Raw genomic sequence first — 48,134 nt, forward strand, 5'->3', positions numbered from 1 at the left:
GAAAGTGTTTAACCGAGCCGCGCAGGCCCTGAAGCAGGCTGCTTCCAGTGCCCGTAACGACAAGAGCTTTATTGGCGCCAGTCACCGCGCCAGACTGGCCCGCATGGATACCTCATGCGCGATCAAAGCTACCGCCCATCAACTGGCCCGGTTGATCTACGCCATGCTGACCAAAGGACAGCCTTATGTGGAAAAAGGCATAGAGGAGTTTGAGGCCCAAAGTCGTAATCGCCAAATTAGAGCCTTGCAACGCAAGGCTACTAAGTTGGGTATGAGGGTGGTCGATGCAGCTTAAAAGCTTTTTAAAAACAGAGGGTTGTATTTTGTTTGATGAGAGCTTGCTCCCGCTGGGTTGCGCAGCAGCCCCCAGGAATCGGCACCCGAGGTGTGTCAGGTTTATTGCGTTGTCTTTTTGGGGCTGCTTCACGCCCAGCGGGAGCAAGCTCCCTCGCCACAGGGGTGGCCTTTTAGCTGTGGTGGTGTATTCACAGGCCCTCGCGAACCGCTCCCCGAATCCCTTCCAGCAACATGGTGAACGCCGGGTTGTCGTTGTCCTCGCGCCACACCAGGTGCAATTCGCTTTGAACCCCTTCGCCCAGGTCGATCTCGCGAAACACCACCTGCTTGAACACCACGCTGCTGGCGCAACGCGGCACCAGCGCCAGGCCCATGCCGGCATTGACCAGTGCCAGGATCGTCAGCGACGACCCCAGCCATTGCACGAATTGCGGCGCGACCCGGGCCGAGCGCAGCATGCCGGTGAGCAGTTCATTGAAGGGCGGGTAGGCGGCGTGGGAGTACATGAGGAACGGTTGGGCGTCCAGATCCTGAACGCTCACGGTCTCGGCGCTGGCCAGCGGATGTCCGGCAGGCACCGCCAGTACGAAGGGTTCGCGCACCAGGCATTCGGTGGCGTAGCCGGTCTCCAGCAGTGGCGAGCGGACGATGCCCAGGTCGATGCGCCGAGCGCGCAGGGCTTCATGCTGCTGGTAGGTGTTCATCTCCGCCAGGACGATTTTGACCTGGGGCTGTTTCAGCCGGGCCTCGGCAATCACCTTGGGCAGAAACTCGTACACCGCGCTGCCGACGAAGCTGATGGTCACCGAACCGATGTCACCCTGGGCAAAGCGCCGGGCGGCGATGGCGGCTTGTTGGGCCTGTTCCAGCAGGTTCTGCGCTTCGATGAAAAACGCCCGGCCGGCGGCAGTGAGTGCCACGCTGCGGGTGCTGCGGGTGAACAGTTCGACGCCCAGGTGATGTTCCAGCAATTGGATCTGCCGGCTCAGCGGTGGCTGGGTCATGTTCAGGCGTTCGGCGGCCCGACGGAAGTTGAGTTCGGTCGCCACGGTGGTGAAGCAGCGCAACTGGGCCAGTTCAAACATTGATTCAATCCAGGTATCAATCAAGTGCCAAGTTAGATTAGACGGGAACAATCCCCCGCGTCCATCATCGGCCCGTTCCCCACAAAAACAATGATCGGGAGGCACCCCTTGAATAACGTAACGGACTCCACCCATGACAGCACCCTGGCGCTCGCGGCGGCCAAGGTCAAACGTCATGTATTGCCGTTGGTGGTGGTGATGTTCATCGTCAACTACATCGACCGGGTCAACATCGGTTTCGTGCGCAGTCACCTGGAAACCGACCTGGGTATCGGCGCTGCCGCCTATGGGCTTGGCGCCGGGTTGTTCTTCGTCGGCTACGCGCTGTTTGAAGTGCCGTCCAACATGTTGTTGCAACGCTACGGCGCGCGGGCCTGGCTGACGCGCATCATGTTCACCTGGGGCGCGGCGGCCATGGCCATGGCCTTTGTGCGCGGCGAAACCAGCTTCTATGTGCTGCGCTTCATCCTCGGCGCGGCGGAGGCGGGGTTCTTTCCCGGCATCATCTACTACTTCACCCAATGGCTACCTGCCAACGAGCGCGGCAAGGCAATGGCGATCTTCCTGAGCGGGTCGGCCATCGCCTCGGTGATTTCCGGCCCGGTGTCCGGCGCCTTGTTGAACGTCAGTGGGATGGGGCTGCATGGCTGGCAGTGGATGTTCCTGATCGAAGGTTTCGCCTCCATCGTGCTGTGCGGGTTTGTCTGGTTCTGGCTGCAATCGCATCCAAGCCAGGCGAAATGGCTGAGCAGTGAAGAGAAAACCGTATTGATCGCCGCCATCGCCGAAGAGCAACGGGCCCGGGAGGCGGCCCAGGTGATCAAGCCGTCGATGTTCAAATTGTTGGCCGACCGGCAGATCGCGCTGTTCTGTTTCATCTACTTTTCCATCGCCCTGACCATCTACGGTGCCACGTTCTGGCTACCGAGCATGATCAAGAAAATGGGCAACCTGGGCGACTTCCAGGTCGGCTTGCTCAACTCCATTCCGTGGATCATTTCCATCATCGCGATGTACGGCTTTGCCGCCCTGGCCGGCAAATGGAAATTCCAGCAGGCCTGGGTCGCGGTGACGCTGGTGGTCGCTGCGTTTGGCATGTTCATGTCCACCACGGGAGGGCCGATCTTTGCCTTCGTGGCGATCTGTTTTGCGGCGATCGGTTTCAAGGCGGCGTCGGCGTTGTTCTGGCCGATTCCCCAAGGCTACCTGGATGCACGCATCGCGGCGGCGGTGATCGCCCTGATCAACTCCATCGGTAACCTCGGCGGTTTTGTGGCGCCGACGGCCTTCGGTTTCCTGGAACAGACCACCGGCTCCATCGAGGGCGGCCTGTATGGGCTGGCCGCCACCTCGCTCGTCGCCGCCGTGGTGATCTTTTTCGCTCGCACCACGCCGAAGCGCGATACCCCGAACTCACTGTCCGGCCGGCCCGAAGCCGTTGTCGAAGTCGATCAGTCGCAAACCTCTCAAGCTTTGAAACCTGGCCCATCGGGAGCCGCTGTATGAAGATCAAACGCGTCACCGTCACACCCATCGCTTTTCGCGATCCACCTTTGCTCAACGCCAGCGGCATCCATGAGCCGTTCGCGTTGCGCTCGATCATCGAGATCGAAAGCGACAACGGTTACATCGGTCTGGGGGAGAGCTACGGCGATGCGCCGGCCTTGGCGATCCAGCAGCAGTTGCAGAGCCAGTTGATCGGCCTGGATCCGTTCAACCTCAACCAGTTGCGGTCTATCGTCCAGGCGACCGTCGCCGCGCACAAACCGGCCAGCGTTGCCGGTGCCGAACTGGCACCGGGCTCCCATGCGAGCAAGGCGGTGAGCAATGCCTATTCGGCGTTCGAAGTGGCTTGCCTGGATTTGCAGGCCCATTACCTGAACGTGCCGTTGGTGGACCTGTTGGGCGGCGCGATCCGCGACGAGATTCCGTTCAGCGCCTATCTGTTTTTCAAGTACGCCGAGCACATCGATTCGCCGTACCCGCCCGACAGTTGGGGCGAGGCGCTCAACGAACAACAGATCGTTGCCCAGGCCCGGCGGATGATCCAGGACTATGGCTTCAAGAGCATCAAGCTCAAGGCCGGCGCTCTCGATCCGGAGCATGAAGTCGCCTGCATCAAGGCGCTGAAACGGGCATTTCCCGGCTATCCGTTGCGCATCGATCCCAACGGTAACTGGTCCCTGGAAACCTCGATTCGCATGGCCGAGCTGCTGGGGGACGACCTGCAGTATTACGAAGACCCGACGCCGGGGCTGGAAGGCATGGCCGAACTGCACAAACGCACGGGGCTGCCCCTGGCGACCAACATGGTGGTCACCGATTTCGATGAGTTCCGCCGTAGCGTGGCGCTGGACAGCGTGCAGATCGTGTTGGCCGACCACCATTACTGGGGCGGCCTGCGCGACACCCAGGCCCTGGCGAAAATGTGCAGCACCTTCGGCCTGGGCGTGTCGATGCATTCGAACTCGCACCTGGGCATCAGCCTCATGGCCATGGCCCACGTGGCGGCAGCGGTGCCGAACCTGGACTATGCCTGCGACACCCATTACCCGTGGCAGGAACCGGATGAGGAAGTGATCAAGGGTGGCAAGCTGCCGATTGTCGACGGCTGCGTGAAGATCACCCGGGCGCCGGGCCTGGGCTTGGAACTGGATCGGGATCAACTGGGCAAGCTGCATGACCAGTTCCTCAGTTGCGGCATCCGCCAGCGCGACGATGTGCGGCAGATGCAGCGTTACCGGCCGGACTGGAAGACCGTCAAGCCGAGGTTCTGAGCTGATAGCGGGGGGGCCTGCTGCGCAGGCCAGCGGGAGCAAGCTCCTGTGGCGAGGGGATTTATCCCCGTTGGGCTGCGCAGCTGCCCCCTGGATCTGTCAGGCAGGTTTTAGGGCCGCTTCGCGCCCCAACGGGGATAAATCCCCTCGCCACAAGGCCAGTGGTATTTAGCACCAGCCAAACATCCTCCCAGCCCACCCAGCGGCCCACACCGAAAGTACCGCGCCCGTCGGCAAGGCAGTCTTACACCCAAGCTGTCGCACCCGCCAGCCTCGCCGTCTTACACCCAAACTGCCGCGCCGGGCCGGCGCTTCCAAAGCATCCGCCAATTGCCTCCAAGGCAGCGTATAACGCGCCCTGGCGCCTTTCGATAATCGCCTCCGACATCCCGTCCCCTGTTGCGGAGCGCGCCATGCACAACAATAAAAATACCCGCCAACGTTTTTTGCCTGCGGTCATCGTCGGTGTTTCGAGCCTGGGCCTGATGCCTTGGGCCAACGCCGAAATCATGCTGTACGACAAGGACCAGACCACCTTTTCCACCGACGGCTACATCAACGCCTTTTACGTCAACAGTGACGTCGACCGCGCGGGTGAGCAGTACGACCGTCGACAGGCGCGGGTCAAGATGGGTTTCTTGCCCAACTACCTGGGCTTCAACATGGGCAAGCAGGTCGATGACCTCAAGCTCGGTGCCAGGGCCTCGTTCTGGGTGACCATCAACGACAGTGAAACCAATGGCACCGACACCGCCATCGACGTGCGCCAGTTCTACGGCACCGTGGCGAACCCGGAGTGGGGTGAGGTGCTGATCGGCAAGGACTTCGGCCTGTTTGCCCGCTCCAACATCCTGCTGGACGAGTTGCTCGCCGGTTACGGTCAGGTCAGTGACAGCCTCGGTTTGGTGGACGGCGGTGGCGTCTCGTTCGGCAACATCGGCAGCGGTTATCCGTATCCGTTCCCGACCTCGCAGATCACCTATCGCACGCCGGTGATGGAGGGCTTGCGCGTGGCGGTGGGGATCATGGACCCGGTGGACACCAACGACAACAGCGCCACGGGCAAGGCCTATCAGGAAAACCCGCGCACCGAGAGCGAGATCACCTATCAGTTCGATCTGGGCGGGGCGAAGATCTACAGCTGGCTCAACGGCAGCTACCAGACCTCGGACAACACTGACTCCACCGTCGAATCGGTCACATCCAAGGGCCTGGGGTATGGTGTGCAGGCCAAGATGGGCGGGTTGTCGCTGACCGGCTCGGGGTTCCAGGCCAAGGGCATCAACCCGTTCTTCACCAACAACGCCGGTGAAGCCACCCTGCGCAATGTCGACAGCAAGGGCTACCTGTTGCAGGGCTCCTACAAGCTGGGCAAGAACCGCCTGGCGTTGTCCTACGGCAAGACCGATGACGACGGCAACGGTGTGGTGGGCAGCGGCGCCGATTACGAAACCCGGGGCGTCGCGCTGTTCCACGACATCAACGACAACCTCAAGCTCGTGGCCGAGTACAACCAGTTCGAAATCAACGGCCACGACACCAGTGCCCAGAACGAAGACACCGATACCTTCGCGGTGGGGGCGGTGCTCACCTGGTAAGGGTGCCCCCCTTCAGCTGAGGAGTGCCACGTCGGCTTTTGGGGCTGCTGCGCAGCCCAGCGGGAGCAAGCTCCTGTGGCGAGGGGATTTATCCCCGTTGGGCTGCGCAGCAGCCCCTATAAGCTTCTCATTTGATCAGGCTGATACACCGGGTTGCCCTGTCTGAGGGCTGCTGCGCAGCCAACGGGGATAAATCCCCTCGCCACAATAGTCATTCCAACTGGACACCGTCGCAGTCTTTTGTGGCAGGAAAGTTTGCTCCTGGGGGCTGCGCATCAGCCCCCTTTTTTCAGTGTGACGTCCCCTCGGCGAACTCGATCTTGTTGCCGACGTTGTACTTGCCCGACGGCTTGTTCATGGGCAGGCGCTTGATTTCCTCAAGGGTGTTGCTGTCGTAGACGATCAGCGCGCCATCGGTATCCCAAATGCTCAGCAGCAGGTAGCGACCGTCGCGAGTGAACTCGACGTGGGCGGCGGTTTTGCCGGGCATGGGCCGCAGGGTGTGGGCGATTTCCAGGGTCTTTTTGTCGATCAGGTGGATGGCATCGTTGTCCGGGCCGAAGAACACGTCGGTCCAGGCGTAGCGGGAATTGGCATGGCTGCGCAGGAAGAAACCCGGCCCCAGGGTAGGGATCTGCTTGATGACTTTCCAGGTGTCGAAGTCGATCACCGAAATCAGCCCCTTGCTGATGTTGGGTGTGGCGAACACCCAGTGTCCATCGCGTTTCCAATAGGTCCCCGAGCCCAGGTGCGGCATGCCCGGCAGCGCGATATCGGTGACAATCCGCCCCGTGTCGAGGTCGATCACCTGGCCGCCCTGGGCCTTGCGCGAGGTGGCGAGCAATTGCCGGTAATCGGGCGAGAAGGAAAAATCATCGAGGTAATCCTCGGCCTCGATACGCCTGGGCACAAAGTCCGGATTCGGGCCGGTGGACAGTTCCCAGACCTCTTTCACATCTTTCAAGGCGACGATGAAGCTGTTGCGCGGCGGCGCGGTATAGACCGCACTGACCCGCGACGCCTGGCCGTCCAGCCCCACCGTTGCAACGGTCTTGACCAGTGACAGGTCGCGGGCATCCAGCACCACCAGGTTGCCGGGCAGGGTGTTGCCCACCAGCACCCAGCGCCCGTCCTTGCTCACCGCCAGGTTGCGGGTATTGAGCCCGGCTCGCACCTCGGCGATGAGCGTGAGGTTGTGCAGGTCATACAGGCTGATCCAGCCGTCCCGGGAGGCGAAATAGACGAAGCGTCCGTCCGGCGAAAACTTCGGTCCGCCGTGCACCGCGAAATGTGAGGCGAAGCGCGCCAGGACCTCGAAACGATCGCCGTCGACGATATCGACGTGATGATCGCCAGCTTCCACCACCACGAACAGGTTCAGCGGATCGGCGTGGTGCTGGGGTTTGTCGGGCAGGGTCGCGACATCCGCCAGCAGGCGATGGCTGCGGCGAGTATCGTCCTCGCTCCAGGTCGGTTCGACGGCCGGCGGGCGTTGGAGATAGTGGGTCAGGCCATCGATCTGTGCAGGCTCCAGCACCGCGCCGAATGCCGCCATCTGGCTGGCCGGACGGCCATTTTCGATCACCTGGCGGATTTCGTCGGGCTTGATCCGGCTGAGGCTCTGGGGCAACAGCGCCGGCCCGGCGCCGCCGATGCGATTGACCCCGTGGCACTGCTGGCAGTGTTGCTGGTAGTTCTGTTCTGCCAATGCCAGGTCCGGGTCAGGCGCCGTGGCACCGTGGACGGCACCGATCCACAGTAATGGGGCAAGCCAGCCGATCCTCATGAGGCCACCCTCGCGACAGTTGGCTGGAGCGGTAGGGCCGGGTGCAGGCGGGCCGGATGCTCCAATACCTGATGGGCAAACAAGCCAACCACCTTGCCGATCACCGTCAAGGTCGGCAGGCCTTCGGCGCATGCCAGCGCCATCGCCGGCAATTGCTGGAGGGTGCCGCGCAAGACCTGCTGGTCGGGGCGTGTGCCGTTGCTGATCAAGGCCGCCGGCGTATCAGCCGCCAGGCCCGCCGCGATCAGTTGTGCGGCGATGGTGCCGAGGTTTGACAGACCCATGTAGAACACCAGGGTCTGGCTGTCATCCGCCAGGCTTTGCCAGGGCAGGGTCAAGTCACCTTCGCGTTGCAAATGACCGGTGATGAAACGACAGGAGTTGACCAGGTCGCGATGGGTCAGGGGAATGCCGGCATAGGTGCTGCAACCGGCCGCGGCGGTGATGCCGGGCACGACCTGGCAATCGATACCGCGTGCCAGCAGATACTCCAGTTCCTCGGCGCCGCGACCGAAGATGAACGGATCACCGCCCTTGAGGCGCACCACCCGCTGTCCCTGGTCGGCCAGGTCGGCCAGCAGTTCGTTGATCTGTGGCTGGGGCAGGCTGTGGCAACCGGCGGCCTTGCCGACGTAGTGGCGGGCGCAAGTCAGTGGGATCAGGCCGAGCAATTGCGAGCTGATCAAGCGGTCGTAGACCACCGCGTCGGCCTGCATCAACAGGCTCCAGGCGCGCAATGTCAGCAGGCCCGGGTCACCGGGGCCGGCGCCGACCAGGGCGACTTCACCCGGTCTGAAGGGCGATTGCAGGGCAGCGGGCAAAACGATGGAGGCAGGCATGGGACTTCCTTGGTTCGGTATCAGGTTCGCCGTCGGTTGATCAGGCGCAGGGCATCGCAACGCTGGGGATCGCGTGCAAGCCGATTTCTTCGTCGCTGAGGTGGCAGCCGGGGTCTTGGCCCCACAAATCGCCGTCGGCCCAGGCCCGGGTGCGGGTATTGCCGTTGCAGATCGCCAGCCAGCGGCATTGCCCGCAGCGACCGCCGACGGCCCGCGGGTGTTCGCGTAGCTTGAGCAGCAGGGCATCGGGGCGATCGAGCCAGAGTGTCTTGAATGGTGTCTGGCGGACATTGCCCACCGAGTGTTGCCACCAGTACGTGTCGGGGTGAACCTCGCCGGTATTGTCGATGTTGGCGATGCCGCTACCCGACGCGTTGCCGCCCCAGGCTCGCAGCATCTGCTCCAGTGCGGCGTAGTGTTGGGGCAGACGCCGGGCGACCCATTGCAGCAGCAGGATTGCATCGGCGTCGTTGTTGCCGCTGACGAAGTCACTGTCGCGGCCTTGTTCGATGTCGCCCCAGGCCCGCTCGAAGATCAAGGCCATGGCCTCGCGGCTCATCTGTTGTTGGGCATCGAGCTTGCGACTGCGCTTGCCCCGGCCGCTGTAGTTGAGGTGCGACAGGTAGAATTTCTGTACGTCGTACTCATCCATCAAATCCAGCAAGTGCGGCAACTGGGCATGGTTTTGCTGGGTGAGGGTGGTGCGCAGCCCAACCCGGATGCCTTGCTCGCGGCAAAGCCGGATGGCCGCCATGGAGCTGGCGAAGCTGCCCTTGAGCTGACGGAATTCATCGTGGGTCGCTTCCAGTCCGTCGATGCTGATGCCCACGTAATCGAAGTTCGCCGCGGCAATCTGTTCGATATTGGAAGCGTCGATCAGCGTGCCGTTGGTGGACAAGGCGAGGAAAAAACCTTTGTCGCGGGCATAAGTGCTGAGCTGGAACAGGTCCTCGCGCAACAGCGGCTCGCCGCCGGACAGGATCAACACGCGCACGCCGGCATCGTGCAGGTCGTCGATGACCTGGAGTGCCGCCGGGGTGTCCAGTTCATCGCGAAACACGCTATCGGCCGACGTTGCATAACAGTGCTTGCAGGTCAGGTTGCAGCGCCTGAGCAGGTTCCAGATCACCACCGGCGGGCGACTGCTGCCCGGTGGCGCGACGCGTGGAGCGGGGCAATGCCCGGCCAGGGCTCGCAGGTAATGGCTGATCCTCAACATAAGGCGCTCCTTCAGTCGACGTGCGGGTTCAGCGCGAGGCGGGTGACAGGCGCAGGCCGGTTTTTTTCAGGATGCGGCTGCTCACCAGCATGTCGTCGGCGGCGCAGGCGTCCCCCAGCAGGTAGCGCAGGTGTTCGCGGTAGCTGTCGATTTCTTCGCGGCTGCGGCCATGGACCATGGCGAACAGGTTGTAGCGCCAGCCGGGCTGGCGCGGGCGTCGGTAGCAATGGCTGACGAAGGGCTGCGCCCCCAGCAGGGCGCCGAGACGCGAGATGTCGGCATCGGCCACGTCCCAGACTGTCATGCCGTTGTGGCGATAGCCCAGGCGATAGTGATTGGGAACGGCGGCAATGCGGCGGATCGCGCCTTCGGCCTGCAGGCGCTTGAGCAGGTCGAGGGTGGATTCCACGCTCAGTTCCAGTTGTTCGGCCAGCCAGGCCCAGGGGTCTTCGAGCAAGGGCAGGCCGGCCTGGGTCAGTTCCACCAGGCGCAGCGCCAAGGGTGTTTCATCCAGCCGTGGCGGCGCTTGCCACAAAGACTCAGACGGGGAAATACAGGCCGACATGGTAGGTCTCCTCTTTGGGCAGGTTCAGCGGCACCAGGCCGGTCAGGTGTTCGATGCGCAGCAGGGTGTCGTCGATCGCCTGTTCGCTGGGGCAGGCGAGCACGAACCACATGTTCCAGGTGTGCTCGCGGCGGTAGTTGTGGGCGACCTCGGGCATGTCCGCGAGCAGCTCGGCGATGGCCTCGAAGCGCGGTTCGGGCACCGCCAGCGCCGCCAGGGTGAACGCACCGCCCAGGCGATCGATATCGAACATCGGGCCGAAGCGGGTGAGTACACCGTCGTTGAGCAACTCATGCAGGCGATCGAGCAATTCGCTACTGCTGCTGTCCAGCTCTTGGGCCAGGACCTGCCAAGGGTGACGCACCAGCGGCAGGCCCAGTTGCAGGCGATTGATCAGGCGGCGGTCCAGGTCATCCATCGATATCGGCTCCGACCGGGGCGGCGTAACGTGCGCCGCATTGCTTGAACAGGTGCGTGCTGAACAGCAACTGGTGGGGCAAGTCGTCCAGCCGATGTTCTTCAAGCAGCGCCTGGATCTGGGCCTCGACACGGTCGCGCTGGCGACCATGGATCATGCAGAACAGGTTGTACTGCCACTGGGGCAAGCGCCTGGGGCGTTGGTAGCAAAGGCTGATGCCGGGCGCTTGCCCGAGGCGACGCCCGACTTCATCGATCAAGGCGTCTGGCACGTCCAGCACGAGCATGGCGTTGGCGGCAAACCCCAAGGCGCGATGGTTGACCACCAGGCCGACACGGCGGAACAGCCCCTGTTCATGCCAATGCTGTACCTGTTCGAGCACCTGTTGCTCGCTGGCCTCGATCTGCTCGGCCAGGGCCTGGAAGGGGCGCGATGTCAGGGGCAGGCCGGTTTCCAGCAAACGGCGCAGTGCCAGTGACTGTTGTTCGTTCAGGGCGTTTTTCATGGGGTGGCCTCCAGGGCAAAGCCCAGGTCGATGCGATAGGCGGTCAGCATGGGCAGGTCCAGTGGCGTGAGACCGGTGTCGTTCTCCAGTTCCTGGAGGATGTTTTCCAGGTGGGCGCGATTGGGGCCGGTCAGCACGAACCAGAGGTTGTAGCGATGTTCGCGGGCATAGTTGTGATTGACTTCCGGGTATTGGCTGATGCGTGCCGCCACCTGGTGCAAGCGCTCTTCGGGTACGGCCAGAGCGGCCAGGGTGCTGGCCCCGGCCCGGGTGTGTTCGAACACCGGGCCGACCCGCGACAAGGTCCCGGCCACTTGCAGGTGTTGCAGGCAGTCGATGACCTGGGCTTCGCTGCAGCCCAAGGTCTGGGCCATGGCCCGATAGGGCTCGGCGCACAACGGCAGGCCATGCTGGAATTGATCGATCAGGCGCCGGGCCAGTGAGCTGGAGGTCATGGTCAGTACCCCGGCTTGTGCGCGCGGCTGCTGAAGAAAATGCCGCTGGGGCTGAGGGCCGGCAGGCTGCTCAGGCGCTCGAGCCGATACGGGTTCCAGACCTGGACCTCGCCACCGTCCCGGGCAGACAACCACAACTGGTCACCCCGCGCGGTGAACTCCATGTGCAGCACCGCCGGGCCTGGCCGCAGATCCGCGACGATGGCGTGGGTCTGGGTGTCGATGACCTGGACGCGGTCGTTGTCCGGGTAGGCGAAGTTGACCCACAGCTGCCGACCGTCCGGACGCGCCGTGACGAACACCGGCTGACCGGCCACGGCGATGGCGTCGGTCTGTCGCCAATCCTGGGCGTTCATCACCAACACCTGGTGATGCCCGACCGCAGGCACGAAGGCTTGCTGGTCGGCCATGGCCCAGCCTTCCAGATGCGGCATCTTGTACACCGGGAGCCGCTCCTGGCCGCGACCGTAATGCCCCAGTACCCGTTTCACCCCAAGCTCCGGGTGCCAGAGATCGAGTTGGGCCATGCCGTCTTCACCGAACAGCCCGGCCATGTAATAACGCCCGTCCGGGGTGATCAGGGCATCGTAGGGTTGCTGGCCGATAGCGGTGAAACGTTCGATGCGCGGGGTGAGGCCTTGGCTGAAGTCGGCGGTCCAGATCTCACCCGTGTCGAACAGGCTGAACACGAAGCGTTGCCCCGGCGCGTCCACCAAGCCCACCACCCGTGAACGCTTTTGTCCGCCGGGCAATGGCGTGGCCGGGATGTCGGCGACCTGTTCCAGGGTCTGGGCATCGAATACCTTGACGCCGCCGGGCTCGTAGTTGGAGACGGCGATCAGCTTGCCGTCCTGGCTGATTGCACCGCCGATGCTGTTGCCACCCTGGATGATGCGCCGCTCGATGCGCGCACTCAGCAGGTCGACTTTACTCAGGCCTCCATCGCGACCGAACACGTAGGCGTAGCGTTGGTCGCGGGAGAACACCACCGAGGCGTGGGACAAGTCGCCCAGGCCCTCGACGCGGCCCAGGGCGGTGCGGGTGTCGCTTTCAATGATTTGCAGGCTGCCGGTGGCGCGCTCCACCACCACGCCCAAATCGCCGGTGCCGCGAAGCGGTGTCTGGGCGCAACCGCAGAGCAGCAGGGCGATGGCGGTGCAGGAGAGGACAGAACGGATCATGAGGCGGGTTTTCCTTGAAGGAGCCGGTCCACCAGCCAGCGAATGTCGTCGGGCGCAAGCAACGGTGCCCAACCGGGCATGGCGCTGCCGGGCCGTCCGAGGGTGACGGTGGCGATGAGGCTGTCGCGGGATTTTCCGGCCAGGGCTTCGTGGGTCAGGGGTGGGCCGAGGCCGCCGGTCATGTACAGGCCGTGGCAGGCGCCACAATCCTGGTCCAGCAGGTGTTGCAGTTGGGCCTGGCGCTGGTGGTCGGGAGCGGCCAGCACGCAGGACGAAAAGACTAAGAGGAGAGCCGTCATCGAGATTGCAGCGCTGTGTCGTTCCATGACGCCTCCTGAATTAAAGTGGTGCGTGGTCCTGTGGCGAGGGGATTTATCCCCGTCGGGCTGCGAAGCAGCCCTAAAGCCTGACATCGCGGTGTGTCAGGCAGATGGGGGCTGCTCTCCTGGGGGCTGCTTCGCAGCCCGACGGGGATAAATCCCCTCGCCACAGAGGTGTGCTCCTTGAGCGTTATTTAAGGGTCAAGACCCACGCCGCCAGGATATTGGCTTCCTCTTCCGTCACCGGGTTGGCCGGCATCGGCATCGGTCCCCAGTTGCCTTGCGTACCTTCCTTGATGTGCTTGGCGAGCAGATCCTGTGCTCCGGGGACGCCGGCGTTTTTCGCCGCGACGTCCTTGAGCGCCGGGCCCACCACCTTGGTGTCAATGGAGTGGCAGGCCGCGCAGGGCTTGCTCTTGAACAGCGTCGGGCCGTCTTGTGCCAACGCCGGCAGGCTGTAGGCGGCAGTCAAGGCCAGGGCAATCAGAATAGGCTTCATGGTTTTTCCTCTTATTGATGGGGCTCAATAGATGTCGTGTTGGGTGTTGTAGACGTTGAATTTCCCCGTCGGGGTGATCAGGCGTTTGTCCTTGATCACGTTCTTGACCTTGAGGGTCTTGTCGTCGATCACCACCAGGGCCGACTCGTCTTCCTGACCACTCCAGACCGAGAACCAGACCTCGTCGCCGGCCTTGTTGTATTCCGGTTGCACCACACGCAGCGCGCCTTTCTTGATACCGGCGTACTCGGCAATCGGCAGCACGGTGTAGCCGGCGTCGAGCTTGTCGATGTTGAACACCGCTACCGACTGGCTGAGCTTGGCGTCGGGGCTGAGGGTGGTGTCGACATACAGATGACGAGACGCGGGGTGAGTCTTGATGAACAGCGAACCACCACCCTGGCCCTGGAGCGAACCGACCTGTTTCCAGGCGTATTGCGGGTGATTGACCGGGTCGGTGCCGATCAGCGAAACGCCGGCATCGCCCAAGTGGCTGGTGGCCCAGACCGGTCCGTAGAGGGGGTGGTTGAAGTTGGCGCCGCGGCCCGGGTGCGGGGTCTTGCCTACGTCCACCAGGGCGGTGAGCTTGCGTTCCTTGGAGTCGATCACCGCGACCTTGTTGGAGTTGTTGGCGGCCGTCATGAAGTAGCGATGGCTGCTGTCCCAACCGCCGTCATGCAGGAACGGCGCGGCGTCGATGCTGGTGATGGTGAGGTTCTTGATGTCCTGGTAATTGACCAGCATCACCTTGCCGGTTTCCTTGACGTTGACGATGAACTCCGGCCACTCGTGGGAGGCGATGATGGCCGCGACCCGAGGCTCGGGATGGTACTGCTGGGTGTCGACGGTCATGCCGCGGGTCGAGACAATCTGCTTGGGCTCCAGGGTCTCGCCGTCCATGATGGTGAACTGCGGCGGCCAGTACGAGCCGGCGATGGTGTACTTGTCTTCGTAGCCCTTGAACTTGGAGGTTTCCACCGAGCGGGCCTCGATGCCCACCTTGATTTCCGCGACCTTGGTCGGTTCTTTCGGCCACAGGTCGATCATGTCGATCTTGGCATCCCGGCCGATCACCAACAGGTAGCGACCCGACGCCGAGATGCGCGAGATGTGCACCGCATAACCGGTGTCGATCAGCTTGACGATCTTTTTGCTGTCGCCGTCGATCAGGGCGATCTTGCCGTCGTCGCGCAGGGTCACCGAGAACAGGTTCTGCAGGTTGAGCGTACTGATCTGTTTGGTCGGCCGGTCTTCGGGCTTGACCAGCACTTTCCAGGTCTTGCGGGTTTCGGCCATGCCCCATTCCGGTGGCGTCGGCGGGGTGTGTTGGATGAACTTGGCCATCACCGTGATCTGGTCTTTGGTCAGGGCATTGGAGGTGCCCCAGTTCGGCATGCCGGCGGCCGAACCGTAGGTGATCAGCGCCTCCAGGTAGGCTTGGCCGCGCGATTGGGTGATGTCAGGTGTCAGCGGCTTGCCGGTGGCGCCTTTGCGAAGCACACCGTGGCAACCGGCGCAGCGCTGGAAGTAGATTTCCTTGGCCGTGTCGAAGTCGGCCTGGCTCAGGTCGGGCGCGCCTTCGGTCTTGACCACGCGGGGTTGCTCCGGCGCGGCGGTTTGGTCGGCGAAGGCGTGGGTGGCGGCCAGCGCTGTACACAGCGCCGTGACCCGCAGGGCCCACGATTTTTTGTGGCTGATCAGCATTCCATTTCTCCTCAGGCGTGACCCGCGCTGCGCTGTAATTGACGTTCGGCGCGCAGGTTCTTGGTGCGGTGCAAGGCTATGCCCAGGCCGGTGCTTAGCCGCTTGACGGCGATCAAGTTTGCCGGCCGCGGCCCTTGCCAGGTTGTCGCAGGGCACCGTAGCGTGGCCTGCAATCGTGTTGTCCGAGCAGGCCTTGCCATGAACGCTATCCATACTTTGCAGCACCCCGACGAACCCTTTTATCAACCCCAGGACAACGAGCAGGCGATGTTCGAACAGGCCTGGCATCACGGCATGCCGGTGCTGATCAAAGGCCCGACCGGCTGTGGCAAGACCCGTTTCGTCCAGCACATGGCCCACCGCCTGAAACTGCCGCTGTACACCGTGGCCTGCCACGATGACTTGAGCGCGGCCGACCTGGTGGGGCGTCATCTGATCGGCGCCCAGGGCACCTGGTGGCAGGACGGGCCCTTGACCCGGGCGGTGCGCGAGGGCGGTATCTGTTATCTGGATGAGGTGGTCGAAGCGCGCCAGGACACGGCCGTGGTGTTGCACCCGCTGGCCGATGATCGTCGGCAGCTGTACCTGGAACGCACCGGCGAAGTGCTGCAGGCGCCGCCGTCCTTCATGCTGGTGGTGTCGTACAACCCCGGTTACCAGAACCTGCTCAAGGGCATGAAACCCAGCACTCGCCAGCGTTTCGTGGCGATGCGCTTTGGCTATCCGGCGGTGGCCGATGAAGAGCGCATCGTTGCCCGCGAGGCGGGCGTCGATCTGGCCCTGGCGGCTCAGGTGGTGCGATTGGGGCAGGCGCTGCGCCGGCTCGATCAGCATGACCTGGAGGAAGTTGCCTCGACGCGCCTGCTGATTTTCGCCGCGCGCATGATCGGCTCCGGCATGGACCCGCGCCAGGCCTGCCTGGCGTGCCTGGCCGAGCCATTGAGTGACGACCCGCAGACCGTTGCCGCGTTGATGGATGTGGTCGATGTCCACTTTGGCTGAAACCGTTGCCGTGCCCCGACGTTTGCCCGGGGACCTGGCGATGTGGTTTTTCATCCTCGCCGAGTTGTCGGTGTTCGCGTTGTTGATCCTGACGTTCACCGGCGCCCAGGCGTTGTACCCACAGACTTTCAGCGAAGGCCGGCAATTGCTGGACCGCTCCACGGGCCTGGCGATGACCCTCAGCCTGCTGACGGCCGGGTTGTTCGCCGCCCTGGCCCAGGAGCAGGTCAGGCAGGACCGGCCACGTCGGGGGGCGTTGTTGCTGTGGGTGGCGTTGCTGCTTGCTTCGGGCTATGTGGGGATCAAGCTCACGGAGTATGCCCATCTGTTGGCGAACGGCCTGGGGATGGAGCACGACACCTTCTTCACTTTGTACTGGATCCTCACGGGGTTTCATTTCCTCCATGTGCTGCTGGGCATGGTGATCCTTGGCTGGCTGGCCGAGGGCTGCCGGCGCCGTCGCCATGGGGCGCAGCGCAACAGTGGGCTGGAATCCGGCGTGCTGTATTGGCACATGGTCGACCTGGTCTGGGTGCTGTTGTTCCCGGTGGTCTACATCCTTGATTGAGCGGAGGTGCTCATGTCGACTTCCCGTGTCTTGATTGCTTGCTGGATGACACTGGCCGTGCTGAGCACCGGCACCGTTGCCCTGGGCCAGATCGCGGCTACCGGGCTGGTGTCCATCGCCATCCTGGTGGTCGCGGTGACCAAGGCCTGGCTGATCGCCGACGGCTTCATGGAACTGCGCCATGCACCGCGATTGTGGCGTGGGTTGATATTGAGCTGGGCGGTGCTGTTGGCGAGTGTAATAGGGATCGTCATCACACCCGCCTGAACCTGTGAACACAGAACCCCTGTGGCGAGGGGATTTATCCCCGCTGGGGCGCGAAGCGGCCCCGACATCCTGTCTGATACACCGCAGTAGCCGATACATTTGGGGCTACTTCGCAGCCCAGCGGGGATAAATCCCCTCGCCACAAAATAATCCCCTGCCACAAAAGCTCATCTGACTTTCGGGCTGTGTTGGAACAACCCACCAAAACCATCGGAGATTCTTGATCGCCATCAAGCGGTTTCCGATCCCTCGCTTCCTAGAATGGACACGCCAAGCAATGAGGAAGTGACCATGTCAGATACTTTCACCAAAGGCATGGCCAGGAATATTTATTTCGGGGGAAGCATCTTCTTTTTCCTGATATTCCTGGCCCTGACCTACCACACGGAACAGACCTTTCCAGAACGCAGCAACCAGGCGCAATTGACGGAATCGGTGATACGCGGCAAGGGCGTCTGGGAGCGCAATAACTGCATCGGCTGCCATACCCTGCTGGGCGAGGGCGCGTACTTTGCGCCGGAGCTGGGCAACGTGGTCAACCGTCGCGGTGGCGATGAAGCCTTCAAGCCGTTCCTGCAGGCCTGGATGAAAATGCAGCCGCTGAACGTTCCGGGGCGTCGGGCCATGCCGCAGTTCAACCTGAGCGAGCAGGAGGTCGACGATATCGCCGAGTTCCTCAAATGGAGCTCGAAAATCAATACCAATGGCTGGCCGCCAAACAAGGAGGGCTGAGAGATGAGCATGGCTAATCCGCATCTGAAATTCGCCTCGCAGGCCGTCGCCAAACCCTACTTCGTATTTGCCCTGATGCTGTTCCTGGGGCAGGTGTTGTTCGGTTTGATCATGGGGCTGCAATACGTGGTCGGCGACTTCCTGTTCCCGCTGATCCCTTTCAACGTGGCCCGCATGGTCCACACCAACCTGCTGATCGTCTGGCTGCTGTTCGGCTTCATGGGCGCGGCGTATTACCTGATACCGGAGGAGGCCGACCGCGAACTGCATAGCCCGAAACTGGCGCTGTTGCTGTTCTGGGTGTTCGCCGCCGCTGGCGTGGCGACGATCCTGGGCTATCTCTCGGTGCCTTATGCAACGCTGGCGAAGTTCACCGGCAACGACTTGCTGCCGACGATGGGGCGCGAGTTCCTGGAGCAGCCGACCATCACCAAGATGGGCATCGTGGTGGTGTGCCTGGGGTTCCTCTACAACATCGGCATGACCCTGCTCAAAGGTCGCAAGACCACGGTCAGCATGGTAATGATGACCGGGCTGATCGGCCTGGCGGTGTTCTTCCTGTTCTCCTTCTACAACCCGGAAAACCTCGCTCGCGACAAGTTCTACTGGTGGTGGGTGGTGCATCTTTGGGTCGAAGGCGTCTGGGAACTGATCATGGGTTCGATGCTTGCCTTCGTCCTGATCAAGATCACCGGCGTGGACCGCGAAGTGGTCGAGAAGTGGCTCTACGTGATTATCGCCATGGCGCTGATCACCGGCATCATCGGCACCGGCCACCACTTCTTCTGGATCGGCGCACCCGAGGTCTGGCTGTGGGTGGGCTCGATCTTCTCGGCGATGGAACCGCTGCCGTTCCTGGCGATGGTGGTCTTCGCCTTCAGCATGGTGAAAAACCGTCGTCGGCAACACCCGAACCGCGCCGCCACGTTGTGGGCCAAGGGCACCACGGTCACCGCGTTCTTCGGTGCGGGCGTCTGGGGTTTCCTGCACACCCTGGCACCGGTCAACTACTACACCCATGGTTCGCAACTGACTGCGGCCCACGGTCACCTGGCCTTCTACGGCGCCTACGCAATGATCGTGATGACGCTGATCAGCTACGCCATGCCACGCTTGCGTGGGTTGGGTGAAGCAGCGGACGAACGTTCCCAGCGGTTGGAGATCTGGGGCTTCTGGTTGATGACCTTGTCGATGGTGATGATCACCTTGTTCCTCACAGCTGCCGGTGTGGTCCAGGTGTGGTTGCAGCGGTGGATGACGGATGGCAGTGCCTTGCCATTCATGGCCACGATGGATCATTTGAAGCCGCTGTTCTGGGCACGACTGGTCAGCGGTATCGGGTTCCTGGCCGGGTTGCTCTGCTACCTGTTCAGCTTCCGTCAACGTGGCCGTGCGGCCCTGCGGGCACCGGCGGCGGTGGTGCCGTCATGAGTCACCACAGTGGTTAGTCCGGACCCATTTGTGGCGAGGGGATTTATCCCCGCTGGGCTGCGAAGCAGCCCCAAAATGTCTGCTACTGCGGTGTATCAGACAGGATGTAGGGGGCCGCTTCGCGCCCCAGCGGGGATGAATCCCCTCGCCACAATGGGTTCGGCTTAAGAGGATAATAACCATGGCATTCACCCTGGAGCTGGAAGAATGGGTCGGCAGTGTCTGGCACCGTTTCATCACCCGCCGGGCCAGTGCTGATTTTCCTGAGGCCCGGGTCGAGCTGGTGCCCCGGCAACGCTCGTTGCAGGTGCTGTTTCGCGCCACTGGCGGTGCGCCTCATCTGGGGGTGGAAGCGGTCAGCGACCGCGACCTGTTGTTGCGTCGCAACCTGTTGCAGCAAATTGCCGGCACCTGCAAGCAAGTACCCCTGGCCTGTTGCGATGGCGATAACCTGCGGCTGCCGGCGAGCCTGGCGACGTTCCCCGATGTCGGGCTCAACGAAGAGCTGTATCGCTGGCTCGCGTTGCTGGCCGCGCAGTCGGGGCCGATGAAGCACTGGGGACGGGACAATCAGCGCTGGACCCTGGCGGTGTTGAAGCGCTACCCGGCGCTGCGCCCTCGCTACCGGCGACTGGTGGAGGCGCACCTGTCCCTGCGCCCCGATCCGGCCACGCTCAACCCGGCCGAAGCCGCCTTGGAGCGGGCGTTGTGCCAAGCCTTGCGCGAACCGGGCAGTGTGGAACATTTTCCACGCAGCGAGCGGGCGGCCTGGCCGTTGCCGCTGTGGCTCTACCCATCCCAACACCTGGCCAATCCCCAGGCCGCCAACTTTGAGGAGTCCGAGCAATACCTGGCGACGCCGCCCGGTGAACAGCAGGGCGGGCGCAAGCGCGCCGAGCGAATCGATGACACCACCCGTGACGGTGGGCTGCTGATCGTGCGCCTGGAAAACCTGTTCAGTTGGACCGAACACGTGGACCTGGATCGCTGGGCGGATGACAGCGAAGACCCGGACGCCGCTCGCGTCGCCGAGGACCTGGACCAATTGACCTTGTCACGTACCCGCATACGCAAGGGCGGTGGTTTGAAACTGCACCTGGACCTGCCGCCGGCCGATGTGGATGACCTGCCGTTGGGCGCAGGCGTCCTGTTGCCGGAATGGGATTACCGCAAGCAACGACTGCAGGACGACTTCGTCAGCCTGCAAACCTTTACCCCACGCGATTGCCAGCCCCAGCCGTTGCCCGCACGCCTGCGAAGCTCGGCCCAGCGCTTGCGTCGCCAGTTCGAACACTTGCGCAACGATCGCCAATGGCTGCGCCAGCAAACCCAAGGCACGGAACTGGACCTGCAAGCCTGGCTGGATTTCCACGTCGAACGCCAGCACGGGCAGTGCAGTGAACGCGGGCTGTTCATGGACCAGCGCCAGACCCGCCGCGACCTGGCCTGCCTGCTGTTGGCCGACCTGTCGATGTCTACCGATGCCCACCTCAACGACGAACACCGGGTGATCGACGTGATTCGCGACAGCCTGTTGCTGTTCGGCGAAACCCTGTCGGTGCTGGGGGACGATTTTGCCTTGTACGGGTTCTCTTCCTTGCGCCGCCAGCAGGTGCGCATGCATGAACTCAAGGCCTTCGACCAGCGTTATGACGACCACACCCGGGGGCGGATCCAAGGGCTCAAGCCCGGTTACTACACGCGCATGGGCGCGGCGATTCGCCAGGCCACGCAACGGTTGGCGGGCTGCAAGCGGCGGCGCAAATTGTTGTTGCTGCTCAGTGACGGCAAGCCCAATGACCTGGACCTCTACGAAGGGCGCTACGGTGTGGAAGACACCCGCCAGGCAGTGCTGGAAGCCCGGCGCCAAGGGCTGACGCCGTTCTGCATTACCATCGATCGCGAAGCGGGGGATTACCTGCCGTACATGTTCGGGGCCAACGGCTACACCTTGATTCGCCAGCCCGAGCAACTGCCGCTGCGTTTACCGCAGTTGTACCGGCAATTGACTCAGGATTGAGGGCTCAGGCGATGCTGCGCGGCAGCCAGAAGAACATGCCGAAGCAGAAGATCGTCAAGCCGACACAGAACCAGGTGAAGCGTCGCAACCGACGCTCGCTGGCCTTTGCGGCCTCGACTGGCAGGGGCATGCCGCACTGGCGACATTCGGTTTCGTGTATCGGGTTGGCTTGTTGGCAATACAGGCAAGTGGGCTGCGCGCTCATTCGAATTGCTCCAGGCGCAGGCGATCGAGAATGGCGATCTGGCGACCGTCCTGGGTGATGATTTTTTCATCGATCAGGCGTCGGATGATCCGCGAGAAGGTTTCCGGCTGGATCGACAAGTGCCCGGCGATCAACTGCTTGGCCATCGGCAATTCGAACTGGCTGTCCACGGTTTGCAGGCGCACCAGTTGCGTCAGCAGGTAGCGCACCACGCGGTGAGTGGCGTTCTTCAGTGACAGGGTTTCAATCTCGTTGACCCGTTGATGCAGGCGTACACAGAGCTTGCCGAGCAGGGCGAAGGTCAGCCGGCTGTTGCTTTGCAGCAGACGCATGTAGGTAGCGTTGGACAGCCGGTATACCTGGGTCGGGCCGACGGCTTCAGCGGACGCGACGTAGTTGGGGGTGTCCATCAGCATCATGGCTTCGGCGAAGGTCTGGCGCTCGCCGATCACCTCGAAGACCTTTTCCTGGCCATCCGGGGTCAGCCGGTAGATTTTCACGGCACCGGAAATCACGAAGTAAAACGCCTGCGCCGGCTCTCCCTGGCGGAACAGCGGATCGCCCCGGTCGATGTTCAGCAGTTGGCTGTTGCTCATCAATTCGTTGAGCTCTTCTTCGTTCAACGGCTCGAACAGGTGATGGCTGCGCAGAATCTGGTGATGGACGCGGTGGAGCACCATGGCATGGAATCCTTGTAAGGGTGAAAGAGGTGGTCGGGGTCAGACCAGGCTCAGGGACAGGCCGCTGGCTAGCGCCACGACGCAGGAGAGCAAGACGAACCAGGTAAACGGCAGAACGACGGATTTCATGGGTGACCCCGACAAGAAAGGTGATGCCGTGCTTGAGCAAGAGACGGGCCATGCCTGCTGGCGTTGATTCATGGGACGTTAGAGTTAGTGAGGGTAAAAATGACCCTGGCACAATCGGGTTAAAACAACCACGAAAGGGTCATAAGTACCCCGTTAGGCTACAGTCCCTGTGGGAGCGAGCTTGCTCGCGATGGCGTCGGATCAGTCAGTATTGAGTTGTCTGGCCCACCGCCATCGCGAGCAAGCTCGCTCCCACAGGGGGGTAAGGGTATTTAGCGAATCGCTCGACCCGGTTCGGCAAGCCCCTTGCAAGTACCTGTCCGAGGCGAGAGGTTGCCGATGAGCTGGCTTGATCTGAGACAAGGCCGGCCGGCGTCGATAGCCGATCATTCGAACCCTGATTTGTCGTACCTCGCTGGCGGTTCAGCGAGGCAAAGGAGTGGTGTATGCAAGTGCTTGACCGTCGCAAGGCCATGGCCATTTTGCCGTTGTGGCGCCTGGCGTTCCGGCCATTCTTTTTGGCCGGGTGTGTATTGGCGCTGTTGGTCGTTCCACTTTGGCTCGCGGCGTTCACCGGGCGCTTGTCGACCTGGCAGCCGGCCGGCGGCTGGTTGGCCTGGCATCGGCATGAACTGTTGTTCGGTTTCGGCCTGGCGATCATTGCCGGGTTCCTGCTGACGGCGGTGCAAACCTGGACCGGAATCCCCGGCCTCAGCGGCAAGCGCCTGGCAACGCTGGCGTTGTTGTGGCTGGGCGCGCGGCTGGCCTGGTTGATGGATGCGCCCTGGCCGTTACTGACGCTGCTGGAGCTGGGTTTTGCCCTGGCGGTCGCCGCGCTGATGGGCGTGATGTTGTGGCGTGTGCGGCAGAAGCGCAATTACCCAATTGTGCTGGTATTGCTGCTGTTGGCCGCCGCCGATGCGTTATCCGTATACGGCCTGGTGCAACACAACGAGGGCTTGCAACGCCAGAGCGTGCTCACCGGCCTGTGGCTGGTGGCGGCGATGATGGGGTTGATCGGCGGGCGCGTGATTCCATTCTTCACCCAGCGCGGCCTCGGTCGGGTCGAGGGCGTTACCCCTTGGCCATGGCTCGATCGCCTGTTGCTGGCAGGGGCGGCGCTGGTGGCGTTGTTGTATGCCTTCGGTCCTGCGCTGGTGGCCAGCGTCTGGGTCGGCCTGTTGTTCGCCGCGTTGGCGGTGGGCCACGGGATTCGGCTGGTGCGTTGGCATGATCGGGATTTGTGGCGGGTACCGCTGCTGTGGTCGTTGCACCTGGCCTACGCCTGGCTGGCGGTGGCTTGCCTGGGCATGGCGCTGTGGCACTTCGGCGTGCCAGTGAACCCGAGCCTGGCGGTGCATGGCCTGACCATCGGTGCCATGGCCGGGTTGATCCTGGCGATGGTTGCCCGTGTCAGCCTGGGCCATACCGGGCGCCCCCTCGAACCGCCGGCGGGCATGACCCTGGCGTTCATCCTGCTGAACCTGGCGTGCCTGAGCCGCGTGCTGTTGGTGCTGCTGTTGCCGTTGGCCGGGCTGTGGCTGGCGGCGCTGTGTTGGACACTGGCGTTCGGTCTATACGCCTGGCGCTATGGGCCGATGCTGCTCAAGGCTCGGGTGGATGGGCATCCGGGATGAGCCGACTGGGCAGGGGGAATCGATAATGTACGGGGTCTTGCTGGTTACCCACCTGTTGGCGGCCATCGCCTTCATTGGCACGCTGTTTTTCGAGGTCTTCATCTGGCATGACGCCCGTCGGCCGTTGGCCCAAGGCGTCAAGGACGCCGCCGACCAGGCCATCGCCCAGCGCTCGCGCCGCGTGCTGCACGGCGTCGTGCTGGTGCTGTACGGCGCCGGCATGGCCCTGGCCTGGCAGCATCGCGGCGCATTGAGCCAGCCGTTGAGCAACAGCTTCGGCCTGCTGCTGTGCCTGAAGATCCTGCTGGCCCTGAGCATCATCGGCCACTATTTGTGGCTGGCGTACTGGCTCAAGCGCGGTCGCCTGACGCCGAACCGAGCCTGCTGGTTGCGCCGCAGTATCCTGGGGCACATGGTGTTGATCGTGGTGTTGGCCAAGGCGATGTTCTATTGGCAGTTTTGAGCAGGGATGAGAGCAACGAATGCCTGTGGGAGCAAGCTTTGCTCCCACAGGCATAATGGGCAATGTTTGTGAGAGTTAACGGGCAGGCTTCATCGCATTGACGAACAACACATTGTTTTCCAGGTGGATGTGCTGCATCAGGTCATCACGAAACTCCACCAACCCGCGATACAGGGCGCGCCAGGTGTTGCAGGCGTCGGCGGGCGGGGTGATCTGGTCGGTCAGGGCAAGCATGGTTTCAAGGGCTTCACCGTGCTGGTCGTGTTCGTAGCGCAGCACCTGGATCGGCGCCGAGGCCCGTTCGCCCAGGCCTTGTTGCAACATCGGGAACAGCACCTGTTCTTCCTTGAGCATGTGGCCTTCGAGTTCCTGATACATGTCCTGCAAGTGATCGGCCAGGCCGTTCGGGCAACTGGGTCGCGCACCGTGGACCTGCTCGACGCGCCGGGCCAGGCGGATCAGTTCCGGCAGCTGTTCGCGATGGCGTGCGTGGTAGCGCTCCAGGATGTGGGCAATCAAGGTCGCCTGGGGTTCGTCGCGCCAGTCATGGCCCAGCTCTCCGGCGGCTTGCAAGGTGCGCAGGGCGTCGGCGATCAGCAGCGGGTTCAGGCCTTTGCCCAGCGCCGCTTCACGCAAGGACTTTTGCCCGCCGCAGCAGAAGTCGAGGTTGTAATGATGGAAGGTACGGGTTGCACCGGGAATATCGCAGGCCAGTTGACCGAGGCTTTGTTCCAGCAAATCGAGGCTCATCATGTTTCCTTGGGGTTGAATCCCGGCAGGGACGGATGAACGGACTTTGCAGTCGACGTGCCAGTTTCAACTGATTGAAAATAAAGCATTAAATTTTTGGCAGGGTGATTGTCACCCTGACTGTTGAGGGTCAAACGAACCCTGGAGGGTCATCACTACCATGCTGCGTGAAAGCCTGGCCGCCGACCTGATCGTCGAGCTGCCCAATGCGGTGCGATTGCAGCGCCTGGTGCAGACCCTGCGCGAATACTTCAACAGTGGCGCCGTGGGGTTGTTGCGCCTGGACGACGACAGCCTCAGGCCCGTGGCGACCGTGGGCTTGGTCCACGAGGCGCTGGGCCGACGGTTCGCGATTGCCCAACACCCACGCCTGGCGGCGATCATGGCTTCGCGCGAACCCACTTGGTTCGAGCCCGACAGTCGCTTGCCGGACCCTTATGACGGCTTGCTCGACAACCATGTCGGCGAGCCGCTGCCGGTGCACGACTGCATGGGCGTAAGCCTGTATGTGGAAGGCCGGCTCTGGGGCGCGATCACCCTCGATGCGTTACACGCCGGCACCTTCGACAGCCGCGCCCGGGAGGAACTCAAGCGCTGCACCTTGCAGATCGAAGCCGCGGTGCGGGTCACCCGGCTCGAGCAGGAAAACCGCAGCCTGCGGGCCTCGCGCAGCGACTCGGCGGACCTGCGCCTGCCGGCCGAGGAGGGCGAAATCCTCGGCCGTAGCGAGGGGCTGCAACAGTTGCTCAACGAGTTGGATGTACTGGCCGACTCCGAACTGCCGGTGCTGTTGCTGGGCGAAACCGGCGTGGGCAAGGAATTGTTCGCCCGGCGTCTGCATCGCTTGTCCCGGCGTGGCCACAAGCCATTGGTCCAGGTCAATTGCGCGGCGTTGCCGGAGTCCCTGGCGGAAAGTGAATTGTTCGGCCACGTCAAAGGCGCGTTCTCCGGCGCGACGACTGACCGCGCCGGGCGTTTCGACGCGGCCAACGGCGGTACGCTGTTTCTCGACGAGGTCGGCGAGTTGCCGTTGAGCGTGCAGGCCAAGTTGCTGCGCACCCTGCAGAACGGCGAGATCCAGCGCCTGGGGGCGGACAAGCCGCTGCACGTCGATGTGCGGATCATCGCCGCCACCAACCGGCACCTGCCCGACAGCATTCGCGATGGCCTGTTTCGCGCCGACTTGTACCACCGACTCTCGGTCTACCCGGTGCCGATCCCTCCGTTGCGCGAGCGTGGTCACGATGTGTTGATGCTGGCCGGGCACTTCCTCGAACTGAACCGCACACGCCTGGGCTTGCGTGGCTTGCGCCTGTCACCGGCGGCTGAACAGGCGCTGCTGGCGTACTCCTGGCCGGGCAACGTGCGGGAGCTGGAACATGTGATCAGTCGCGCGGCGTTGAAGCAACTGAGCCGGGGCGCCAGTCGCAGCTTGATCATGACCTTGGAGCCGCAGGTGCTGGATCTGGATGTCAATGCCAGCGCCGTCACGGCCCAGGCGTTGCCGGAGAGGCCCCTGGAAGCGCTCGATGTGCCGTTCCAGCCCTTGGGTGAGGCGGTTGATGCTTGTCAGCGACAGGCGATCCTCACGGCTCTGGAGCGTTGCGGGCAGAACTGGGCGGGGGCGGCGCGGTTGTTGGAGGTTGATCCGAGTAACTTGCATAAGCTGGCGCGGCGGTTGGGGCTCAAGTAGCCGTTGATCGGTTAGACCGCGTTGCCTTCATCGCGAGCGAGCTTGCTCGCGATAGCACCCTTCAACTCACCACAAGAACCACCATTGACAACGATCAAGGCCCGCCACCGACGCAGAATCCACACTGGCCCAAACCCATCGTGGAGATCACCGTCATGCCCCTTTCCCTGGCCAAAATGCGCCGCCAGTACACCCTCGATGGCCTGGATGAAGTCCAGGCACCCGACGACCCCATGGCTTTGTTCAGGCTCTGGATGCAGCAAGCCCGAGACACCGAAAGCCCGCCGGTGGAAGCCAACGCCATGGCTTTGGCGACGGTGGATGAGCAGGGCCGGCCTCACTGTCGGGTGTTGTTGCTCAAGGGCTTCGACGCCCAGGGCTTTTCGTTTTTCGGCAACTACGACAGCGCAAAGGGACAGAACCTGGCGGCCAACCCGTGGGCGGCCATGACGTTTTTCTGGCCGGGGCTGGAGCGGCAAGTGCGGATTGAAGGACAGGTCTGCAAGCTTGATCCGGCGTTGTCGGATGCCTATTTCGAATCCCGTTCCGTCGCCAGTCGCCTGGGTGCCTGGGCGTCGCCACAAAGCCGACCACTGGAGGACAGGGCCGCGCTCGAGACCTTGCTGGCGCAAACCGAGCAACGTTTCGCCGATCAACCGGTGCCACGTCCCGCGCATTGGGGCGGCTATTGCCTGCGGCCCGAGCGACTGGAGTTCTGGCAGGGCCGTGCCGACCGTTTGCACGATCGCCTCGACTACCGCCTGCAGGATGGCGCCTGGCAGCGCAGCCGCCTGGCGCCTTGAGCGCCGAGGGAGGTACCTCCAAGGAGGAATAGGCCCGGCAACGATTGGGGTTCAGGCTGGGCCATCTTTTCTGACAGGACGGCTGATCATGGCCCATCTGACGCAACGCCTTTTTCAACCACTGAACATCGCGGTCCTTACCATCAGCGATACGCGAACCTTCGACACCGACACCTCGGGCCAAACCCTGGCGGACCTGCTGCAAACAGCCGGACACGTGCTCATCGACCGCGGGCTGGTGAAGGACGATATCTACCAGATCCGCGCCCAGGTTTCCCAGTGGATCGCCGACCCCAAGGTGCAAGTGGTGCTGATGACCGGCGGCACCGGGTTCACTCCGCGCGATAACACCCCCCAAGCGGTGGCGCCGTTGCTGGACAAGCACGTCGACGGTTTTGGTGAGTTGTTCCGCCAGGTGTCCCTGGCGGAAATAGGCATGTCCACGCTGCAATCGCGCGCCTTGGCGGGCATGAGCAATGGCGTGCTGGTGTGTTGTTTGCCCGGTTCGCCGGGGGCTTGCCGGACCGGTTGGGAAAAGATCCTGGTCGGGCAACTGGACAGCCGCACTGGCCCGTGCAATTTCACCCCTCACCTCAAGCCGCAGGCCGGCATTGCTCCAACCGCCTGCGAGACACGCTCGTGAGCGGCAAGGTGTGCGACAGCGGCGTGCTGATGCCGGTGGATGAGGCGATTCGTCATCTGCTCGACCAGGCCCCGCCGCCACCGCCCGTGCAACGGGTTGGCCTGGACCAGGCCCTGGCGCGTGTGCTGGTCGCCGACATTCTGTGCCCGATGAACCTGCCAGCCTGGGATAACAGTGCGATGGACGGCTATGCCCTACGGGCCGCTGACCTGCCGGGTGACGGCGGCTACCTGCTGTTGGGCGGGCGGATCGCCGCGGGTGACGAGCCGGGCGAGCCGTTGCAGGCCGGGCACGTCGTGCGGATTTTTACTGGCGCGCCGCTGCCACCGGGGGCCGACACGGTGGTGCCGCAGGAAAGCTGTCGCGTCGATGGCGAGCGGGTCTGGTTGCCGTCGGTCAACGGCGGTGACCATGTTCGCAAGGAAGGCGAGGAACTGCGTCGAGGAGACCGACTGCTCGAAGCCGGCACGCGCTTGCGTGCCCAGGAGTTGGGTTTGCTCGCCGGTGCCGGCGTCGGCCAGGTGGACGTCTATCGCCCCTTGCAAGTGGGCTTGCTCAGCAGCGGCGATGAGCTGCGCGAGCCGGGCGAGCCACTGGCGCCAGGACAGATCTACAACAGCAATCGTCATAGCCTCGCCGCACTGCTGCGCGGCTGGGGTGTCGAGGTGCATGACTTCGGGGTCATGCCCGACCAGCTGTTGGCCAGTCGACAAGCGTTGCGCCTGGCCGCCGCCGAATGCGATGTGCTGATCACATCGGGCGGTGTCTCGGTGGGTGAAGAAGACCACCTCAAGCAAGCCATCGAAGCCTTGGGCAGCATCGACCTCTGGCGCCTCGCCATCCAGCCGGGCAAGCCCCTGGCCTTTGGGGATGTGGAAGGCAAGCCATGGATTGGGCTACCGGGCAATCCTTCAGCGGCGTTGATTACCGCATTGATCGTCGTGCGTCCCTTCCTGTTCCGCGCCCAAGGCATGCGCGACGTGCTGCCTGTACCGTTGCAACTGCCGGCCGGGTTCGATTGGCTCAAGCGCAATCGACGCCGGCAGTACCTGCGGGCCAGGTTGGTCCCGGATGCCAACGGCCACCTGTGTGTGGAACTGCACCCTCAGCAAAGTTCGGCGATGCTGACGGCCGCTTGCTGGGCCGATGGGCTGGCGGTGGTGGAGTGTGAGGCGCAAGTGCACAAGCACGACAAAGTGCTGTACCTGCCATTCGCCGAGCTGATGCATTGACGGCAATTGATTGCCGTCAAGGTCGCCGGCCGAGGGCTGGCTAGACTGGCGGCGCTTGAGTTTTTCTCATGAGGATGCCCCATGCAACTGGTTTGCCCGGCAGGGAATCTGCCTGCCCTCAAAGCGGCGGTGCGCCAAGGCGCCGATGCCGTCTATGTCGGCTTTCGCGATGACACCAATGCCCGGCATTTCGCCGGGCTGAACATGGACGACAAGCAGTTCGACGCCGCTGTCGCACACATCCGTCAGCACCAACGCAAGCTGTACGTGGCGGTCAACACTTACCCGCAGCCCAAGGGCTGGGAGCGCTGGCAACGGGCAGTGGACCGTGCCGCCGATTTTGGCGTGGATGCCCTGATTGCCGCCGACCCCGGCGTGCTCGGCTACGCCAGCCAGCGCCACCCGAAACTGGCGCTGCACTTGTCGGTACAAGGCTCGGCGACCCACGCCGCGGCCCTGGCTTTTTACGCCCAGCGCTATGACATCCGCCGTGCGGTGTTGCCGCGGGTACTGTCCCTGGCCCAGGTGCGACAGGTGGCGGCTGCCAGCCCGGTGCCGATCGAAGTGTTCGGTTTCGGCAGCCTGTGCATCATGGCTGAAGGCCGTTGCCACTTGTCTTCCTACATCACCGGCGAATCGCCGAACCTGTGCGGTGTCTGCTCGCCCGCCAAGGCGGTGCGCTGGAGCGAGGATGCCCAAGGCCTCAGCGCACGCTTGAGCGAGGTGCTGATCGACCGCTACACCCCCGAAGAACCGGCCGGTTATCCGACCCTGTGCAAAGGCCGCTTCCTGGTAGGCGGCAAGCGTTTCCATGCGCTGGAAGAACCCACCAGTCTCGACACCCTTGACCTGCTGCCGGAGCTGGCGGCCATCGGCGTCGAAGCGGTGAAGATCGAAGGCCGCCAACGCAGCCCGGCCTATGTGGAACAAGTGACCCGGGTCTGGCGCGCCGCATTGGATGCCCACCAGGTCGCGCCGCAACGGTTCCGGGTGCAGGAAGAATGGCGCCAGGTGTTGGCTGGCTTGTCCGAAGGCAGCCAGACCACCCTGGGTGCCTACCATCGATCATGGCAATGAGGGGAGGCCAGATGAAACTCAGCCTGGGACCGGTCCTGTTTTACTGGGACAAAGCGCAACTGGGGAATTTCTATGCCGAGATGTCGGCATTGCCGCTGGACGTGATTTACCTGGGGGAAACCGTGTGCTCCAAGCGCCGGGCCTTTTCTCTGGATCAATGGCTGGGCCTGGCGCGCGAGCTACAGACGTGCAGCCAGGCGCAGATCGTATTGTCGAGCCTGACGTTGATCGAGGCGGCTTCGGAGCTGTCTTCGTTGCGCCGTCTGTGTGACAACGGCCAATTACTGGTGGAAGCCAATGACATGGGTGCGGTGCAGTTGCTGGCCGAGCGCAAGTTGCCCTTTGTCGGCGGGCCGGCGTTGAATCTGTACAACGGTCACGCCCTGGGGCAATTGCTCGACAGCGGCATGATCCGCTGGGTGCCACCGGTGGAGTGTTCGGCGGCGCTGATCGGCGATGTGCTGGAGCAAGTGCGAGACATGGAGCGTGAGGGGCCTGAAGTCGAGATCTTTGCCTACGGCCATCTGCCCCTGGCGTACTCGGCGCGTTGCTTCACCGCCCGGGCCGAAAACCGGCCCAAGGACGACTGCCAGTTCTGCTGCATCAACTACCCCGACGGCCTGGCGCTGAGCAGTCAGGAGGGCCAACCGTTGTTCACGCTCAATGGCATCCAGACGATGTCCGGCGAGGTGAGCAACCTGCTCGCTGATTACAACGCCCTGGTGGCTTGCGGGGCCGACATCCTGCGCCTGGGTCCGCGAGCCCAGGGCATGGCCGAGGTGGTCACAGCCTTCGACAAGGTTCGCCAGGGCGAGGCGCCGCCGCTGTTTGTCGAGGGCTGCAACGGCTACTGGCACGGCCATGCCGGCATGTTGAAGGTAGAGGAGGCGGGCCTGTGCTGAGTCCGAAGAAGTGGGTGCTCAAGGGCGCTGACCGCTTGCTGCCGCTGGTGGGCAAGGTGCCGTTCGTGGTGCAGCGCCTGGCGTTGCAACAGGCGCTCAATCGTTGCCTGGCCGAACCGCTGCGCGATGGTGGTTTCGATGTATTGCAGGGGCGCTGGTTGTGCCTGCGGGTGCCGGACCTGAAGTTGTGTTGGTACCTGACCCTGGCGCGGGATGGATTGCGCATCGCCGAGCGGGCCGAGGCCCAGGTCACCATCAGCGGCAACTGGCGCGAGTTCCTGTTGCTGGCCAGCCGTCAGGAAGATCCCGATACGTTGTTCTTCCGGCGACGGCTGGTGATCGAGGGGGACACGGAGCTGGGGCTGGCGCTGAAAAACCTGATCGACAGCCTCGATCCGGACGTGTTGCCGCCGTGGCTGTGGCGCAATCTGGAACGGGCGGGCAAGGGGTTGGCCGCAGTGTGATGAAAGCCCCAAGCCTATTGCCCCTGGTGTATTCCTGTTCCGGTTGCTCCAACGTGGCGCAACTGGCCAACACGGTCGCCCTGCGCCTGGACCGCGCAGGGTTGGCTGAGATGTCCTGTATCGTCGGTGTCGGCGGGCATGTGGCGGCTTTGGTGAACAAGGCATGCTCGGGGCGGCGGATCATTGCCTTGGACGGTTGCCCGTTGCAATGCGTCCAGGCGTGCTTGCAGCAACACGACCTGGAAGCGGATGTGCATGTGATCCTGAGTCAGTTGGGCTGGCGCAAGCGTTTCGGGGTCGATTGCTCGCAAGAGGAGGGTGATGCGTTGTTCGAGCGGTTGATACCGATGATAGGGGTTGATGAGATCGATGGGCCGAGCGGCGAGTAAAGGGCTCATACCACCCTGTGGTGAGGGGATTTATCCCCGCTGGGCTGAAGCAGCCCCAAAGCCTGAGCCTGCGGTGTATCCGGCAGTTGAGGGGGGCGCTGCGCGCCCCAGCGGGGATAAATCCCCTCGCCACAGCGGGACGGGGTGCCCGCTGTATAGGATTCGCAGCTATTGCTGGTAAGCCTCCAGCGCTTCCTCGGCCAGGATGCGAATGTTGCGCCGTTCCATGGCGATCAGGCCACCGTCCACCAAGCGATGCAAAATGCGCGAGAAGGTCTCTGGCTGAATCCCCAGCTTGGAGGCCACCAGGCGTTTGGACACCTGCAGCACCAACTGACCGTTGCGTGGATCGCGCTCCTGCAACAGGAAATTGATCACCCGCCGGCTGGCGCTGGCCAGGGTCAGGTTGTCGATGTCCTTGAGGCGCTGGTGCAGGTGGATGCTCATGCTCGCCAGGATCGCCAGGCAGACTTTGGGCTGGTCCTCCAGGGCCTTGCGGTAGTGGGTGCCCTCGATGCTCACCAGTACGCTGTCCTTGATTGCCGACGCGCTGACCGGGTAGCACCGGGCCTCGCTGAAGAGCAGGGCCTCGGCGAAGGTCTGCCCGGGCTGGATGATCTCCACCAGGTTCTCCTGGCCTTCGCCGGTGACCCGGAACAGCTTGATCTGGCCACTGACCAGCAGGAAAAACCGCTTGGCCGGGTCGCCCTGGTGCATGAGCGTGCTGTTGCTGTCCAGGCGCCTGAGGACGGCCAGGCTGCAGACATCTTCAAAGACCCGCTCCGGCAGTTGGCTGAACAGGTGATGACGACGCAACAGTAAAACGATGGAAGGGTGGGTCAGCATGGCGTACCTCCGCGTGCCGTCATGGTAGAGCCCAAATCGCCGCCGGCCTATGCCTCGGCAGGCCTACCTCGGAAGAGGGAGGGAGGCCTGATGACTATCCTTGTGGCGAGGGAGCTTGCTCCCGCTGGGCTGCGTAGCAGCCTCAAAAAACAGGGCCGCTGCGCGCCCCAGCGGGAGCAAGCTCCCTCGCCACAGGTTATGTGTTGCTCATGGGATCTATTCGCCTGGCCTAACCCGCCCCGCGCAAATGCTCCATCGCCCACACCGCCGCTTCGACCCGTGAACGCAAGCCGAGCTTGTGCAGCAGGTTCTTCACATGCACCTTGACCGTGCCTTCGGTGATGCCCAGCTTGTGTCCGATGACCTTGTTGCTGTAGCCGCCGGCGATGGTCTTGAGCACCTGGCGTTCGCGCTCGGTCAGTTCCACATCGGCCTGGCGCGGTGGCGAGCGCAGCGCCTGGGCCATGACGCGAGTCAGGCCGGGGCTGATCACCAGGGCGCCGTTGAGGGCATCGCGGATGTACTGGATCAGCAGCTCCGGCTCCATGTCCTTGAGCAGGTAGCCGTTGGCGTCCAGGCGCAGGGCGTCGCGGATGTCGTCCTCGGCATCGGACACGGTGAACAGCAGCACCTTGCCGGTGTAGTGCATGGCGCGCAGCCGGCGCAGGGTCTCGATGCCGTTCATCTGCGGCATGTTGTTGTCCAACAGCACCAGGTCGGGCTTGAGCGGTTCGATCAAGGTCAGGGCTTCTTCGCCGTGGCTGGCTTCGCCAACGATCTGTAAATCGTCTTCGAGCTCCAGCATCTGGCGGATGCCGCGACGCATCATCGGATGATCGTCGACCAGTAGCAGGGTGTGGCGCAGGGGGGCGTTCATGTTGCGAGGCCTTCGGTGTGTTGGCCCAGGAATTCCGGTTGGAAATGCACCTGGACGCGGGTGCCCTGGGGAGTACGGGAGTGAATCTGGAGCTGGCCGCGCAGGCTGCGGGCCCGTTCGTTCATGATGTTCAGGCCATGGTGTTCGCGCTGGTCCACCTCGCCGCTGAAGCCTCGGCCATCGTCTTCAATCGACAGCCGCACGGTCTCGCCTTCCTGGCGCAGTTCGAGCCAGGCGTTTTCGGCATGGGCATGGCGCAGGCAGTTGGACAGCGCTTCGCGGGTGATCTGCAGGATGTGGATCTGCTCGCTGGCCGACAGCTCGAAGGCCAGGGTGTCGACGAACAGGTGCACCTTGAAGTCCCCGCGGTTGGAGAATTCCTCGGCAGTGTCCTTGAGTTCCTCGACCAGGCCGTCATCGTGGATCTGCAAGCGGAAGGTGGTCAGCAACTCGCGCAACTGGCGATAAGCATTGTTGAGCCCTTCGCGCAGTTCACCGGCGACGGTCTCCAGGGTCTGCACCGGTTCGCCCCGACGCATCAGGGTCTGCATGCGGCTGACTTGCAGCTTCATGTACGACAAGGCCTGGGCCAGGGAGTCGTGGAGTTCGCGGGCAATGATCGTGCGTTCATCGAGCAGCAGCAGACGGTGGTCCTGTTCGCGCTGGCGCTTGAGCGATAGCGACGTACCAATCAGGTTGGCCAGGGCCTGGATCAATGCGGTTTCCCAGGGCTGCGCGGCGTGGCCGTCGACAAAATGGGCCTTGAGCTCACCCAGTTCGTTGCCCTGGTTGCTGATGCTGAAGGCTTGCGGGCGTGCAGCGTTGTGTTTATGACAACTGGCGCAATCGCTGCTGGCGCAGACCTGGCGGCTGTCGGCGCCATGCAACGCCAGCAAGTGCCTGGCCGGTGCCTGCAATTGCCCTTGCAGGCACAGCGTCAGGCGCAGGCCCGGCAGGCGTTGTTGGAAGCGCCGGATCAGTTCATCCAGCCCTTCGGCATTGGCCTGTCGCGTCGCCAGGCTGCGACTGCTTTGGTACAGCAGTTCCAGGGCGGCGTTGGCCTGTTGCAGGTTCAGGGTCTTTTGCTGGACCTGGTTTTCCAGGGTGCGGTGCGATTGCTCGATGGTCTCGGCCATGGTGTTGAAACTGGTCGCCAACTGGCCCAGTTCATCTTCGGACTGGTGATTGACCCGCACCTGGAATTCGCCACGACGAAAGCGCTGGGTGGCGTCCACCAACTCCTGCAAGGGTGTGACCACGCCGTACTGCAATTCATACAGGCCGATCAGCAGGATGATCATGGTGCTGAACAGCGCCGCGCCCTGGATCACCTGCTGCCAGCCTTGCTTGTGCTCGCTCTGACGTTGCAGCAGGGTAACGAACTGGTCCAGTTGATCGACGAAGGTATTGGCGCTGGCCTGGAAAAAGGCCGAGTCACCACGCTCGATGGCCGGGCGCAAAGTCTGGTTCCAGCGCTGCACAAGGTCGCGATAGCTCTTGTGCAGGGAGGTTTCCGGCCCATCTTCCAGCACGGCGCGCAGGGCAGGGCTGTGGAGGCGTTGTTGCAGGCTGGCGATGATCGCGGGGACCTCGTCGTTGGCCCCCGCCGCCAGTTTCCAGCTCAGGTGGTAGGTCTCCATGCGCACGGAGCCAGCGGTATTGATAGCGGCAGCGTCGCCCTGGCTGAACCAGGCGATCAATCCGGCGCTCAAGGAACTGGCCAGGGCCAGGATGGCGATGAGGATCACCGCCAGCCCGGCGCGAGCGGGCAGGGAGCTGCGCAGCCAGCGCATCATCGACGCGGGCCTGCGGGGCAAAACTGTGAAGCGAGCATAGGGGCGCCCTGGACCTGGGGGTGTAGCAGCCAATCCTGGGCGCACTACCTCTAAAGAGTTGTCGGCCGCTCCATTTCCATAAAAGCTTCGGCAGACTTGTTCAAGTTATTGATAAATAAAGGGTTGTATCAATATCCGGGTCTACCTCCTTGGAGGTAGACGGGGCAAGCATAGGCCTGGACCGCCCCGGCGCACGTTGACCCAAGTCAAGTTTTTGCGGGGTTCGTATCACTAGGCTGCGCTCATCGAACTGACGGAGTGCATCGTGATGCGAGCGCAAGTGCAACAAGGGCTGGTACTAGGGATGAGTACCCTGGCCTTCACCGTGTGCTTCATGGTCTGGATGATGTTTGCCGTGCTCGGCGTTCCGATCAAGGAGCTGCTGGCCCTCAACGAGACCCAGTTCGGCCTGCTGGCGGCCACGCCGGTGCTGACCGGCTCGCTGGTGCGTTTGCCCCTGGGGCTTTTGACCGACCGCTTTGGCGGGCGGATCGTGTTCTTCCTGCTGATGCTGTCCTGCGTCTTGCCGCTGTACTTGATCACCCTCGCCACGGCCTTCTGGCAGTTCCTGGTGCTGGGCCTGTTCGTCGGCCTGGCTGGCGGTTCGTTCTCGGTGGGCATCGCCTATGTCGCCAAGTGGTTCGACAAGCAGAACCAGGGTTTCGCCATGGGCGTGTTCGGTGCCGGCAACGCGGGTGCGGCGGTGACCAAGTTTCTCGCCCCGGCCCTGATCGCGTTCGGCTCCTGGCACCTGGTGCCCAAGGTGTTCAGCGCCATCCTGTTCATCACCGCGCTGCTGTTCTGGTTTCTCACCAGCGAGAAAAAGGAGCACAGCGGCACCGGCGGCGCCACATTGCGCGAGCAATTGAAAACCCTGAAAGAGCCGGCCGTGTGGCGCTACTGCCAGTACTACTCGATCGTCTTCGGCGGCTATGTGGCCCTGGCGTTGTGGATGACCAAGTACTACGTGCAGGAATACGGCTTCAGCCTGCAAAGCGCGGCGCTGCTGGCGGCCTGTTTCTCCCTGCCTGGTGGCGTGCTGCGGGCCGTCGGTGGCTGGATGTCCGACCGCTGGGGCGCCCAGAGCGTGACCTGGTGGGTGTTGTGGGTCAGCTGGATCTGCCTGTTCCTGCTGTCCTACCCCCAGACTCAACTGCAAGTGCAAACCGTCAACGGCATCGTCGACTTCCATATCGGCCTCAACGCCACGCTGTTCACCGTGCTGCTGTTCGTGATGGGCATCGCCTTCGCGTTCGGCAAGGCCTCGGTCTTCAAGTACATCGCCAACGACTACCCGAAAAACATGGGGGCAGTGTCCGGCATCGTCGGCTTGGCCGGCGGCCTGGGCGGGTTCGTGCTGCCGATCATGTTCGGCGCCCTGGTGGACCTCACCGGCGTGCGCTCGTCCTGCTTCATGTTGATGTACGGCGTGGTATGGGTCTCCCTGGCCTGGATGTACTTCAGCGAAATGCGCAAGCGCCCGCTGCTGGGTAAACAGCCGCCGGCCATTCAATCCCCGTTTTCCAGCATTGCCCAAGGAGAAGAACATGTCCGTTCTGCAAACGCCTGAAAAGGGCCCGGTCATTCATGACTGGCGTCCGGAAGACCCTGCTTTCTGGGGCAGTAGCGGCAAGCTGACCGCCCGGCGCAACCTGTGGATTTCCATCCCGGCGCTGCTGTTGGCCTTCGCTGTGTGGATGGTCTGGAGCACGGTGATCGTGCGCCTGAATGCCATCGGCTTCAGTTTCAGCACCGACCAGCTGTTCTGGCTGGCGGCATTGCCGGGGCTGTCCGGTGCGACCTTGCGCATCTTCTACTCGTTCATGGTGCCGATCTTCGGTGGCCGGCGCTGGACCGCCCTGAGCACCGCATCGCTGCTGATCCCGGCGTTGTGGATGGGCTTCGCTGTGCAGAACCCGGCCACGCCCTACAGCGTGTTCGTGTTGATCGCGTTGCTTTGCGGTTTTGGCGGCGGCAACTTCGCCTCGAGCATGTCCAACATCAGCTTCTTCTACCCCAAGTCCCAGCAAGGCACGGCCCTGGGCCTGAACGCCGGGCTGGGTAACCTGGGCGTGTCGGTGATGCAGTTCAGCGTACCGCTGGTGATCTCCTTCGGGGTGTTTGGCTTCATGGGCGGCCAGCCCCAGATGTTGGCCGATGGCAGCTCGCTGTGGTTGCAGAACGCCGGTTTCATCTGGGTGCCGTTCATCCTCGCCGTGACCCTGATTGCCTGGTTCGGCATGAACGACCTGTCCAGCGCCCGTGCTTCGTTCAGCGAGCAGGCGGTGATCTTCAAGCGCAAGCACAACTGGCTGATGTGCTGGCTGTACCTGGCGACCTTCGGCTCGTTCATTGGCTTTTCCGCCGCGTTTCCCCTGCTGATCAAGACTTCGTTCCCGGAAGTCATCGCCCTGAAATTCGCTTTCCTCGGCCCGCTGGTGGGCGCGCTGGTGCGGCCGTTGGGCGGCTGGCTGGCGGACAAGCTCGGCGGGGCCAAGGTCACCTTGTGGAACTTCGTGCTGATGATTCTGATGGTGTTCGGGGTCATGCACTTTTTGCCCCAAGGCGGCCAGGGCGGCAACTTCTACGGCTTCCTGGGCATGTTCATGTTGCTGTTCATCACCACGGGTGTGGGCAACGGTTCGACCTTCCGGATGATCCCGGTGATCTTCCGCACCCTGCATGAAAAAGCCGCCTTGGGCAAAAAGCCCGAGGTGCGCGAGCAAGCGCTCAAGAACGCCGGCAAGGAGTCGGCCGCGGTGCTGGGCTTCAGCTCGGCCATGGGCGCCTTCGGTGCGTTCTTCATTCCCAAATCATTCGGTACTTCGATGGCCCTGACCGGCGGCCCGGAGATGGCCTTCTACATGTTCGTCGGCTTTTACCTGAGCTGCATCGTGGTGACCTGGTGGTGGTACGCCCGCAAGGGCGCAGCGACACCCTGCTAAGACGAATTCAACTATTGCGTGGGCGGGGCGCAGACCCCGCGGAGCAAGCCTGAGAGGAACACACTGTGAGTCATTTATTGGATCAACTGCGGTTTTTCAACCGTAAGCAAGGCGAGTTTTCCGATGGGCACGGCGAGACCCGCAAGGAGTCCCGCGACTGGGAGAACGTCTATCGTTCGCGCTGGCAGTACGACAAGATCGTGCGGTCCACCCATGGGGTGAACTGCACCGGTTCGTGCTCGTGGAAAATCTACGTCAAGAACGGCCTGATCACCTGGGAAACCCAGCAGACCGACTACCCGCGTACCCGCAACGACCTGCCCAACCACGAACCCCGCGGCTGCCCGCGTGGTGCCAGCTACAGCTGGTACATCTACAGCGCCAACCGGCTCAAGTACCCGAAGATTCGCAAGCCATTGCTCAAGCTGTGGCGCGAAGCCCGGCAGACCCTGCCACCGGTGGAAGCCTGGGCCAGCATCGTCGAGGACAAGGCCAAGGCTGACTCCTATAAAAGCAAGCGCGGCATGGGTGGCTTCATCCGTTCCAACTGGGAAGAAGTCAACGAGATCATTGCCGCCGCCAACGTCTACACCGTCAAGGAACACGGCCCGGACCGGGTGGTGGGCTTCTCGCCGATCCCGGCCATGTCGATGGTCAGCTATGCCGCCGGCTCGCGCTACCTGTCGCTGATCGGTGGCGTGTGCCTGAGCTTCTACGACTGGTATTGCGACTTGCCGCCCGCCTCGCCGATGGTCTGGGGCGAGCAGACCGACGTGCCGGAATCGGCCGACTGGTACAACTCCAACTACATCATTGCCTGGGGCTCCAACGTCCCGCAGACCCGTACCCCTGACGCCCACTTCTTCACCGAGGTGCGCTACAAGGGCACCAAGACCGTGGCGATCACCCCGGACTATTCGGAAGTCGCCAAGCTCACCGACCTGTGGCTCAACCCCAAGCAGGGCACCGACGCCGCGCTGGCCCAGGCCTTCAACCATGTGATCTTCAAAGAATTCCACCTGGACAAGCCGAGCGCCTATTTCACCGACTACGCCAAGCGCTACACCGACCTGCCGGTACTGGTGATGCTCAAGCCGATGCTTGGCGCTGCGCCGGGTGCCGGTTACCAGCCGGACCGTTTCCTGCGGGCCAGCGACCTGACCGACAACCTCGGCCAGGACAACAACCCGGAATGGAAAACCATCGCCATGGATGCCGCCGGCGAACTGGTTTCGCCCCAAGGCTCCATCGGCTATCGCTGGGGCGAGAAGGGCAAGTGGAACATCCTGCCCCGTGAAGGCGGCGAGGGACGTGAGATCGACCTCAAGCTGAGCCTGATCGGCGGCGACGTCGCCGAGGTGGCCTTCCCGTATTTTGCCGGCGAAGCCCAGGAGTACTTCCAGCACGTGGCCGGTGATGCGGTGCAGTTCCGTCGGGTGCCGGTGCACAGCGTGGTGCTGGCCGATGGCAGCGTGGCGAAAGTCGCCACTGTATTCGACCTGTCGGCGGCCAACCTGGCGATCGACCGTGGCCTGGGTGGCGCCAACGTCGCCAAGGACTACGACGACGCCTCGGTGCCCGGCACCCCGGCCTGGCAGGAGCAGATCACCGGTGTGAGCCGCGAGAAGGCGATCCAGATCGCCCGCGAGTTCGCCGACAACGCCGACAAGACCCGTGGACGCTCGATGATCATCGTTGGTGCGGCGATGAACCACTGGTACCACATGGACATGAACTACCGCGGGCTGATCAACATGCTCATGCTCTGCGGTTGCGTCGGCCAGACCGGCGGCGGCTGGGCCCACTATGTGGGCCAGGAAAAACTCCGTCCGCAATGCGGCTGGCTGCCCCTGGCCTTCGGCCTGGACTGGAGCCGCCCGCCACGGCAGATGAACGGCACCAGCTTCTTCTATGGCCACAGCTCGCAATGGCGTCACGAGAAGATGAGCATGCACGACGTGCTCTCGCCCCTGGCCGACAAGTCGCAGTTCCCCGAGCACGCCCTGGACTACAACATCCGCGCCGAACGGGCCGGCTGGTTGCCCAGCGCGCCGCAACTCAACACCAACCCGCTGCACATCTGCCGCGATGCCGCCGCCGCGGGCCTGGAGCCCAAGGACTATGTGGTCAAGTCGCTGCAGGACGGTTCCCTGCGCTTTGCCTGCGAACAGCCTGACAGCCCGGTGAACTTCCCGCGCAACATGTTCATCTGGCGTTCCAACCTGCTGGGCTCCTCGGGCAAGGGCCACGAGTACATGCTCAAGTACCTGCTGGGCACCAAGAACGGCGTGATGAACGAAGACATCGGTCATAGCACCGAGTGCAAGCCCACCGAAGCCGAATGGGTCGACGAGGGCGCCATTGGCAAGCTCGACCTGGTGACCACCCTGGACTTCCGCATGTCCTCGACCTGCGTGTATTCCGACATCGTCTTGCCGACCGCCACCTGGTACGAAAAAGACGACATGAACACCTCGGACATGCACCCGTTCATCCACCCACTGTCGGCCGCCATCGATCCGGCCTGGGAATCGCGTTCGGACTGGGAAATCTACAAGGGCATCGCCAAGGCGTTTTCCGCCATGTCGGTCGGCCACCTGGGTGTCGAGAAAGACCTGGTCACCGTACCGCTGATGCACGACAGCATCGGCGAACTGGCCCAGCCATTCGGCGGTACTGACTGGAAAAGCGCTGGTGTGGTGCCGGTCCCGGGCAAGAACGCACCGAACCTGCAGGTGGTGGAGCGCGACTATCCGAACATCTACAAGCAGTTCACCTCCCTGGGCCCGATGCTGGAAAAACTCGGCAACGGCGGTAAGGGCATCAACTGGAACACCGAGACTGAAGTGAAATTCCTCGGCGAACTGAACCACAAGGAAGTCGAGGCCGGCATCAGCCAAGGGCGACCAAAGATCGACAGCGCCATCGACGCCGCCGAAGTGATCCTGTCCCTGGCCCCGGAAACCAACGGCCATGTCGCGGTGAAAGCCTGGGCAGCGCTGTCGGAGTTCACCGGCATCGACCACAGCCACCTGGCCGTCTCCAAGGAGCACGAGGCCATTCGTTTCCGCGACATCCAGGCCCAGCCACGCAAGATCATTTCCAGCCCGACCTGGTCTGGCCTGGAAGACGATCACGTGAGCTACAACGCCGGCTACACCAACGTCCATGAGTCGATCCCATGGCGCACCATCACCGGTCGCCAGCAGTTCTACCAGGATCACCCGTGGATGCAGGCGTTCGGCGAGCAGCTGATGAGCTATCGGCCACCGGTCAACACCCGCACCATCGCCGGCGTGAAGGGCAAGCGCAGCAATGGCGAGACCGAGATCGTCTTGAACTGGATCACCCCGCACCAGAAGTGGGGCATCCACAGCACCTACAGCGACAACCTGCTGATGCTGACCCTGAGCCGTGGCGGACCGATTGTCTGGCTCTCGGAAATCGACGCCAAGCGCGCCGGTATCGAGGACAACGACTGGATCGAATGCTTCAACGTCAACGGCGCGCTGACCGCCCGTGCGGTGGTCAGCCAACGGGTCAAGGAAGGCATGGTGATGATGTATCACGCCCAGGAACGGATCGTGAACGTGCCGGGTTCGGAAACCACCAAGACCCGTGGCGGCCACCACAACTCGGTGACCCGCGTGGTGCTCAAGCCCACCCACATGATTGGCGGTTACGCGCAACAGGCCTACGGCTTCAACTATTACGGCACGGTCGGATGCAACCGCGACGAGTTCGTCGTGGTGCGCAAGATGTCCAAGGTCGATTGGCTCGACGGTTCCAGTGGCAATGATCTGCCGCGTCCACTGCCGACTGATATCGAGGAGAACTGAGATGAAGATTCGCTCACAAATCGGCATGGTCCTGAACCTGGACAAATGCATCGGCTGCCACACCTGCTCGATCACCTGCAAGAACGTCTGGACCAGCCGCGAAGGCATGGAATACGCCTGGTTCAACAACGTCGAATCCAAGCCTGGCATCGGCTACCCCAAGGAGTGGGAAAACCAGGACAAATGGAAAGGCGGCTGGATCCGCAACGCCGACGGCTCGATCAACCCGCGCATCGGCGGCAAGTTCCGCGTGCTGGCTAACATCTTCGCCAACCCGGACCTGCCGAGCCTGGACGATTACTACGAACCGTTCGACTTCGACTACCAGCACCTGCACACCGCACCGCTGGGCGAGCACCAGCCCACCGCGCGACCACGCTCGGTGGTGTCCGGCAAGCGCATGCAGAAGATCGAGTGGGGCCCGAACTGGGAGGAAATCCTCGGTACCGAATTCGCCAAGCGGCGCAAGGACAAGAACTTCGACAAGATCCAGGCGGACATCTACGGCGAGTACGAAAACACTTTCATGATGTACCTGCCGCGCCTGTGCGAGCACTGCCTGAACCCGGCGTGCGCCGCATCGTGCCCGAGCGGCGCGATCTACAAGCGTGAAGAGGACGGAATCGTCCTGATCGACCAGGAGAAGTGCCGCGGCTGGCGCATGTGCATCAGCGGTTGCCCGTACAAGAAAATCTATTTCAACTGGAAAAGCGGCAAGTCGGAAAAATGCATCTTCTGCTACCCGCGCATCGAAGCCGGGTTGCCGACGGTCTGCGCTGAAACCTGCGTCGGCCGTATCCGTTATCTCGGCGTGCTGCTGTATGACGCCGACCGTATCAGCGAAGTGGCGAGCACGGCCGATGAGAAGGACCTGTACGAGAAGCAACTGGAGATTTTCCTCGACCCCAACGACCCAGCAGTGATTCGCCAAGCCCTGGCCGATGGCGTGCCGCAGTCGGTGATCGATTCGGCGCAACGCTCGCCGGTCTACAAAATGGCCGTGGACTGGAAACTCGCACTGCCGCTGCACCCGGAATACCGCACCTTGCCAATGGTCTGGTACGTGCCGCCACTGTCGCCGATCCAGAACGCTGCCACGGCTGGCACCGTGGGCATGAACGGGGTGATCCCGGACGTCGACAGCCTGCGTATCCCGCTGCGCTACCTGGCGAACATGCTCACCGCCGGCGATGAAAAACCGGTCAAGCTTGCGCTCAAACGCTTGCTGGCGATGCGTGCCTACAAACGTTCCGAGCAGGTCGACGGCGTGCAAGACCTGCAAGTGCTGGCCGACGTCGGCTTGAGCGTGAACCAGGTGGAAGAGATGTACCGCTACCTGGCCATCGCCAACTACGAAGACCGCTTCGTCGTACCAAGCGCCCACCGCGAAGACGCCATGAGCGACGTGTTCGCCGAGCGCTCCGGTTGCGGCTTCAGCTTTGGCAGCGGTTGCAGTGGCAGCTCCGACACCAACATGTTCGGTGGCAAGAAGGCCAACCGCCGTGACGTGATCAAAACCGTGCAGTTGTGGGAGGAATGAGCATGCGCATTCTCAAGGTGATTTCGTTGCTGCTCGACTACCCGACCGAGACCCTGGTGGCCGGTCGGGATGAGCTGGAACAAGCGATTCTCCAGGCACGGGAAATCAGCCCCAACCAGCGCGCCGGGCTGTTTGAATTGCTGGAGGTGATCTGCGGCAAGGACCTGATGGATGGCCAGGAGCACTACGGTGCGCTGTTCGGCCGCGGTCGTTCGCTGTCGCTGCTGCTGTTCGAACATGTCCATGGCGAATCCCGCGACCGTGGCCAGGCCATGGTCGACATGATGGCCCAGTACGAAGAGGCCGGTTTCGCCATCGGCGTCAAGGAACTACCTGACTACATCCCGCTGTACCTGGAGTTTCTTTCCACCCGCCAAGACCTCGAGGCCCGCGAGGGCCTGGCGGATGTGGCGCATCTGCTGGCCTTGCTCGCGGCGCGCCTGGACGAGCGTGAAAGCGTCTACGCCAGTTGCTTCCGGGCGTTGTTGCAAATCGCCGGGGCCGAACCCCAGGTGGCGGTGGCCGAGTTGCGTGAGCAAGTGAAGGCCGAGCCTCGGGACGACTCCCTAGAAGCCCTGGACAAGATCTGGGAAGAAGAGCAGGTGGATTTCATGAAGGCCGAACAGCAGGACCGTTGCAGCTCGATGCCCAGCGCGCCGGGCAAGGCGCGAGACGAAAGTGCGGTGCCGCTGCACTGGGTGGATTTTCAGCATGAAGGGCTGGCCGCAGCGCCAGCCGGGGAGGTGGGCAATGTCTAAATGGGATCTGTTGTTGTTCGGGGTCTACCCCTACGTCGCCTTGGCGATTTGCCTGCTTGGCAGTTGGGCACGCTTTGACCTGTCCCAGTACACCTGGAAGGCCGGTTCCAGCCAGATGCTGAACAAGCGCGGCATGCGTATGGCCAGCAACCTGTTTCACATCGGCGTGCTGTTCGTGCTGGCCGGCCATTTCGTCGGCCTGCTGACACCCTCGGCGATCTATCACCATGTGTTGAGCACCGAGAACAAGCAGTTGCTGGCGATGGTCTCCGGCGGTTTCTTCGGCGTACTGGGCCTGATCGGCCTGGTGATGCTGCTCAATCGTCGCCTGACCGACCCCCGGGTTCGCGCCACCTCCAATACGTCGGACATCCTCGTGCTGGTGGTGCTGCTGGTGCAACTGGTGCTGGGGCTGATGACCATCGTGGCGTCTACCGCGCATATGGACGGCTCGGTGATGGTGATGCTGGCCGACTGGGCCCAGAACACCGTGCTGTTGCGTCCGGTTGAAGCCGCTACCTCGATAGCGCCAGTAGGCCTGGTCTACAAGCTCCACGTGGTGCTGGGCCTGACCCTATTCGTGTTGTTCCCGTTCACCCGTCTGGTCCATATCGTCAGTGCGCCGGTCTGGTACCTGGGACGTCGTTATCAAATCGTTCGGCAGAAGTTTTGAGGAGAAGATCATGGCGAGTGGATGCGGATGTGGCGGTAGTGGTGGCGGCAGCGGCGGCTGTGGTTCTTCGGCAAAAGCGGCACCGGTGATCGCGCCGGTGGCCGATGCCGAACCGGCAGGGGCGGTGCAGTTCGAGCCGGCCCAGGCCGGGCCGGTGGCGGAGGATGAAGCGCCACAGTTGATTGCCAGCAGCGAGCAAGAGTGGCCGATCATCAGCGTCAACGGGGTGTCGATCACCCCCCAGGCGATGGCCCAGGAGCTGCAGTATCACCCGGCTGACAGTCGCGAGGATGCGGTCTACCAGGCCGCTCGGGCTCTGGTGATTCGCGAATTGCTGCAGCAACGCATCGCCGTACTGGGCCTGGCGTTGCAGGTCGGCGCCGGCGAAAACGAAGAGGAAGCGGCCACGCGGCTATTGCTCGAACGTGAGGTGCAGGTGCCGCAGTGCGACGAGGCCACCTGCCTGCGTTATTACGAAAGCAATCGAGCGCGGTTTCACAGCGCACCGTTGCTGGCGGTGCGGCACATCCTGCTCGAATGCGCGCCGGACGATGCCGAGGCGCGCAGCCTGGCCCATGTCCAGGCCGAGCTGCTGCTGGAGCGGCTGGATCAGTTCCCGGGCAGTTTTGCCGAGTTGGCGCTCAAGCATTCGGCGTGTCCATCCAAGGAGCAGGGCGGCTCGCTGGGGCAGATCAGCAAGGGCCAGACTGTGCCTGAGCTGGAGCGCCAGTTGTTCACCTTGCCAGCGGGCCTGGCCGGTAAACCGCTGGAAAGTCGCTATGGCTGGCACGTGATCAGCATCGACCAGCGCATCGATGGCCAGCCATTGCCGTACGAGGCGGTGGCGACGGCGATTCGTACCCAGTTGCAGCAGGGCGTGTGGCAAAAAGCGCTGGTGCAGTACCTGCAAACCCTGATCGGTGCGGCGGACATTCGCGGTATTCACCTTCAGGGTGCCGACTCGCCGCTGGTGCAGTGAGCACGGGCTCAATCAGGAGGTCTTCATGAATGCGGTGTTGCAGGACGGATTTGGGCGCCAGATCGATTATTTGCGGATGTCGGTGACCGATCGTTGTGATTTTCGTTGTGTGTATTGCATGGCGAAAAACATGACGTTCCTGCCGCGTCAGCAAGTGTTGACCTTGGAGGAGTTGCAGCGTCTGGCGCGGCTGTTCGTCGGCCTGGGGGTGAAGAAAATCCGCCTGACCGGTGGCGAGCCGCTGATCCGTCCGGGCATCGTCAGGCTGTGTCGCGAGATCGCGGCATTGCCCGGCTTGCGGGAACTGGTGATGACCAGCAACGGCTCGCAGTTGGGGCGATTGGCCCAGCCGCTGGTCGATGCTGGCGTCAAGCGCATGAACATCAGCCTCGATAGCCTGGACGGCGAACGTTTTCGGGCGATTACCCGCAACGGCAACCTGGACCAGGTGCTGGCCGGGATTGAAGCGGCGCAGGTCGCTGGGTTCGAGCGGGTCAAGTTGAACTGCGTGGTGATGAAAGGACGCAACTTCGATGAGGTCCCGGCGCTGGTGCAGTACGCCATCGATCAACGCATCGACATCAGTTTTATCGAGGAGATGCCGTTGGGGGAGGTCGGGCGTTCCCGGGGCGAGTCGTTCTGTTCCAGCGATGAGGTCCGGGTCGAGATCGCTCGCCATCATCGCATGCTCGACAGCGCCGAGAGCAGCGGCGGGCCGGCGCGCTATGTGCGCCTGGAGCGTCATCCGGATACCCGGATCGGTTTCATTTCGCCCAATACCCATAACTTCTGCGCCAGTTGCAACCGCGTGCGCATGACCGTCGAGGGACGCTTGTTGTTGTGCCTGGGGCAGGAGGATTCTCTTGATTTGCGTGGTTTGCTGCGGCGTTATCCGTTGGATGACCAGCCGGTTGTTCAGGCGGTGCGCCAAGCGTTGCGTGGGAAGCCTTTGCGCCATGATTTCAATCCTGGTGGGGAGGTGCAGATTGTGCGGTTCATGAATATGAGTGGGGGTTAAGGGCTTGCACAAATCCCGTGGCGAGGGAGCTTGCTCCCGCTGGGGTGCGTAGCAGTCCCGTTCTGGGTGCTGGGGTGCTGGGGGTTCTGGGGACATATCCGTTTCTGCGGTAACGGCGGCTGGCGGTTCCGCCCTTACGAGGGTGTTCTGAAGTTTGTGTAAACGGTCATTAGGTGCACACTGCCTTTCCCAAGGAGTCTCAATGACCGAGCCCAAGCGCACTAAACGAGTCAAACCCGATCCTGAGCTGGTGAAGCTGACCGACAGTCTGTTGGCCAATTACCGAAAGCCTGAAGATCTGATCGGCGAAAATGGTCTGCTCAAGCAGCTCACCAAGATGCTGGTCGAACGTGCCCTGGAAGCTGAAATGACCGAACATCTGGGTCATGACAAAAGCGCAGCGGTGACCAATGCAGAAGGAAATGCCCGCAACGGCCATAGCGGCAAGACGCTCAAAGGCGACTTTGGCGAGCTAGCGTTGGAGATTCC

General features: G+C 62.8%; 46 protein-coding genes and 1 pseudogene. 29 read left to right on the forward strand and 18 right to left on the reverse strand.

Features of this window, described 5'->3' with window-relative positions; genetic code table 11:
- Window positions 1–295 (forward strand): annotated as a pseudogene (locus BT116_RS24710) (IS110 family transposase); the annotation flags it as partial.
- A 190-nt stretch (window positions 296–485) separates the two neighbouring features.
- Here BT116_RS24710 and BT116_RS24715 read toward each other — a convergent pair.
- Window positions 486–1,382 (reverse strand): LysR family transcriptional regulator, encoded by an 897-nt coding sequence (locus tag BT116_RS24715; protein ID WP_057452151.1) that lies wholly within the window; start codon window positions 1,380–1,382, stop codon window positions 486–488.
- Window positions 1,383–1,472: 90 nt separating this feature from the next.
- On the opposite strand from BT116_RS24715, the gene BT116_RS24720 reads away from it, so the two are divergent.
- The 3 genes from BT116_RS24720 to BT116_RS24730 all read left to right on the forward strand — a co-directional run bounded on the left by BT116_RS24720 (window position 1,473) and on the right by BT116_RS24730 (window position 5,757).
- On the forward strand, window positions 1,473–2,888 hold the full coding sequence (locus BT116_RS24720) for an MFS transporter (RefSeq protein ID WP_072347870.1): 1,416 nt from the start codon (window positions 1,473–1,475) through the stop codon (window positions 2,886–2,888).
- On the forward strand, window positions 2,885–4,159 hold the full coding sequence (locus BT116_RS24725; protein ID WP_072347872.1) for a glucarate dehydratase family protein: 1,275 nt from the start codon (window positions 2,885–2,887) through the stop codon (window positions 4,157–4,159). The genes BT116_RS24720 and BT116_RS24725 overlap by 4 nt, the downstream gene beginning before the upstream one ends.
- A 413-nt stretch (window positions 4,160–4,572) precedes the next feature.
- The gene (locus tag BT116_RS24730) at window positions 4,573–5,757 is read left to right on the forward strand and encodes a porin (RefSeq protein ID WP_072347874.1); all 1,185 of its coding nucleotides are present in this window, start codon (window positions 4,573–4,575) and stop codon (window positions 5,755–5,757) included.
- Window positions 5,758–6,046: 289 nt separating this feature from the next.
- On the opposite strand, the gene BT116_RS24735 is transcribed toward BT116_RS24730, so the two are convergent.
- From BT116_RS24735 to BT116_RS24785, 11 genes are all read right to left on the reverse strand, one after another.
- Entirely contained in the window at window positions 6,047–7,543 is a 1,497-nt protein-coding gene (locus tag BT116_RS24735) for a nitrite reductase (protein WP_072347876.1), read from the reverse strand.
- A complete protein-coding gene (gene cobA / locus BT116_RS24740) occupies window positions 7,540–8,382 on the reverse strand; it encodes a uroporphyrinogen-III C-methyltransferase (protein ID WP_072347878.1) in 843 nt (280 codons plus the stop codon). The genes BT116_RS24735 and cobA overlap by 4 nt, the downstream gene beginning before the upstream one ends.
- 40 nt (window positions 8,383–8,422) lie before the next feature.
- A complete protein-coding gene (gene nirJ / locus BT116_RS24745) occupies window positions 8,423–9,601 on the reverse strand; it encodes a heme d1 biosynthesis radical SAM protein NirJ (RefSeq protein WP_072347880.1) in 1,179 nt (392 codons plus the stop codon).
- 28 nt (window positions 9,602–9,629) lie between these two features.
- Window positions 9,630–10,166 (reverse strand): siroheme decarboxylase subunit beta, encoded by a 537-nt coding sequence (locus BT116_RS24750; RefSeq protein ID WP_072347882.1) that lies wholly within the window; start codon window positions 10,164–10,166, stop codon window positions 9,630–9,632.
- Window positions 10,141–10,584, reverse strand: a complete 444-nt coding sequence (locus BT116_RS24755) for an Lrp/AsnC family transcriptional regulator (RefSeq protein ID WP_072347884.1) — start codon at window positions 10,582–10,584, stop codon at window positions 10,141–10,143. Before BT116_RS24755 ends, BT116_RS24750 begins: the two co-directional genes overlap by 26 nt.
- Window positions 10,577–11,089 (reverse strand): siroheme decarboxylase subunit beta, encoded by a 513-nt coding sequence (locus tag BT116_RS24760; RefSeq protein ID WP_072347886.1) that lies wholly within the window; start codon window positions 11,087–11,089, stop codon window positions 10,577–10,579. Before BT116_RS24760 ends, BT116_RS24755 begins: the two co-directional genes overlap by 8 nt.
- Window positions 11,086–11,544 (reverse strand): Lrp/AsnC family transcriptional regulator, encoded by a 459-nt coding sequence (locus BT116_RS24765; RefSeq protein WP_063320832.1) that lies wholly within the window; start codon window positions 11,542–11,544, stop codon window positions 11,086–11,088. Before BT116_RS24765 ends, BT116_RS24760 begins: the two co-directional genes overlap by 4 nt.
- Window positions 11,545–11,546: 2 nt before the next feature.
- Window positions 11,547–12,725 (reverse strand): cytochrome D1 domain-containing protein, encoded by a 1,179-nt coding sequence (locus BT116_RS24770; protein ID WP_072347888.1) that lies wholly within the window; start codon window positions 12,723–12,725, stop codon window positions 11,547–11,549.
- Complete coding sequence (locus BT116_RS24775; protein WP_072347890.1) at window positions 12,722–13,051, reverse strand: c-type cytochrome; 330 nt, start codon at window positions 13,049–13,051, stop codon at window positions 12,722–12,724. Before BT116_RS24775 ends, BT116_RS24770 begins: the two co-directional genes overlap by 4 nt.
- Before the next feature lie 184 nt (window positions 13,052–13,235).
- On the reverse strand, window positions 13,236–13,544 hold the full coding sequence (locus tag BT116_RS24780) for a c-type cytochrome (protein ID WP_072347893.1): 309 nt from the start codon (window positions 13,542–13,544) through the stop codon (window positions 13,236–13,238).
- A gap of 24 nt (window positions 13,545–13,568) precedes the next feature.
- Window positions 13,569–15,248, reverse strand: a complete 1,680-nt coding sequence (locus tag BT116_RS24785) for a cytochrome D1 domain-containing protein (RefSeq protein ID WP_072347895.1) — start codon at window positions 15,246–15,248, stop codon at window positions 13,569–13,571.
- 267 nt (window positions 15,249–15,515) lie between these two features.
- On the opposite strand from BT116_RS24785, the gene BT116_RS24790 reads away from it, so the two are divergent.
- From BT116_RS24790 to BT116_RS24815, 6 genes are all read left to right on the forward strand, one after another.
- Window positions 15,516–16,250 (forward strand): CbbQ/NirQ/NorQ/GpvN family protein, encoded by a 735-nt coding sequence (locus BT116_RS24790; protein WP_371856181.1) that lies wholly within the window; start codon window positions 15,516–15,518, stop codon window positions 16,248–16,250.
- Complete coding sequence (locus BT116_RS24795; protein ID WP_072347897.1) at window positions 16,234–16,818, forward strand: cytochrome c oxidase subunit 3 family protein; 585 nt, start codon at window positions 16,234–16,236, stop codon at window positions 16,816–16,818. The genes BT116_RS24790 and BT116_RS24795 overlap by 17 nt, the downstream gene beginning before the upstream one ends.
- A 12-nt stretch (window positions 16,819–16,830) precedes the next feature.
- Window positions 16,831–17,085, forward strand: coding sequence for a cytochrome C oxidase subunit IV family protein (locus tag BT116_RS24800; RefSeq protein ID WP_072347899.1), 255 nt, complete (start codon window positions 16,831–16,833; stop codon window positions 17,083–17,085).
- 291 nt (window positions 17,086–17,376) lie between these two features.
- A complete protein-coding gene (locus tag BT116_RS24805; protein WP_003202495.1) occupies window positions 17,377–17,817 on the forward strand; it encodes a c-type cytochrome in 441 nt (146 codons plus the stop codon).
- A 3-nt stretch (window positions 17,818–17,820) separates the two neighbouring features.
- Window positions 17,821–19,248, forward strand: coding sequence for a cbb3-type cytochrome c oxidase subunit I (locus tag BT116_RS24810; protein WP_063320840.1), 1,428 nt, complete (start codon window positions 17,821–17,823; stop codon window positions 19,246–19,248).
- A 181-nt stretch (window positions 19,249–19,429) separates the two neighbouring features.
- Window positions 19,430–21,268 (forward strand): nitric oxide reductase activation protein NorD, encoded by a 1,839-nt coding sequence (locus tag BT116_RS24815; protein ID WP_072347901.1) that lies wholly within the window; start codon window positions 19,430–19,432, stop codon window positions 21,266–21,268.
- Window positions 21,269–21,272: 4 nt separating this feature from the next.
- On the opposite strand, the gene BT116_RS24820 is transcribed toward BT116_RS24815, so the two are convergent.
- Together BT116_RS24820 and BT116_RS24825 are read right to left on the reverse strand one after the other, a co-directional pair.
- A complete protein-coding gene (locus tag BT116_RS24820; protein ID WP_072347903.1) occupies window positions 21,273–21,473 on the reverse strand; it encodes a protein DnrP in 201 nt (66 codons plus the stop codon).
- Window positions 21,470–22,153: a Crp/Fnr family transcriptional regulator gene (locus BT116_RS24825; protein ID WP_003202487.1), complete on the reverse strand. Its 684-nt coding sequence runs from the start codon at window positions 22,151–22,153 to the stop codon at window positions 21,470–21,472. The genes BT116_RS24820 and BT116_RS24825 overlap by 4 nt, the downstream gene beginning before the upstream one ends.
- A gap of 575 nt (window positions 22,154–22,728) precedes the next feature.
- Between BT116_RS24825 and BT116_RS24835 the strand changes: the two genes are divergently transcribed.
- Together BT116_RS24835 and BT116_RS24840 are read left to right on the forward strand one after the other, a co-directional pair.
- Window positions 22,729–23,919, forward strand: coding sequence for an NnrS family protein (locus BT116_RS24835; protein WP_072347907.1), 1,191 nt, complete (start codon window positions 22,729–22,731; stop codon window positions 23,917–23,919).
- Window positions 23,920–23,944: 25 nt separating this feature from the next.
- On the forward strand, window positions 23,945–24,382 hold the full coding sequence (locus tag BT116_RS24840) for a hypothetical protein (RefSeq protein WP_072347910.1): 438 nt from the start codon (window positions 23,945–23,947) through the stop codon (window positions 24,380–24,382).
- A gap of 75 nt (window positions 24,383–24,457) precedes the next feature.
- On the opposite strand, the gene ytfE is transcribed toward BT116_RS24840, so the two are convergent.
- Window positions 24,458–25,132 (reverse strand): iron-sulfur cluster repair protein YtfE, encoded by a 675-nt coding sequence (gene ytfE, locus BT116_RS24845; RefSeq protein ID WP_072347912.1) that lies wholly within the window; start codon window positions 25,130–25,132, stop codon window positions 24,458–24,460.
- Window positions 25,133–25,292: 160 nt separating this feature from the next.
- On the opposite strand from ytfE, the gene norR reads away from it, so the two are divergent.
- The 8 genes from norR (at window position 25,293) to BT116_RS24885 (ending at window position 32,335) form a co-directional block, all read left to right on the forward strand.
- Window positions 25,293–26,825, forward strand: a complete 1,533-nt coding sequence (norR, locus tag BT116_RS24850; protein ID WP_072347914.1) for a nitric oxide reductase transcriptional regulator NorR — start codon at window positions 25,293–25,295, stop codon at window positions 26,823–26,825.
- Between the two features lie 155 nt (window positions 26,826–26,980).
- Window positions 26,981–27,628 (forward strand): pyridoxamine 5'-phosphate oxidase, encoded by a 648-nt coding sequence (pdxH, locus tag BT116_RS24855; RefSeq protein WP_072347916.1) that lies wholly within the window; start codon window positions 26,981–26,983, stop codon window positions 27,626–27,628.
- An 88-nt stretch (window positions 27,629–27,716) separates the two neighbouring features.
- A complete protein-coding gene (gene moaB, locus BT116_RS24860; RefSeq protein ID WP_072347918.1) occupies window positions 27,717–28,271 on the forward strand; it encodes a molybdenum cofactor biosynthesis protein B in 555 nt (184 codons plus the stop codon).
- Window positions 28,268–29,503, forward strand: coding sequence for a molybdopterin molybdotransferase MoeA (gene glp / locus BT116_RS24865; protein ID WP_072347920.1), 1,236 nt, complete (start codon window positions 28,268–28,270; stop codon window positions 29,501–29,503). The genes moaB and glp overlap by 4 nt, the downstream gene beginning before the upstream one ends.
- A gap of 81 nt (window positions 29,504–29,584) precedes the next feature.
- Entirely contained in the window at window positions 29,585–30,580 is a 996-nt protein-coding gene (locus tag BT116_RS24870) for a ubiquinone anaerobic biosynthesis protein UbiU (RefSeq protein WP_063320850.1), read from the forward strand.
- Between the two features lie 11 nt (window positions 30,581–30,591).
- Window positions 30,592–31,482 (forward strand): U32 family peptidase, encoded by an 891-nt coding sequence (locus BT116_RS24875; RefSeq protein ID WP_072347922.1) that lies wholly within the window; start codon window positions 30,592–30,594, stop codon window positions 31,480–31,482.
- Window positions 31,476–31,946 carry a ubiquinone anaerobic biosynthesis accessory factor UbiT gene (locus BT116_RS24880; protein WP_072347924.1) on the forward strand — a complete coding sequence of 157 codons (471 nt, stop codon included), beginning with the start codon at window positions 31,476–31,478 and terminating at the stop codon, window positions 31,944–31,946. The genes BT116_RS24875 and BT116_RS24880 overlap by 7 nt, the downstream gene beginning before the upstream one ends.
- The gene (locus BT116_RS24885) at window positions 31,946–32,335 is read left to right on the forward strand and encodes a putative zinc-binding protein (protein ID WP_072347926.1); all 390 of its coding nucleotides are present in this window, start codon (window positions 31,946–31,948) and stop codon (window positions 32,333–32,335) included. The genes BT116_RS24880 and BT116_RS24885 overlap by 1 nt, the downstream gene beginning before the upstream one ends.
- A 168-nt stretch (window positions 32,336–32,503) precedes the next feature.
- Here BT116_RS24885 and BT116_RS24890 read toward each other — a convergent pair whose 3' ends face one another.
- The 3 genes from BT116_RS24890 to BT116_RS24900 form a co-directional block, all read right to left on the reverse strand.
- The gene (locus BT116_RS24890) at window positions 32,504–33,181 is read right to left on the reverse strand and encodes a Crp/Fnr family transcriptional regulator (protein WP_063320852.1); all 678 of its coding nucleotides are present in this window, start codon (window positions 33,179–33,181) and stop codon (window positions 32,504–32,506) included.
- A 229-nt stretch (window positions 33,182–33,410) separates the two neighbouring features.
- Window positions 33,411–34,058 carry a two-component system response regulator NarL gene (narL, locus tag BT116_RS24895; protein ID WP_003202460.1) on the reverse strand — a complete coding sequence of 216 codons (648 nt, stop codon included), beginning with the start codon at window positions 34,056–34,058 and terminating at the stop codon, window positions 33,411–33,413.
- Entirely contained in the window at window positions 34,055–35,854 is a 1,800-nt protein-coding gene (locus tag BT116_RS24900; protein WP_072347928.1) for a HAMP domain-containing protein, read from the reverse strand. Before BT116_RS24900 ends, narL begins: the two co-directional genes overlap by 4 nt.
- Before the next feature lie 307 nt (window positions 35,855–36,161).
- Here BT116_RS24900 and BT116_RS24905 point away from each other — a divergent pair, with 307 nt between their 5' ends.
- From BT116_RS24905 to BT116_RS24945, 9 genes are all read left to right on the forward strand, one after another.
- Complete coding sequence (locus tag BT116_RS24905) at window positions 36,162–37,463, forward strand: MFS transporter (RefSeq protein WP_371856182.1); 1,302 nt, start codon at window positions 36,162–36,164, stop codon at window positions 37,461–37,463.
- Complete coding sequence (locus tag BT116_RS24910; protein ID WP_072347932.1) at window positions 37,441–38,838, forward strand: NarK family nitrate/nitrite MFS transporter; 1,398 nt, start codon at window positions 37,441–37,443, stop codon at window positions 38,836–38,838. Before BT116_RS24905 ends, BT116_RS24910 begins: the two co-directional genes overlap by 23 nt.
- Window positions 38,839–38,903: 65 nt before the next feature.
- Window positions 38,904–42,677 (forward strand): nitrate reductase subunit alpha, encoded by a 3,774-nt coding sequence (locus BT116_RS24915; RefSeq protein WP_072347934.1) that lies wholly within the window; start codon window positions 38,904–38,906, stop codon window positions 42,675–42,677.
- Between the two features lies 1 nt (window position 42,678).
- On the forward strand, window positions 42,679–44,217 hold the full coding sequence (gene narH / locus BT116_RS24920) for a nitrate reductase subunit beta (RefSeq protein ID WP_072347936.1): 1,539 nt from the start codon (window positions 42,679–42,681) through the stop codon (window positions 44,215–44,217).
- 2 nt (window positions 44,218–44,219) lie between these two features.
- The gene (gene narJ / locus BT116_RS24925) at window positions 44,220–44,975 is read left to right on the forward strand and encodes a nitrate reductase molybdenum cofactor assembly chaperone (RefSeq protein ID WP_072347938.1); all 756 of its coding nucleotides are present in this window, start codon (window positions 44,220–44,222) and stop codon (window positions 44,973–44,975) included.
- Window positions 44,968–45,648 (forward strand): respiratory nitrate reductase subunit gamma, encoded by a 681-nt coding sequence (gene narI, locus BT116_RS24930; protein ID WP_072347940.1) that lies wholly within the window; start codon window positions 44,968–44,970, stop codon window positions 45,646–45,648. Before narJ ends, narI begins: the two co-directional genes overlap by 8 nt.
- Window positions 45,649–45,658: 10 nt before the next feature.
- Window positions 45,659–46,627, forward strand: coding sequence for a peptidylprolyl isomerase (locus tag BT116_RS24935; protein WP_072347942.1), 969 nt, complete (start codon window positions 45,659–45,661; stop codon window positions 46,625–46,627).
- Window positions 46,628–46,652: 25 nt separating this feature from the next.
- The gene (gene moaA, locus BT116_RS24940; RefSeq protein ID WP_072347944.1) at window positions 46,653–47,645 is read left to right on the forward strand and encodes a GTP 3',8-cyclase MoaA; all 993 of its coding nucleotides are present in this window, start codon (window positions 46,653–46,655) and stop codon (window positions 47,643–47,645) included.
- Between the two features lie 202 nt (window positions 47,646–47,847).
- Window positions 47,848–48,134, forward strand: a 287-nt coding sequence (locus tag BT116_RS24945) for a transposase (protein ID WP_170846001.1), incomplete at its 3' end; no start/stop codon positions are given.

Origin of the sequence: Pseudomonas sp. NFACC16-2, from assembly GCF_900119205.1 — a bacterium.
GTDB classification, from domain to species: Bacteria; Pseudomonadota; Gammaproteobacteria; order Pseudomonadales; family Pseudomonadaceae; genus Aquipseudomonas; species Aquipseudomonas fluorescens_Q.

Excerpts from the sequence above, each read along its gene's own strand:
- BT116_RS24715 (WP_057452151.1), bottom strand. The coding sequence starts at position 1,382 with ATGTTTGAACTGGCCCAGTTGCGCTGCTTCACCACCGTGGCGACCGAA.
- BT116_RS24720 (WP_072347870.1), top strand. The coding sequence starts at position 1,473 with ATGATCGGGAGGCACCCCTTGAATAACGTAACGGACTCCACCCATGAC.
- BT116_RS24725 (WP_072347872.1), top strand. The coding sequence starts at position 2,885 with ATGAAGATCAAACGCGTCACCGTCACACCCATCGCTTTTCGCGATCCA.
- BT116_RS24730 (WP_072347874.1), top strand. The coding sequence starts at position 4,573 with ATGCACAACAATAAAAATACCCGCCAACGTTTTTTGCCTGCGGTCATC.
- BT116_RS24735 (WP_072347876.1), bottom strand. The coding sequence starts at position 7,543 with ATGAGGATCGGCTGGCTTGCCCCATTACTGTGGATCGGTGCCGTCCAC.
- cobA (WP_072347878.1), bottom strand. The coding sequence starts at position 8,382 with ATGCCTGCCTCCATCGTTTTGCCCGCTGCCCTGCAATCGCCCTTCAGA.
- nirJ (WP_072347880.1), bottom strand. The coding sequence starts at position 9,601 with ATGTTGAGGATCAGCCATTACCTGCGAGCCCTGGCCGGGCATTGCCCC.
- BT116_RS24750 (WP_072347882.1), bottom strand. The coding sequence starts at position 10,166 with ATGTCGGCCTGTATTTCCCCGTCTGAGTCTTTGTGGCAAGCGCCGCCA.
- BT116_RS24755 (WP_072347884.1), bottom strand. The coding sequence starts at position 10,584 with ATGGATGACCTGGACCGCCGCCTGATCAATCGCCTGCAACTGGGCCTG.
- BT116_RS24760 (WP_072347886.1), bottom strand. The coding sequence starts at position 11,089 with ATGAAAAACGCCCTGAACGAACAACAGTCACTGGCACTGCGCCGTTTG.
- BT116_RS24765 (WP_063320832.1), bottom strand. The coding sequence starts at position 11,544 with ATGACCTCCAGCTCACTGGCCCGGCGCCTGATCGATCAATTCCAGCAT.
- BT116_RS24770 (WP_072347888.1), bottom strand. The coding sequence starts at position 12,725 with ATGATCCGTTCTGTCCTCTCCTGCACCGCCATCGCCCTGCTGCTCTGC.
- BT116_RS24775 (WP_072347890.1), bottom strand. The coding sequence starts at position 13,051 with ATGGAACGACACAGCGCTGCAATCTCGATGACGGCTCTCCTCTTAGTC.
- BT116_RS24780 (WP_072347893.1), bottom strand. The coding sequence starts at position 13,544 with ATGAAGCCTATTCTGATTGCCCTGGCCTTGACTGCCGCCTACAGCCTG.
- BT116_RS24785 (WP_072347895.1), bottom strand. The coding sequence starts at position 15,248 with ATGCTGATCAGCCACAAAAAATCGTGGGCCCTGCGGGTCACGGCGCTG.
- BT116_RS24790 (WP_371856181.1), top strand. The coding sequence starts at position 15,516 with ATGTTCGAACAGGCCTGGCATCACGGCATGCCGGTGCTGATCAAAGGC.
- BT116_RS24795 (WP_072347897.1), top strand. The coding sequence starts at position 16,234 with ATGTCCACTTTGGCTGAAACCGTTGCCGTGCCCCGACGTTTGCCCGGG.
- BT116_RS24800 (WP_072347899.1), top strand. The coding sequence starts at position 16,831 with ATGTCGACTTCCCGTGTCTTGATTGCTTGCTGGATGACACTGGCCGTG.
- BT116_RS24805 (WP_003202495.1), top strand. The coding sequence starts at position 17,377 with ATGTCAGATACTTTCACCAAAGGCATGGCCAGGAATATTTATTTCGGG.
- BT116_RS24810 (WP_063320840.1), top strand. The coding sequence starts at position 17,821 with ATGAGCATGGCTAATCCGCATCTGAAATTCGCCTCGCAGGCCGTCGCC.
- BT116_RS24815 (WP_072347901.1), top strand. The coding sequence starts at position 19,430 with ATGGCATTCACCCTGGAGCTGGAAGAATGGGTCGGCAGTGTCTGGCAC.
- BT116_RS24820 (WP_072347903.1), bottom strand. The coding sequence starts at position 21,473 with ATGAGCGCGCAGCCCACTTGCCTGTATTGCCAACAAGCCAACCCGATA.
- BT116_RS24825 (WP_003202487.1), bottom strand. The coding sequence starts at position 22,153 with ATGGTGCTCCACCGCGTCCATCACCAGATTCTGCGCAGCCATCACCTG.
- BT116_RS24835 (WP_072347907.1), top strand. The coding sequence starts at position 22,729 with ATGCAAGTGCTTGACCGTCGCAAGGCCATGGCCATTTTGCCGTTGTGG.
- BT116_RS24840 (WP_072347910.1), top strand. The coding sequence starts at position 23,945 with ATGTACGGGGTCTTGCTGGTTACCCACCTGTTGGCGGCCATCGCCTTC.
- ytfE (WP_072347912.1), bottom strand. The coding sequence starts at position 25,132 with ATGAGCCTCGATTTGCTGGAACAAAGCCTCGGTCAACTGGCCTGCGAT.
- norR (WP_072347914.1), top strand. The coding sequence starts at position 25,293 with ATGCTGCGTGAAAGCCTGGCCGCCGACCTGATCGTCGAGCTGCCCAAT.
- pdxH (WP_072347916.1), top strand. The coding sequence starts at position 26,981 with ATGCCCCTTTCCCTGGCCAAAATGCGCCGCCAGTACACCCTCGATGGC.
- moaB (WP_072347918.1), top strand. The coding sequence starts at position 27,717 with ATGGCCCATCTGACGCAACGCCTTTTTCAACCACTGAACATCGCGGTC.
- BT116_RS24870 (WP_063320850.1), top strand. The coding sequence starts at position 29,585 with ATGCAACTGGTTTGCCCGGCAGGGAATCTGCCTGCCCTCAAAGCGGCG.
- BT116_RS24875 (WP_072347922.1), top strand. The coding sequence starts at position 30,592 with ATGAAACTCAGCCTGGGACCGGTCCTGTTTTACTGGGACAAAGCGCAA.
- BT116_RS24885 (WP_072347926.1), top strand. The coding sequence starts at position 31,946 with ATGAAAGCCCCAAGCCTATTGCCCCTGGTGTATTCCTGTTCCGGTTGC.
- BT116_RS24890 (WP_063320852.1), bottom strand. The coding sequence starts at position 33,181 with ATGCTGACCCACCCTTCCATCGTTTTACTGTTGCGTCGTCATCACCTG.
- narL (WP_003202460.1), bottom strand. The coding sequence starts at position 34,058 with ATGAACGCCCCCCTGCGCCACACCCTGCTACTGGTCGACGATCATCCG.
- BT116_RS24900 (WP_072347928.1), bottom strand. The coding sequence starts at position 35,854 with ATGATGCGCTGGCTGCGCAGCTCCCTGCCCGCTCGCGCCGGGCTGGCG.
- BT116_RS24905 (WP_371856182.1), top strand. The coding sequence starts at position 36,162 with ATGCGAGCGCAAGTGCAACAAGGGCTGGTACTAGGGATGAGTACCCTG.
- BT116_RS24910 (WP_072347932.1), top strand. The coding sequence starts at position 37,441 with ATGTCCGTTCTGCAAACGCCTGAAAAGGGCCCGGTCATTCATGACTGG.
- narH (WP_072347936.1), top strand. The coding sequence starts at position 42,679 with ATGAAGATTCGCTCACAAATCGGCATGGTCCTGAACCTGGACAAATGC.
- narJ (WP_072347938.1), top strand. The coding sequence starts at position 44,220 with ATGCGCATTCTCAAGGTGATTTCGTTGCTGCTCGACTACCCGACCGAG.
- narI (WP_072347940.1), top strand. The coding sequence starts at position 44,968 with ATGTCTAAATGGGATCTGTTGTTGTTCGGGGTCTACCCCTACGTCGCC.
- BT116_RS24935 (WP_072347942.1), top strand. The coding sequence starts at position 45,659 with ATGGCGAGTGGATGCGGATGTGGCGGTAGTGGTGGCGGCAGCGGCGGC.
- moaA (WP_072347944.1), top strand. The coding sequence starts at position 46,653 with ATGAATGCGGTGTTGCAGGACGGATTTGGGCGCCAGATCGATTATTTG.